Annotated in this window: 58 protein-coding genes (2 of these 58 only partly in view); 37 read left to right on the top strand and 21 right to left on the bottom strand. The window is 29.6% G+C overall.

Annotated elements, in window-relative coordinates; translation table 11 throughout:
* The 3 genes in view from OLM55_RS09915 to OLM55_RS09905 are tightly spaced (at most 41 nt apart) and all read right to left on the bottom strand, a layout consistent with a single transcriptional unit that may run on beyond the window.
* Positions 1 to 45 carry the 5' portion of a hypothetical protein gene (locus OLM55_RS09915; RefSeq protein ID WP_264558746.1) on the bottom strand. 435 nt of this gene lie to the left of the window's left edge, so only the first 45 of its 480 coding nucleotides appear in the window; it begins with the start codon at positions 43 to 45; the stop codon falls past the left edge of the window.
* 5 nt (positions 46 to 50) lie between these two features.
* Positions 51 to 320: a hypothetical protein gene (locus OLM55_RS09910; RefSeq protein ID WP_264558745.1), complete on the bottom strand. Its 270-nt coding sequence runs from the start codon at positions 318 to 320 to the stop codon at positions 51 to 53.
* Between the two features lie 41 nt (positions 321 to 361).
* The gene (locus OLM55_RS09905; RefSeq protein WP_264558744.1) at positions 362 to 910 is read right to left on the bottom strand and encodes an RNA polymerase sigma factor; all 549 of its coding nucleotides are present in this window, start codon (positions 908 to 910) and stop codon (positions 362 to 364) included.
* Between the two features lie 128 nt (positions 911 to 1,038).
* On the opposite strand from OLM55_RS09905, the gene fabG reads away from it, so the two are divergent.
* Together fabG and OLM55_RS09895 are read left to right on the top strand one after the other, a co-directional pair.
* A complete protein-coding gene (fabG, locus tag OLM55_RS09900) occupies positions 1,039 to 1,785 on the top strand; it encodes a 3-oxoacyl-[acyl-carrier-protein] reductase (protein ID WP_264558743.1) in 747 nt (248 codons plus the stop codon).
* 22 nt (positions 1,786 to 1,807) lie between these two features.
* Positions 1,808 to 3,817, top strand: a complete 2,010-nt coding sequence (locus tag OLM55_RS09895) for a hypothetical protein (RefSeq protein ID WP_319800094.1) — start codon at positions 1,808 to 1,810, stop codon at positions 3,815 to 3,817.
* Positions 3,818 to 3,832: 15 nt separating this feature from the next.
* Here OLM55_RS09895 and OLM55_RS09890 read toward each other — a convergent pair whose 3' ends face one another.
* Positions 3,833 to 4,855, bottom strand: coding sequence for a type I restriction enzyme HsdR N-terminal domain-containing protein (locus OLM55_RS09890; RefSeq protein WP_264558741.1), 1,023 nt, complete (start codon positions 4,853 to 4,855; stop codon positions 3,833 to 3,835).
* A 227-nt stretch (positions 4,856 to 5,082) separates the two neighbouring features.
* On the opposite strand from OLM55_RS09890, the gene OLM55_RS09885 reads away from it, so the two are divergent.
* From OLM55_RS09885 to OLM55_RS09795, 19 genes are all read left to right on the top strand, one after another.
* Positions 5,083 to 5,517, top strand: a complete 435-nt coding sequence (locus tag OLM55_RS09885; protein WP_264558740.1) for a thioredoxin family protein — start codon at positions 5,083 to 5,085, stop codon at positions 5,515 to 5,517.
* 5 nt (positions 5,518 to 5,522) lie between these two features.
* On the top strand, positions 5,523 to 6,500 hold the full coding sequence (locus OLM55_RS09880) for an FAD:protein FMN transferase (RefSeq protein ID WP_264558739.1): 978 nt from the start codon (positions 5,523 to 5,525) through the stop codon (positions 6,498 to 6,500).
* 11 nt (positions 6,501 to 6,511) lie between these two features.
* Positions 6,512 to 6,721, top strand: a complete 210-nt coding sequence (locus OLM55_RS09875) for a DUF4266 domain-containing protein (protein WP_264558738.1) — start codon at positions 6,512 to 6,514, stop codon at positions 6,719 to 6,721.
* 14 nt (positions 6,722 to 6,735) lie between these two features.
* Complete coding sequence (locus tag OLM55_RS09870) at positions 6,736 to 8,175, top strand: DUF3570 domain-containing protein (RefSeq protein ID WP_264558737.1); 1,440 nt, start codon at positions 6,736 to 6,738, stop codon at positions 8,173 to 8,175.
* Between the two features lie 10 nt (positions 8,176 to 8,185).
* Complete coding sequence (locus OLM55_RS09865; protein WP_264558736.1) at positions 8,186 to 8,848, top strand: response regulator transcription factor; 663 nt, start codon at positions 8,186 to 8,188, stop codon at positions 8,846 to 8,848.
* A complete protein-coding gene (locus OLM55_RS09860) occupies positions 8,841 to 10,232 on the top strand; it encodes a sensor histidine kinase (RefSeq protein WP_264558735.1) in 1,392 nt (463 codons plus the stop codon). The genes OLM55_RS09865 and OLM55_RS09860 overlap by 8 nt, the downstream gene beginning before the upstream one ends.
* Positions 10,233 to 10,396: 164 nt before the next feature.
* Entirely contained in the window at positions 10,397 to 10,705 is a 309-nt protein-coding gene (locus OLM55_RS09855) for a hypothetical protein (protein WP_264558734.1), read from the top strand.
* 100 nt (positions 10,706 to 10,805) lie between these two features.
* Positions 10,806 to 15,143 carry a CusA/CzcA family heavy metal efflux RND transporter gene (locus OLM55_RS09850; RefSeq protein ID WP_264558733.1) on the top strand — a complete coding sequence of 1,446 codons (4,338 nt, stop codon included), beginning with the start codon at positions 10,806 to 10,808 and terminating at the stop codon, positions 15,141 to 15,143.
* 65 nt (positions 15,144 to 15,208) lie between these two features.
* A complete protein-coding gene (locus OLM55_RS09845) occupies positions 15,209 to 16,324 on the top strand; it encodes an efflux RND transporter periplasmic adaptor subunit (RefSeq protein ID WP_264558732.1) in 1,116 nt (371 codons plus the stop codon).
* 3 nt (positions 16,325 to 16,327) lie between these two features.
* Positions 16,328 to 17,035 carry a VIT family protein gene (locus OLM55_RS09840; RefSeq protein ID WP_264558731.1) on the top strand — a complete coding sequence of 236 codons (708 nt, stop codon included), beginning with the start codon at positions 16,328 to 16,330 and terminating at the stop codon, positions 17,033 to 17,035.
* Positions 17,036 to 17,288: 253 nt separating this feature from the next.
* Positions 17,289 to 18,146, top strand: a complete 858-nt coding sequence (hisG, locus tag OLM55_RS09835) for an ATP phosphoribosyltransferase (protein ID WP_264558730.1) — start codon at positions 17,289 to 17,291, stop codon at positions 18,144 to 18,146.
* Between the two features lie 100 nt (positions 18,147 to 18,246).
* Positions 18,247 to 19,527, top strand: coding sequence for a histidinol dehydrogenase (gene hisD, locus OLM55_RS09830; RefSeq protein ID WP_264558729.1), 1,281 nt, complete (start codon positions 18,247 to 18,249; stop codon positions 19,525 to 19,527).
* Between the two features lie 114 nt (positions 19,528 to 19,641).
* Entirely contained in the window at positions 19,642 to 20,673 is a 1,032-nt protein-coding gene (gene hisC / locus OLM55_RS09825; RefSeq protein ID WP_264558727.1) for a histidinol-phosphate transaminase, read from the top strand.
* A 1-nt stretch (position 20,674) separates the two neighbouring features.
* Entirely contained in the window at positions 20,675 to 21,814 is a 1,140-nt protein-coding gene (gene hisB, locus OLM55_RS09820) for a bifunctional histidinol-phosphatase/imidazoleglycerol-phosphate dehydratase HisB (protein WP_264558726.1), read from the top strand.
* On the top strand, positions 21,814 to 22,401 hold the full coding sequence (hisH, locus tag OLM55_RS09815) for an imidazole glycerol phosphate synthase subunit HisH (protein WP_264558725.1): 588 nt from the start codon (positions 21,814 to 21,816) through the stop codon (positions 22,399 to 22,401). Before hisB ends, hisH begins: the two co-directional genes overlap by 1 nt.
* A gap of 65 nt (positions 22,402 to 22,466) precedes the next feature.
* A complete protein-coding gene (gene hisA / locus OLM55_RS09810; RefSeq protein WP_264558724.1) occupies positions 22,467 to 23,192 on the top strand; it encodes a 1-(5-phosphoribosyl)-5-[(5-phosphoribosylamino)methylideneamino]imidazole-4-carboxamide isomerase in 726 nt (241 codons plus the stop codon).
* A gap of 2 nt (positions 23,193 to 23,194) precedes the next feature.
* Positions 23,195 to 23,950 (top strand): imidazole glycerol phosphate synthase subunit HisF, encoded by a 756-nt coding sequence (gene hisF, locus OLM55_RS09805; protein WP_264558723.1) that lies wholly within the window; start codon positions 23,195 to 23,197, stop codon positions 23,948 to 23,950.
* A 65-nt stretch (positions 23,951 to 24,015) separates the two neighbouring features.
* Complete coding sequence (hisIE, locus tag OLM55_RS09800) at positions 24,016 to 24,615, top strand: bifunctional phosphoribosyl-AMP cyclohydrolase/phosphoribosyl-ATP diphosphatase HisIE (protein WP_264558722.1); 600 nt, start codon at positions 24,016 to 24,018, stop codon at positions 24,613 to 24,615.
* 78 nt (positions 24,616 to 24,693) lie between these two features.
* Complete coding sequence (locus OLM55_RS09795) at positions 24,694 to 25,083, top strand: acyl-CoA thioesterase (protein WP_264558721.1); 390 nt, start codon at positions 24,694 to 24,696, stop codon at positions 25,081 to 25,083.
* Here OLM55_RS09795 and OLM55_RS09790 read toward each other — a convergent pair whose 3' ends face one another.
* The gene (locus OLM55_RS09790; RefSeq protein ID WP_264558720.1) at positions 25,084 to 26,112 is read right to left on the bottom strand and encodes a YncE family protein; all 1,029 of its coding nucleotides are present in this window, start codon (positions 26,110 to 26,112) and stop codon (positions 25,084 to 25,086) included. It abuts the gene before it with no gap.
* Between the two features lie 172 nt (positions 26,113 to 26,284).
* Between OLM55_RS09790 and OLM55_RS09785 the strand changes: the two genes are divergently transcribed.
* Positions 26,285 to 26,950, top strand: a complete 666-nt coding sequence (locus tag OLM55_RS09785) for a DUF2461 domain-containing protein (protein ID WP_264558719.1) — start codon at positions 26,285 to 26,287, stop codon at positions 26,948 to 26,950.
* Here OLM55_RS09785 and OLM55_RS09780 read toward each other — a convergent pair.
* The 6 genes from OLM55_RS09780 to OLM55_RS09755 form a co-directional block, all read right to left on the bottom strand.
* Positions 26,943 to 27,437: a MepB family protein gene (locus OLM55_RS09780; RefSeq protein WP_264558718.1), complete on the bottom strand. Its 495-nt coding sequence runs from the start codon at positions 27,435 to 27,437 to the stop codon at positions 26,943 to 26,945. The two genes, OLM55_RS09785 and OLM55_RS09780, sit on opposite strands and share 8 nt — an antisense overlap.
* A 6-nt stretch (positions 27,438 to 27,443) precedes the next feature.
* The gene (locus OLM55_RS09775; protein ID WP_264558717.1) at positions 27,444 to 27,836 is read right to left on the bottom strand and encodes a glyoxalase; all 393 of its coding nucleotides are present in this window, start codon (positions 27,834 to 27,836) and stop codon (positions 27,444 to 27,446) included.
* Positions 27,837 to 27,930: 94 nt separating this feature from the next.
* The gene (locus OLM55_RS09770; protein ID WP_264558716.1) at positions 27,931 to 29,166 is read right to left on the bottom strand and encodes a mechanosensitive ion channel family protein; all 1,236 of its coding nucleotides are present in this window, start codon (positions 29,164 to 29,166) and stop codon (positions 27,931 to 27,933) included.
* Positions 29,167 to 29,181: 15 nt separating this feature from the next.
* On the bottom strand, positions 29,182 to 29,469 hold the full coding sequence (locus tag OLM55_RS09765; RefSeq protein ID WP_264558715.1) for a DUF3817 domain-containing protein: 288 nt from the start codon (positions 29,467 to 29,469) through the stop codon (positions 29,182 to 29,184).
* Positions 29,466 to 30,074 carry a YqaA family protein gene (locus OLM55_RS09760; protein WP_264558714.1) on the bottom strand — a complete coding sequence of 203 codons (609 nt, stop codon included), beginning with the start codon at positions 30,072 to 30,074 and terminating at the stop codon, positions 29,466 to 29,468. The genes OLM55_RS09765 and OLM55_RS09760 overlap by 4 nt, the downstream gene beginning before the upstream one ends.
* Positions 30,075 to 30,186: 112 nt before the next feature.
* Positions 30,187 to 30,552 (bottom strand): hypothetical protein, encoded by a 366-nt coding sequence (locus OLM55_RS09755; protein ID WP_264558713.1) that lies wholly within the window; start codon positions 30,550 to 30,552, stop codon positions 30,187 to 30,189.
* Between the two features lie 172 nt (positions 30,553 to 30,724).
* Between OLM55_RS09755 and OLM55_RS09750 the strand changes: the two genes are divergently transcribed.
* Both OLM55_RS09750 and OLM55_RS09745 read left to right on the top strand, forming a co-directional pair.
* A complete protein-coding gene (locus tag OLM55_RS09750; protein ID WP_264558712.1) occupies positions 30,725 to 32,644 on the top strand; it encodes a DUF294 nucleotidyltransferase-like domain-containing protein in 1,920 nt (639 codons plus the stop codon).
* A gap of 1 nt (position 32,645) precedes the next feature.
* Positions 32,646 to 33,254 (top strand): PolC-type DNA polymerase III, encoded by a 609-nt coding sequence (locus OLM55_RS09745; protein ID WP_264558711.1) that lies wholly within the window; start codon positions 32,646 to 32,648, stop codon positions 33,252 to 33,254.
* A 51-nt stretch (positions 33,255 to 33,305) separates the two neighbouring features.
* Here OLM55_RS09745 and acs read toward each other — a convergent pair whose 3' ends face one another.
* From acs to OLM55_RS09700, 9 genes are all read right to left on the bottom strand, one after another.
* Positions 33,306 to 35,213 carry an acetate--CoA ligase gene (gene acs, locus OLM55_RS09740; protein WP_264558710.1) on the bottom strand — a complete coding sequence of 636 codons (1,908 nt, stop codon included), beginning with the start codon at positions 35,211 to 35,213 and terminating at the stop codon, positions 33,306 to 33,308.
* 96 nt (positions 35,214 to 35,309) lie between these two features.
* Positions 35,310 to 37,205 carry an acetate--CoA ligase gene (locus OLM55_RS09735; RefSeq protein ID WP_264558709.1) on the bottom strand — a complete coding sequence of 632 codons (1,896 nt, stop codon included), beginning with the start codon at positions 37,203 to 37,205 and terminating at the stop codon, positions 35,310 to 35,312.
* 90 nt (positions 37,206 to 37,295) lie between these two features.
* Complete coding sequence (locus OLM55_RS09730; protein ID WP_264558708.1) at positions 37,296 to 37,661, bottom strand: response regulator transcription factor; 366 nt, start codon at positions 37,659 to 37,661, stop codon at positions 37,296 to 37,298.
* A 3-nt stretch (positions 37,662 to 37,664) separates the two neighbouring features.
* Positions 37,665 to 40,364 (bottom strand): ATP-binding protein, encoded by a 2,700-nt coding sequence (locus tag OLM55_RS09725; protein WP_264558707.1) that lies wholly within the window; start codon positions 40,362 to 40,364, stop codon positions 37,665 to 37,667.
* Entirely contained in the window at positions 40,357 to 40,551 is a 195-nt protein-coding gene (locus OLM55_RS09720) for a hypothetical protein (protein WP_264558706.1), read from the bottom strand. Before OLM55_RS09720 ends, OLM55_RS09725 begins: the two co-directional genes overlap by 8 nt.
* A gap of 84 nt (positions 40,552 to 40,635) precedes the next feature.
* Positions 40,636 to 42,393, bottom strand: a complete 1,758-nt coding sequence (locus OLM55_RS09715; RefSeq protein ID WP_264558705.1) for a sodium:solute symporter family protein — start codon at positions 42,391 to 42,393, stop codon at positions 40,636 to 40,638.
* Between the two features lie 29 nt (positions 42,394 to 42,422).
* Entirely contained in the window at positions 42,423 to 42,683 is a 261-nt protein-coding gene (locus OLM55_RS09710) for a DUF4212 domain-containing protein (protein ID WP_264558704.1), read from the bottom strand.
* A gap of 27 nt (positions 42,684 to 42,710) precedes the next feature.
* A complete protein-coding gene (locus tag OLM55_RS09705) occupies positions 42,711 to 43,946 on the bottom strand; it encodes a hypothetical protein (RefSeq protein ID WP_264558703.1) in 1,236 nt (411 codons plus the stop codon).
* Positions 43,947 to 44,047: 101 nt separating this feature from the next.
* Entirely contained in the window at positions 44,048 to 44,467 is a 420-nt protein-coding gene (locus tag OLM55_RS09700) for a helix-turn-helix domain-containing protein (RefSeq protein WP_264558702.1), read from the bottom strand.
* Positions 44,468 to 44,717: 250 nt separating this feature from the next.
* Here OLM55_RS09700 and OLM55_RS09695 point away from each other — a divergent pair, with 250 nt between their 5' ends.
* The 13 genes from OLM55_RS09695 to OLM55_RS09635 all read left to right on the top strand — a co-directional run bounded on the left by OLM55_RS09695 (position 44,718) and on the right by OLM55_RS09635 (position 57,547).
* A complete protein-coding gene (locus OLM55_RS09695; protein ID WP_264558701.1) occupies positions 44,718 to 45,323 on the top strand; it encodes a flavin reductase family protein in 606 nt (201 codons plus the stop codon).
* A 2-nt stretch (positions 45,324 to 45,325) separates the two neighbouring features.
* Positions 45,326 to 45,796, top strand: a complete 471-nt coding sequence (locus OLM55_RS09690) for an SRPBCC domain-containing protein (protein WP_264558700.1) — start codon at positions 45,326 to 45,328, stop codon at positions 45,794 to 45,796.
* Between the two features lie 10 nt (positions 45,797 to 45,806).
* The gene (locus OLM55_RS09685; protein WP_264558699.1) at positions 45,807 to 48,110 is read left to right on the top strand and encodes an FAD-dependent monooxygenase; all 2,304 of its coding nucleotides are present in this window, start codon (positions 45,807 to 45,809) and stop codon (positions 48,108 to 48,110) included.
* A 2-nt stretch (positions 48,111 to 48,112) separates the two neighbouring features.
* Complete coding sequence (locus tag OLM55_RS09680; protein ID WP_264558698.1) at positions 48,113 to 49,699, top strand: AMP-binding protein; 1,587 nt, start codon at positions 48,113 to 48,115, stop codon at positions 49,697 to 49,699.
* A 45-nt stretch (positions 49,700 to 49,744) separates the two neighbouring features.
* The gene (locus tag OLM55_RS09675) at positions 49,745 to 51,325 is read left to right on the top strand and encodes an FMN-binding glutamate synthase family protein (protein ID WP_264558697.1); all 1,581 of its coding nucleotides are present in this window, start codon (positions 49,745 to 49,747) and stop codon (positions 51,323 to 51,325) included.
* Between the two features lie 23 nt (positions 51,326 to 51,348).
* Complete coding sequence (locus tag OLM55_RS09670) at positions 51,349 to 51,813, top strand: YqiA/YcfP family alpha/beta fold hydrolase (protein ID WP_264558696.1); 465 nt, start codon at positions 51,349 to 51,351, stop codon at positions 51,811 to 51,813.
* Between the two features lie 11 nt (positions 51,814 to 51,824).
* Positions 51,825 to 52,247 carry an acyl-CoA thioesterase gene (locus tag OLM55_RS09665; RefSeq protein ID WP_264558695.1) on the top strand — a complete coding sequence of 141 codons (423 nt, stop codon included), beginning with the start codon at positions 51,825 to 51,827 and terminating at the stop codon, positions 52,245 to 52,247.
* A 62-nt stretch (positions 52,248 to 52,309) separates the two neighbouring features.
* The gene (locus OLM55_RS09660) at positions 52,310 to 53,290 is read left to right on the top strand and encodes a carbon-nitrogen hydrolase family protein (protein WP_264558694.1); all 981 of its coding nucleotides are present in this window, start codon (positions 52,310 to 52,312) and stop codon (positions 53,288 to 53,290) included.
* Positions 53,291 to 53,369: 79 nt separating this feature from the next.
* Complete coding sequence (locus tag OLM55_RS09655) at positions 53,370 to 54,479, top strand: cupin domain-containing protein (protein WP_264558693.1); 1,110 nt, start codon at positions 53,370 to 53,372, stop codon at positions 54,477 to 54,479.
* A 75-nt stretch (positions 54,480 to 54,554) separates the two neighbouring features.
* Complete coding sequence (locus tag OLM55_RS09650; protein ID WP_264558692.1) at positions 54,555 to 55,463, top strand: fumarylacetoacetate hydrolase family protein; 909 nt, start codon at positions 54,555 to 54,557, stop codon at positions 55,461 to 55,463.
* Position 55,464: 1 nt separating this feature from the next.
* Positions 55,465 to 56,214: an Asp/Glu racemase gene (locus OLM55_RS09645; RefSeq protein ID WP_319800093.1), complete on the top strand. Its 750-nt coding sequence runs from the start codon at positions 55,465 to 55,467 to the stop codon at positions 56,212 to 56,214.
* 141 nt (positions 56,215 to 56,355) lie between these two features.
* Positions 56,356 to 57,252, top strand: a complete 897-nt coding sequence (locus OLM55_RS09640) for a J domain-containing protein (RefSeq protein ID WP_264558691.1) — start codon at positions 56,356 to 56,358, stop codon at positions 57,250 to 57,252.
* 4 nt (positions 57,253 to 57,256) lie between these two features.
* Entirely contained in the window at positions 57,257 to 57,547 is a 291-nt protein-coding gene (locus tag OLM55_RS09635) for a chaperone modulator CbpM (RefSeq protein WP_264558690.1), read from the top strand.
* A 6-nt stretch (positions 57,548 to 57,553) separates the two neighbouring features.
* On the opposite strand, the gene OLM55_RS09630 is transcribed toward OLM55_RS09635, so the two are convergent.
* Positions 57,554 to 57,671, bottom strand: partial view of an archaemetzincin gene (locus tag OLM55_RS09630; protein WP_264558689.1) — the 3' end only. Its footprint extends 500 nt past the window's final position; the window shows 118 of its 618 coding nt (coding positions 501-618); the start codon falls outside the window, past its right edge — the gene reads right to left on this strand; the stop codon is at positions 57,554 to 57,556.

Here is a 57,671-nt window from a genome sequence, read left to right as displayed (position 1 = left end):
AAACAAGACTATAACTGCAAAAGTTAATAATTTACTTTTTGTCATCTTAATTAGTATAATTGATTATTGGCAGTTTTTACTAAAGAAGTAATATTGTCATTATTCTGTTTGTTAGTAGAATTTTTTTGTAATATATAAGTTGTATTTAACGAAATAAGTACAACAATTGATGCTGCAATTAACCATTTCACATATGTTTCTGCAGGTTTTTGATCGTTTATTCTTGACTGTATTTTAGAAAATAATTGATCGTTTGGACTTACTTTAGTAATTCCATTTGTACTATTTAATACATTTTCAATCCATCTATCTTTTTCCATTGTATTTCAGTTTTAACTTTCATTATTTTAGACGAAATAAATTATTTATTCTTGCGATATTCTTCAAATTTATTTGATAATTTTTCTTTTAATTCTTTTTTTGCTCTAAAAATTAAAGATTCAACCGCAGAAATACTTATTTCCATAATTTCAGATACTTCAGGATTACTTAATCCATCAACTTTTGAAAGAATAAATGCCGTTTTCTGATTTACTGGCAAAGAATTAATTACTAGAAACAATACTTTAGCATCTTCTTGTTGTTCTAGGAGTATTCCAGGATGTTCAAAATTGGAAATATTTATTAATTCAAATTCATTTTGACTCTTTTTTCCAAAGATAAAAAATCTTTTTTTACTGTTTTTCTTTTTTATAAAATCTAAAGATTGATTTATAGTTATACGATATAACCATGTTTTGAGCGATGAGTTTTCTTTAAAGTCAGATAATGATTCGTGTACTTTTAAGAATACATCCTGAGTAATTTCTTCAGCATCTTCAATATTTTGAACATAATTAAGCGCAACATTATATACCAAAAGATGGTATTCGTTGTAAACAGAATTAAAATTACGTTTTATTTGCGTCATTAATTATACATTGTTCTTAAGACCAAAACTAATAAAAAAGGTTTAATCTAAAACTTACTATTTTTAAAAGATTAAAATATTCCTATATTTGAACTTTAATTGAAACAAACTAAACGAATATACATTTTATGAAATTATTAGAAGGTAAAGTTGCTATTATTACTGGTGCTAGTAGAGGTATTGGCAAAGGTATTGCAGAAGTTTTTGCACAACAAGGTGCTAATGTTGCATTTACATACAGTTCATCTGTAGAATCAGCAACAGCTTTAGAAAATGAATTAAATGCTTTAGGTGTTAAAGCTAAAGGATTTAAATCAAATGCAGCAGATTTCAACGAAGCTCAAAAATTAATTGATGATGTAATTGCTGAATTTGGAACTATCGATATTTTAATTAATAATGCGGGTGTTACAAAAGATAACTTGTTAATGCGTATGAGCGAGGAAGATTTTGATGCGGTTATCGAAATCAACTTAAAGTCGGTATTTAACATGACTAAAGCAGTACAAAAAATAATGTTGAAAAACCGTAAAGGCTCTATCATTAATATGAGTAGTGTAGTAGGAGTGAAGGGTAACGCTGGACAAGCAAATTATGCAGCTTCTAAAGCAGGTATGATTGGTTTTACTAAATCAATCGCTTTAGAATTAGGCTCTAGAAATATTCGTTCAAACGCTATTGCTCCTGGTTTTATTGAAACTGAAATGACTGCAAAATTAAACGAAGACACTGTAAAAGGTTGGAGAGAATCTATTCCGTTAAAAAGAGGTGGTACTCCAGAAGATATTGCAAATGTTTGTGTGTTCTTAGCTTCAGATATGAGTGCTTATGTAACCGGACAAGTTATTAATGTAGATGGAGGAATGTTAACTTAATAGGATGACCAAAACCACAATCTTGCTTCTAGTACTTTCAGTAGTAATCTCTGCATTATTGTCGTTTTATCAATATATATACAAAGCCAAAAACAGGTCAAAAGTGACGTTGTTTTTGGCTTTTTTACGTTTTATTTCCATTTTTACAATTCTGCTATTGCTTATAAACCCTATAATCAGTAGAAAAATTAACGAAATTGAGAAAATTCCTCTACCTATAATTGCTGATAATTCTAGCTCTATTGCAGAATTAGAGAATACTTCTAAAGTAACCGAATTATTCAACGTAATTCTTAAAAACAAAGATCTTGACGATAAATATGCTGTTCAAGCGTATACTTTTGATGAAGGTTTAAAATCGTCTGAAAATCCTGATTTTAAAGGAAAGCAAACACGTATTGATAACGTTGCTAAAGAACTAAAGCAATTGTATCGCAACAAGAAATATCCTGTTGTTTTATTTACTGATGGAAATCAAACACAAGGAAACGATTATGTGTATGCTTTTCCTGAAAATATTTCGGTAAACCCAATAATATTAGGTGATACAACAACTGTAGTTGATTTAAAAGTAGCGCAAATCAACGTGAATAAATACGCTTTTTTAAGAAATAAATTTCCTGTCGAAATCTTTTTGCAATACAACGGAAACCAAGCGGTTGAAACTACGTTTTCAATCCTGCAGGGAAATCAGGTTGTATTTAAAGAAAAAGTACGATTTACCAAAGAGAAAAGAACAATTACAGTAAATGCTTTATTGCCTGCAACTAAAGTTGGAATTCAAAAATATACAGCAGTAATTTCACCTTTATCTACAGAAAAAAACAAAACCAATAACTCTAAATATTTTGCGGTTGAAATTTTAGATCAGCGTAGTGAAATTGCTTTAATTACCGATATTAATCATCCAGATATTAGTGTGTTAAAAAGAAGTATCGAAGTTAATGAACAGCGTAAAGTAAATGTGGTTAATATTAAAGAAATCAAATCATTAGATGAATTTAATTTATTTATAATTTATCAACCCAATTCTAAATTTCAATCGGTTTTTAATTACATAAAAAACAGGAATTCAAATTGTTTTATCCTAACAGGAAAGCATACCGATTTTACTTTTTTAAATAAAAACCAAGACGACTTTACTTTTCAAAGCACCAATCAAACTGAAAATTACTCAGCCAATTTTAATTCATCATTTACCAACTTTTCTCAACAGAATATTGGCTTTGAAAACTTTTCTCCATTAGAAAATAAATTTGTTTCCATTGTTCCAAAAACTAAAATAGAAACATTGCTTTTTGCTCGTGTTCGAAATGTTACTTTAGAAACGCCTTTATTGGCTTTTACCGAAGTAAACAAACAACGAACTTCATATTTATTTGGAGAAAACCTTTGGAAATGGAGAAGCGAAACCTATTTAGCAAAGAATGATTTTAAAGATTTCGATTTGTTTATGGATAAAACCATTCAGTATTTGATTTCAAACGATGTTAAAAAGAATTTGGTTGTACAACATGAAAACTTTTATAATACAGGCGAAAACATTAGTATTAAAGCACAATATTTCAATAAAAACTATGAATTTGATGCTGATGCACTTTTGGAAATAACATTGGTAAACCAATCAACTAAAAAAGCATTGAAATACAATTTTATTAAAACCAACACAGATTTTGAAGTTGTATTTAACGATTTAGAAGCAGGAAACTATTCGTTTACAGTTAGAGAAACGAAACAAAAAGAGGTGTTTAACGGAAGTTTTGAAGTTTTGGACTACAACAGCGAAAAACAATTTGTAAACCCAAATAAAGACCAACTGACACAATTGGCTAAGAATACCAATGGTAATGTCTATCATCCTAATCAAATTGAGCGTTTAATAGACGTTTTAATCAAAGACGAACAATACAAGCCAATTGCTAAGCAAGTAGTACAAAAATCTCCACTAATTGACTTAAAATGGCTTTTAATTTTGTTAGCCATTACATTAGCTACGGAATGGTTTGTGAGAAAGTATAATGGTTTGGTTTAACGTTTAAGAATGTAATTATAACAGTGATAATGCTTTATCTATTAGTCTCTTTTTTAACTTTACAATACTATCAATATCAGGAATTTCAATTTTTTCTCCATCAATATCAATCTTATGACTTGTTGGAGTTATATATAAATCACATACTTTTTTCTTTTGATTGTCATCAAGAATTATTGAAAACTTTCCTTTAAAATCTTTATAACCAACAGAATTAGTTTCAATTTGTTTATGTTGAGCAAGAATTGTTTTTATAACATGATAAACTTTTAGTTCATCATCTGTTGTAATGATTCCTGAATTTGCATTTGATGATTCCTCTATAATCAATCGATCTAAAGCTGATTTAATAGAAACGGAATTTATTAAATCTCTAATTTGTTTTTCAATATTCTCGGTTAATCTCTTGCCATTCATATGTGAAAAAACAGCTTTTACAAATTCAGTTGAAGGCTTTACGAGTTCTTTAAAAAGAGCTTCTTCAAATCCTTCCATGAAAAAAGAATCCTGAGCTGAATCTATAATATCTTTGGTGTTAATTTCAGTAACATAAAATTCAGCTAATTTTTCTAATTGACTACCATCAATATTTTCCCAATCAAAAACATAAAAAGGGGTAGGGTGTAATCCATTATTATTACCATTATTATTTCTACAATAAAATTCATATTGAATTCCATTGGTTAATATACCAATTTTACAATCATTTGTATTATTAAAATATTCATTTAATTGAGCAAGATGCTTATCATTTAATTTTACACTACACTTTTTTACTTCAACAATAATTTCTGGTTTATTCCTAAACAATATCGCATAATCTACTTTTTTACCTTTTAAACTTGCAAAATCAGCATCATATTCAGGAACTAAGTTACTATTTTCAAATCCTCTATTGTATCTTAAAGATTCAAAAAAAGGTTCCACTAAATACATTCTAGTCTTAGCTTCATTGTCAGACAACTCTATTCCCTTTGTAATATCAAAACTTGATAGAGTTTTTCTAATTTCCTTAACGATTTGCTGAATAGTTGGCATATTTTAAAAATTAAGATTATAGAATAACGAATTATTATTTCTCAAATATAATAAAAATCCTAGTTTGAATTATTAAATTTCTTACAAAAATAAAAAAAAGAAAGCCTTAATAATTACGGTTTTCCTCAAATAGTAAAATAGTTTACTTAAGTTTTACTTAAATTTCAAATTCTTGGCTTTAATCATCTTAAAAAAAGTGTTAATTTGTACTTCTAAATTTAGAAACAATGAAAAATATTTTATTAATAGCTACAGTTTTATTTAGTTCATTAGTTTATTCCCAAGATTGGAAATTTGACTTTGAAGAAGCAAAACAACTGGCAAATGAAGAAAACAAAAATATTATACTTGTTTTTTCAGGTTCTGATTGGTGTGCTCCGTGTATAAAATTAGATAGAAATATTTGGCAATCAGAAGCTTTTAAAAAAGAAGCAAATGCAAACTGGATTATTGTTAAAGCTGATTTTCCTAGAAAAAAAGCAAATCAACTAGAAGATAGTCAAACAGAAAAAAACAGAAAATTAGCCGAGAAATATAATGTAGAAGGAAGTTTTCCTTTAGTTGTTATCTTAGATAAATCGGGTAAAATTTTAAGCAAAATGGGTTATAAAAATGTTTCTCCTGAAGAATACATTAAAATGATTCATGCTGTAGAAAAATAAAAATAATGAAAAATTTATTATGTCTTTTACTAATTAGCTCTATTACTTCTTTTGGGCAAATTGTTCATAAGAAAAAATATTCCGTATTAGGAAGTCCGTTTGAAATTACGGTGATTAGTAAAGATACTGTTGAGGGAAATTTCTTTTGTAAAGAAGCTATTGGAGAAGTAAAAAGAATAGAACATTTAATTTCAGATTGGATTCCTACTACTCAAGTTTCTAAAATTAATCAAAATGCAGGAATTCAACCTGTAAAAGTTGATTTTGAAGTTTTTGATTTATTGGAAAGAGCTGTAAAGATTTCTAAACTTACTAATGGTGCTTTTGATATTAGTTATGCCTCTATGGATAGGATATGGAAATTCGACGGAAGCATGAAGCAAATGCCTACAGAAGAAGAAATTAAAAATTCGGTAGCAAAAGTGGGGTATCAAAACATCATTTTTAACAGTAAAGACACTACTGTTTTCCTTAAAAATAAAGGAATGAAGTTGGGTTTAGGCGGAATAGGCCAAGGTTATATTGCCGATAAAATAAAAGATTTATTACAAGAAAAAGGTTGTAAAGCAGGTGTTGTAAACGTTTCAGGAGATATTAATACTTGGGGTAATCAATTAGATGGTTCGCCTTGGACTGTAGGAATTATAAACCCAATGAATAAAAACAAAGTGTTTGCTACTTTTCCTTTAGTAGATAGTGCTGTAGAAACTTCTGGAAGTTATGAAAAGTATGTAACTTTTAATGGAACGAGATATTCACACATTATAGATCCACGAACAGGATATCCGTCAAGCGGAATTGTTAGCGTTTCTGTATTTGCCAAAAAAACAGAACTAGCCGATGCTTTAGCAACATCCATTTTTGTAATGGGAATAGAAGTAGGACTAGATTTAGTAAACCAATTAAATGGAATTGAATGCATTATTGTTGATGATAAAGGAGCTATTCATGTTTCAAAACATATCGATTTAAAAAATAATTAATACCCTATAAAATGAAAAAAATAATTCTATTGTGTAGTATTTGTACTGCATTTTTTTCATGCAATTCTGTAAAAGAATACGACAAGCAATACATTAACGACCCTGATATGAAATTATCAGCCAGAAGTTCTGAGCGATATGAAACTACGTTTCAAGTCTATAGAGAAGCTGCTGCAGGAGCAAATGGTGGAAAAACAGGCGGTGGTTGCGGCTGTAATTAATAAATTAGAATTAAATGAAATATAAATTATCCTTTTTAGTTCTGTTTGTTTCAATCTTTTCTTTTGCACAAGAAACAGATTCAACTACGGTTACATACAAAAAACGTGTTTTAGAGAGCACAGAAGTAGATTTTTTACTAAGTTACTATAAACAAGATGGTATTCATTCTGCTGTTTCAGGTGGAATAGGTACTGAAGACTTAACAGATTTAGCTTCAAATATTGTAGTAGCAATACCAATGAACGATGACGATGTTTTAACTATCGATGTTGGACTTTCTGCATACACTTCAGCCTCTTCGAGTAATATTAACCCTTTTAATGCTTCTGGAGCCTCTGGTGGCGGTGACGATGACGATGATGATGACAGAGATTCAGCAACTGGCCCTACAGGTACACCTTGGCAAGCTAGTTCAGGAGCTTCTGCATCAGATGTTTATGCGTCTGTAGTTGCAAACTATAGTCATAGTAGTGATGATAGAAATTTTATTTGGAATGCAGATGTTGCTTTTTCAAATGAATACGATTATACCTCAATTGGTTTTGGTGGTGGAATTACAAAACTATTTAATGATAAAAATTCTGAAATATCAATTAAAGGAAATGTTTATTTAGATCAATGGAGACCAATTTATCCTACGGAATTAAGTGAATATTCAAAATACGGTTCCAATTTCCAAAATAATGGATATTTTAGTGGAATTACAGTTTTAGATCAAAACGGTAATCCTACTACAAGTTACTTACCTTCTGATTTTTCAAGTTGGAACGGAACCAATAGAAATTCATATTCTGCCTCTTTTGGTTTTTCTCAAGTAGCTACTAAAAAAATGCAGTTTTCATTATTTTTTGATATTTTATCTCAACAAGGAATGCTTTCAACTCCTTATCAAAGAGTATATTTTGCCGATAAAGCCAATTATTATATTGGAGATGCACAGTATATTCCTGTTTATACAACAACTCAAAACCAAGGTGTATATCAATTAGCTGACGATATAGAACGTTTACCTAATTCTCGATTTAAAATACCGGTTGGTGGTCGTTTAAATTATTATTTAAATGAAAGAGTAACAGTTAGAACATATTATAGATATTATTGGGATAATTGGGGAGTTACAGCACACACTGCTAGTATTGAACTACCTGTTAAAGTGACTGATAAATTTACTGTTTACCCTTCATATAGATATTATGCTCAAGATAAATCTAAATATTTTGCCCCTTTTGAAACACATTTATCAACTGAAAAATACTATACTTCCGATTATGATTTATCTACTTTTAATGCCAATCAATATGGTATTGGAATAGGGTATACTGATATTTTTACGTCTTTTAAAATACTAAAATTCGGATTAAAAAATATTGATTTACGATTGAGCCATTATGATAGAAATGATGGGTTAAATGCAAATATTGTAACTTTCGGACTTAAATTTGTAGAACAATAACATTATAATCATGCACATTCTAATCGTTGAAGATGAAATTGGTATTTCAAACTTTTTAAAACAAGGTTTAGAAGAAGAAAACTTTACGGTAAGTACTGCAAATAATGGTACAGATGGATTAGAAAAGGCTCTACATTCTAATATTGATTTGATTCTACTAGACTGGATGTTACCAAAAATGAGTGGATTAGAAGTTTGTAAAGCAATACGCGCTCAAAATAATTTAGTACCAATTCTTTTTTTAACAGCAAGAGACACTGTTCAGGAAACTATTGAAGGATTAAAAGCAGGTGCAAACGATTATATTAAAAAGCCGTTTAGTTTTGATGAACTTTTAGAGCGTATAAAAATTCATTTTAGAGAAAAAAAAGAAAATACTATTTTAAAACTTGGAAACATTACATTAAATAAAGGGTTGTTTCAGGCTTTTATAGATGATAATGAGGTAAATTTAACACAAAGAGAGTTTGAGCTTTTAAGTTATTTAATTAAAAATAAAGGCAAAGTTTGCACGAGAAATGCTATAATAGAAGATGTTTGGAATATTCATTTTGAATATGATACAGGTGTAATTGATGTTTTCATGAATGCCATTAGAAAAAAACTAAATTTAACTAAAGAACAAGAACTTATAAAAACCATAAGAGGAGTTGGCTACATCGCAAATGACTAATTATTTTTCTTTTTCATTTAAAAATAGAATTGCTTTCAATTACATTGTAAGTGGAGCTGTTCTTATTGCATTTGTTTTTTTATTTATTTTTTATATTGTTAGACTAAGTGTAAATAAGCATATAAATGATGAAATTTATATTGAATTAGAAAAGCATATAGACGATGTAAAAATAGATTCTCATGAAACCTATTTAATTCAAGTTGATGAATGGGCTGCAAGAGAACATAATACCGTTCATATAAATCCTGTATTTGTTCAATTTTTTGATAATAATAAAGAATTAATTGATAAATCACCTAACTTAAACAACCTTAACCTTGTTTTACAAAATGATAATAAAAATAACACTTTTTTTAATACAACCTTAAATAATGAACCTGTAAGACAAATTCAAAAACCAATAATTCAAAATAATAAAGTTATTGCTTATGTTATTGTAGCCATGTCAATTGATGATTTTGATATTGTAGTTATTCTTCAAAAAGTGTTATTGATTTCTTTTCCAATTATTCTAATTGTACTTTTCATTATTGCTCGCTTTTTTGCTGGCAGAAGTATAAAACCAATCAATTTAATTACTTCAACTGCAAATTCTATTACAAAAGACAATTTATCAAAACGTATTCCATTACCTCAAAACAAAGACGAGTTATACCAACTTTCCACTCAAATTAACGAACTGTTAGATCGTATCGAAAAAGCTGTTGAACGTGAAAAAAAATTTACATCAGACGCTTCTCATGAATTACGAACTCCTCTAGCGGTAATTAAAGGTACTCTTGAAGTTTTAATAAGAAAACCACGTGAAAAACAGGAATATGAATCAAAAATAAATTTCTGTATTAAAGAAGTAGATCGATTAAATATTTTAGTTGATCAATTGTTATTATTAGCTCGTTTTGAAAACGAAAAACAAAATATTAAATCGGAAAGCATATTATTAAATGCGCTTTTATTAGATACATCTGCACGTTTTTCTCAAAAAATAAAAGATAAACAATGTAAAATTAGTAATGAATTTGAGGAAGATTTTTATATTCAATCCGATTATAATTTGGTTTCCATAATACTGAGTAATATCTTTTCAAATGCTTTAAAATACTCTGAAGACTGCTCAAATGTTATTGTTAAGCTGTATAATGAAGGTAATATTATAACATGCAGTATTACTGATGAAGGAATAGGAATTTCAGAAGAAGATAAAGATAAAGTTTTCAATTCTTTTTTTAGATCAGAAAGTTTAAATCACCCTAATATTAAAGGAACTGGTTTAGGATTATCAATAGTAAAAAGACTTTGCGAATTATTAAACATAACAATAAACATAGAATCACAATTAAATAAAGGAACTACTATAATCTTAAGTTTTCCTAAAGAATAAATTAAGTAACTCTTAATCTTTCTTAAAGATAACTAGCTTATATTTGTGTGATTTAAGTTACATAGTAAAGTAATTTTTTTTACTAATTTTACAGGATGAATAAAGTAATTGCCATTTTTCTAATAACAATATTTTTGTGTGCCAACACATCAATAGGGCAATTCTTGAAAATTCCAAATTTAATAGAACACTATAACGAACATAAAAATGAAGTGGCTACAAAATCAACTTCTTTTATAGATTTTATAAAGTTTCATTATTCAAAAAGTTCAGAAAACAATCAAGCTGAACACCAAAACTTACCTTTTAAAACATTTGATAATACTACGAATGTATTATTTACTTTTCCTGTTTTAAGCTTTCAACTTGAAATTATTAAAACTTTAATTTCAGTAAAAAAAGATTTTTTTTATAAGAATTACTTTAAATCAAACTTATTTACTTCAATTTGGCTTCCACCAAAAATAGCCTAACATTTTATTGTTTAGAGATTTTAATTAATTTCTATCTTTTTAATTGTATTTGTCTGAAAAAGAGATAAGTACTATTCAGTAATTTTTCAATTTACTCATAATGTTAGAAAAAATCATAGCTTTTAGCTTAAAAAATAAATTCATAGTTTTATTATTTATTTTAGGAATTGCGGGTTTTGGAGTGTATTCTATTACTCAAATATCTATTGGTGCAGTTCCTGATGTTACCAATAACCAAATTCAAGTCATCACAACTTCTCAAAATCTTTCTACTCAAGATATTGAACAATATATTACCTATCCGGTTGAATTAGAAATGGCCAATTTACCTGGAGTGGAAGAAATTCGTTCTATTTCAAAATTTGGTTTATCAGTAGTAACAATAGTTTTTACTGACGAAATGGGAACGTATTTACCAAGACAACTAATTGCCGAAAAAATAAAATCAGCTTCAGAAAAAATTCCAGATGGTTTTGGAACTCCAGAAATGGGACCAATTACAACAGGTTTAGGAGAAATTTATCAATATACTTTAGAAGTTAAACCAGAATATAAAGATGAATATTCGGTAACCGATTTAAGAACCTTACAAGATTGGGTAGTTAAACGTCAATTATCGGGTATAAATGGAGTTGTGGAAATCAATACTTGGGGTGGATATCTAAAACAATATGAAGTTGCAATAACACCTTCAGCTCTTAAAGCAATGGATATTTCAATCAATGATGTTTTCACAGCTTTAGAAAGTAATAACAGTATTGCTGGTGGAGCATATATAGAAAAAACGAATCAAAGTTATTTCATTCGTGGAGAAGGAAAAGTAAAATCGATTGAAGATATCAATAATATTGTCGTAAAAAATGTAAATGGAAATCCAATTTATGTAAAAAATGTAGCAAATGTTCATTATGGTTCTGCTAATCGTTTTGGAGCCATCACAGGAAATGGAGAAGGTGAAAAAGTTTTAGGTCAAGTAATGATGCTAAAAGGAGGAAACTCTAAGCAAGTTATTGATGATGTAAAAGCAAGAGTTATAGAAATTGAAAAAACATTACCAAAAGGTGTTTATATCAACGGATTTTTAGAAAGAAGTGAATTAGTTGGAAAAACAACTTTTACAGTAGCTGAAAACCTTATTCTAGGTTGTTTGATTGTAATTTTCGTAGTGGTTTTATTATTAGGAAATTGGCGTTCAGGATTAGTTGTAGCTTCGGTTATTCCATTATGTTTACTTTTTGCAATTTCTTTTATGAATATTTTCGGAATTGATGCCAACTTAATGAGTTTAGGTGCAATTGATTTTGGAATTATAATCGATGGAGCAGTAATTATAGTCGAGTTTATAGCTTTTCAAATCGCTCATAAATCCAAACATTTAGTTGGACTATCTAAAGAAGACAGACAAGTTCAAATTGATGAAATAACGTATAAAAGTGCTTCAAAAATGATGAATTCGGCTGTTTTTGGTCAATTAATCATCTTAATTGTATTTATTCCAATTCTATCACTTTCTGGTGTTGAAGGAAAAATGTTTAAACCTATGGCAATGACCTTCAGTTTTGCTTTAGTTGGAGCTATGTTATTCTGTTTCACTTATGTTCCAGTGGTTTCATCATTATTTTTAAAACCAACTGCTGAAAATCCAAATTCACTTTCCAATAAATTAATTAATAAATTGAATTCTTGGTATTTACCTGTAATTACTTGGGCAATAGCTAATACAAAAAAGGTGTTATATGGTGCTTTAGGTTTATTGGCTTTAGCTATAACTTTATTTATGACGATGGGTGGTGAATTTATCCCAACCTTAGATGAAGGTGATTTCGTAATTCAACCGGTTTTAAAAACAGGAACATCATTAACTAAAACCATTGAAACAACAACAAAAATCGAACAAATCATATTAAAAAACTTTCCAGAAGTTGATCAAGTAGTCAGTAGGATAGGAGCTGCAGAAGTTCCAACAGATCCAATGAGTATGGAAGAAAGTGATGTAATTGTAAAATTAAAACCAAAATCAGAATGGGTTTCAGCTGATTCAAAAGACGAATTAGCCGATAAAATCAAAGAAGCCATCGAAAAGAAGATTCCAAATATGGAAATCGAATTTACGCAACCTATAGAGATGCGTTTTAACGAACTAATTTCTGGAACACGTTCAGATGTTGCTGTAAAAGTTTTTGGGGATGATTTAGAAGTCTTAGCCCGAAAAGCAGACGAAATTGCCAAAGCGATTAAATATGTAGAAGGTGCTTCGGATATTATTATCGAAAAAACAGAAGGTTTACCGCAAATGGCTGTAACGTATGACAGAATGAAAATTGCTCAATTTGGAATGAATATAGCGGATTTAAATGATGTTTTATCTTTAGCTTTCGCAGGAAAAACGGTTGGAAATGTGTTCGAAGGTGAAAAACGTTTCGACATGGTAATTCGTCTAGATAAAGAAAATCGTTCTGGAATTCAAGATGTTCAAAATTTATATGTTTCGGCTCTAAATGGGCAACAAATTCCGTTGCAAGAATTAGCAAATATTGAATACACAACTGGTCCAGCCAAAATTTCAAGAGATAATACCAACAGAAGAATTGTTGTTGGAATTAACGTTAGAAATCGAGATTTACAAAGTGTTGTGGATGATATTCAAAATATTGTAGATACTAAAATTAAATTACCAACAGGTTACAGAGTCACTTATGGTGGACAGTTTGAAAACCTTCAAAGTGCCAAAGCTCGTCTATTAATCGCTGTTCCAATAGCTTTATTCTTGATATTTATCTTATTATATTTTGCTTTTGGTTCTGTAAAAGAGGCTTTAATGGTGTATTCTGCGATTCCTTTATCTGCAGTTGGTGGTGTTTTATTTTTATGGATTCGCGATTTACCTTTCAGTATTTCTGCTGGAGTTGGATTTATCGCTTTATTTGGAATAGCTGTTTTAAACGGAATTGTATTAATTGAACATTTCAAAGAATTAAAACATGAAGGAATGAAAAACATAGATGAATTAATTCTAAAAGGTACAACAGATAGATTACGACCAGTATTATTAACAGCTGCTGCTGCTGCTTTAGGATTTTTACCAATGGCAATTTCGTCATCAGCTGGAGCAGAAGTACAAAGACCTTTAGCAACGGTTGTAATTGGTGGTTTATTCACAGCAACTTTATTAACAATGTTAGTTTTACCTATTTTATATAAAATTATGGACACCAAAGAATTTAAAAAACCAAAATTCAAAAAACATACACCAGGAACTAATATCATTTTGTTTTTCATGTTTACAGGTTTCGGATTTGCTCAAAACAACAACCCTGAATTGGATAGTTTAGTAGCAAAAGGAATTTCGAATAACAACAATATCAAAGCAATGCAATTGCAAGTAGATAAAGCAAAAGCATCTATAAAAATGGCTTATTCTATTGACAAAACTAATATTTATTATAGTTATGATCAAAATAATTTAGCGGTGAATAACGAACCATTAAAAGTTTTTGGAGTGCAACAAAGTTTTGCCTTTCCTACGGTTTATGGAGCGCACAAGAAAGTATTACAAGCTGAATATGAGAAAGAAAACTCAAATTTGAATTTACAGAAAAGTCAATTGACTCGTGAAATTTCTACAGTTTATAATCAAATCGTATTTGTACAACATCAAGAAAAATTATACAATTATTTAGATAGTTTGTATCAAAATTTTTCAAATGCAAGTGATAGAAGATTCGAATTAGGAGAAAGTAATTATTTAGAAAAAATTACAGCTCAAGCTAAATTTCGTCAAATTAACACCAAATTAATTCAAATTAAAAAGGACAAAATTGGGTTTTATGACAAGCTTAAATCTTTAGTGCAAACAGAGGAAAAATTAGTAATTTCTTCAACAGAATTAAAAGCAGAAAACAATTTAAGTAATACTAATAATAAAGAATTATACAATTCATATTATGAGAATGTTACAGATATTTATAAGAAACAAATATCCTTTCAAAAACAACAAGCATTACCCGATTTGCATTTAGAATATTTTCAAGGAAAAAACACAGGTTTATCTTCTTCTTTATATGGATTTCAAGTAGGAGTTTCTATTCCTTTATTCTTTAACGGAAATGTAGCTAAAAACAAAGTGGCTAAAATTGAATTACAAAGTTGGGAAGCTCAAAAAGAAAACGAAATGTTTAAAATCGAAGCACATTTAAGCCAACAGAAACAAACTTTAGAAAAATTTCAAGAAGGAATCAATTATTATAATCAATATGGAAAGAAATTATCCGAAGAAATCATAAAAGTGGCTGACATGAGCTACAAACATGGAGAAATTGACTTTTTTCAATACATAATGAGTTTAGAAAATGCAACTTCCATTCAAATGGATTATTTAGAAACGCTGTTACAATACAACTTAACACAATTAAATTTACAATACATAACTTTAGAATAGATTTTCAGATTTTCAGATTTCAGAAAACAGATCCTTAATTAGTTACAAAAATAAAACAAAAACAAATGAAAAAGCTACTATATATATTTCTATCAGGATTACTCTTAATGGCTTGTAAACAAGAAGCCACAGAAGAAACTGTTGCAAAAAATGAAGACGAAATTTCAATTTCGGCAGCACAATTTCAAACCATGAAAATGGAAATTGGTTCTCCAATGGAACAAGACTTTAATGTTGGTGTAAAAGCTACAGGAAAAATTGATGTTCCACCAGAAAATAGAGTTAAAATCACTTCATTTTTAGGTGGTTATATCAAATCAACCCATTTATTAATTGGTGATAAAATCAAAAAAGGACAAGCTTTAGTCACTCTTGAAAACACGGAATTCATTGATATTCAGAAAGATTATTTAGAAGTGGCTGAACAAATCAGTTATTTAAAATCTGAATTTGAAAGACAAAAAACCTTGTATGATGAAAAAATCACTTCCCAAAAAAACTATCTAAAAGCAGAAAGTGATTACAAAAGAGCTAATGGAATGTACCAAAGTTTAAAAAAGAAACTACAAGTATTAAACATTTCTCCAGCTCAAGTGCAGAAAGGAAATTTAACTTCAACTATTACAATTTATGCACCAATTGCTGGTGATGTAACGGTTATGAATGCAAATGTGGGAATGTTTATGGCTCCTTCAGATATTATTTTAGAAATTGTAGATACAGATCATTTACATGTTGAATTAGCTGTTTTTGAAAAAGACATTCTTCAAGTTAAAGAAAATCAAAATATTGTTTTTACAGTTCCACAAGCTTCAAAAGAAGAATTCAAGGCAAAAGTAGTTTTGGTAGGAAAATCTATTGAAGGAAACGACAGAACAATCATGATTCACGGACACTTAGATGATGCTATTAAACAACGATTATTAACTGGAATGTTCGTAGAAGCAACCATTTTGACAGATTCAAAGAAAGGTTTAGCTATTCCAACTGATGCTTTAATTACTGAAAATGATAAAAATTATGTACTTTTAGTTAAAAATAATTCTAAAGCTGATTATACCTTTGAAAAAACGGAAGTCAAAGTAGGAGAGAAGTCCGCCGATTCTATAGAAATTATTGAAAGTAATAAAGTAAACAAAAACTCAAAAATACTTACAAAAGGTGTATTTGATAGCATTTAAACTATGGAAAATCAAGCAGATGACTATTTAGACAATCATTACATTCACAAAAGCAATTGGTTAAGAGCAGCTGTTTTAGGTGCTAATGACGGAATACTTTCAACCTCAAGTATTGCTATTGGTGTTGCAGCAGCAAGTGAATTTCGTGAACCAGTTATATTAGCAACTTTAGCTGGATTAGTAGCTGGAGCTTTATCAATGGCTGCAGGTGAGTACGTTTCAGTAAGTTCTCAAACTGATGTAGAAAAAGCAGACATAGAAAGAGAAAAAATTGAATTAGAACAAATGCCTGAACTCGAATTACAACGTTTAGCTGATATCTATGAAGAGAGAGGTTTAAAAAAAGAAACTGCAATGCAAGTTGCCTTAGAATTAACCGAACACGATGCATTAGGAGCGCATGTTAGAGATGAATTAGGAATTAATGAAATTAGTCAAGCAAATCCATTACAAGCAGCACTAGCTTCAGGAGCTGCATTTACTATTGGTGGAGCTTTGCCTTTTTTAGTAACTTTATTTTTACCAATTAAATCTATGGAATTTTGGTTGTATGGTACAGCTATTTTATTTTTAGCTTTATTAGGAGCTTTAGCAGCAAAAACAGGTGGTTCAAGCATTCTAAAAGCAGTGATTAGAGTTACTTTTTGGGGTACGATTGCAATGGTTTTAACAGCCTTAGTTGGTCACTTTTTCGGTGTGCAATTAGCTTAAACAAAACATAAAATTTAAAAATAATTTGTTTATTCAATTTTTATGTCTTTATATTTGCACTGTTATTAAAACACAAATAAAAATGTTTACAAATCAATTACATCATCATCATCATTTAAACCAAGCTCAAGCTAGGCAATGATGTTTTTGTGTAATAAACCAAAATAATTATAAACCCGTTTGAGTATATCAAACGGGTTTTTTCTTTCTTAGAAATTAGCTATTAGGTATACTCAATAATTTTCAAAACAAAATGAGTATCTTAAAAATTGCAATTCAAAAATCAGGACGACTTTACGAAGAAAGTCTTCAACTCTTAAAAGATTCAGGTATTTCTGTTTATAACGGAAACGACCAGTTAAAAGTAACCGCTTCAAACTTTCCTTTAGAAGTTTATTTTCTTAGAAATTCAGATATTCCTCAATATCTAATTGATGGAGTTGTAGATATTGCTATTATGGGCGATAATCTATTGGTAGAAAAAGGCCAAGGAATCCAAGTTGCTGAAAAATTAGGTTTTTCAAAATGTAAAGTTTCTGTCGCTGTTCCTAAAGCGTTTGATTACAAATCTTTAAATGATTTAAATGGATTACGTGTTGCAACGTCTTATCCTAAAACAGTTATAGATTTCTTTACTTCTAAAGGAATGACCGTTGATATTCACCAAATTTCAGGTTCGGTTGAGATTGCGCCAAACATTGGTTTATCTGATGCAATTGTTGATATTGTTTCTAGCGGAAGTACTTTATTCAAAAACGGTTTAAAAGAAGTTGAAGTTATCTTAAAAAGTGAAGCAGTTTTAGCAGTTTCTCCACAAATATCTTCTGAATCTAAAGCGCTTTTATCAAAATTACAATTCAGAATTCAATCCGTTTTACGTTCAAAAAAATCAAAATACATTTTAATGAATGTTCCAAATGATAAAATTGACGAAATTAGTAACATTTTGCCAGTTTTAAAAAGCCCAACAGTTATGCCCTTAGCAGAAGAAGGCTGGAGCAGTGTACATTCTGTAATTGACGAAGATACCTTTTGGGATGTAATTGATCAACTGAAAGAAGCTGGAGCCGAAGGAATTTTGGTTTGCCCAATAGAAAAAATGGTTTTGTAAATGAATAATTAAACTTTATTATGCTATCTATAAATAAGTGAAACGTCTTAAAAAACATATAGAATAAAACTATGTTTCTATGTGTTAAACAAAAAACAAAATGAACAAAATATACAACCCACAACCAGAAAATTGGTCAGAAATTTTAAAAAGACCAACACAATCTTTTACTGATGTTGAAGAAACAGTAAAACAAATTTTTAAAGAAGTACAACAAAAAGGAGATATTGCTGTTTCAAAATACACAAATCTTTTTGACGGAATTGAAATCAAAAATATTCTTGTAACAAATGAAGAAATTGAAAAAGCTAAGAAGGAAGTTTCTGTTGAATTAAAAGAAGCAATTGAGTTAGCAAAAAATAGCATTTATAAATTTCACTTTGCTCAAAAAACAACAAAAATTGAAGTTGAAACTACGGAAGGGGTTTCATGTTGGCAAGAGAAAAGACCGATTCAAAAAGTAGGTTTGTATATTCCTGGTGGTTCTGCACCTTTATTCTCAACCGTTTTAATGTTAGTTATTCCTGCTACAATTGCTGGTTGTAAGGAAATTATATTATGTACACCACCTGATAAAAACGGAAATATAAATCCAGCAATTTTGTATACTGCAAATTTATGTGGAATTTCTAAAATTTATAAAGTTGGTGGAATTCAAGCTATTGCAGGAATGACGTTTGGAACAGAAACCATTCCCCAAGTGTATAAAATATTCGGACCAGGAAATCAGTTTGTAACTATCGCAAAACAATTTGCTTCTCAAAACGGAGTAGCTATTGATATGCCGGCCGGACCAAGTGAATTGTTAGTCTTTGCTGATGAAACTGCTGTTCCTTCTTATGTTGCGTCTGATTTATTGAGTCAAGCGGAGCACGGAAAAGACAGTCAAGTTATTTTAGTAACGATTTCAAAAAACATGTTAAATGACGTTGAAGAAGAAATTTACAAGCAATTAGAAGTTTTGCCTAGAAAAGAAATCGCTCAAGTGGCAATTAATAATTCTAAGTTAATATATGTTGATAATGAACAAATTGCATTAGATTTAATCAATGAATATGCTCCAGAACATTTTATTGTTTGTTCGAAAAAAGAAGATTATTTTATAAACGGAATTGAAAATGCAGGTTCAGTGTTTATTGGTAATTATACACCCGAAAGTGCAGGAGATTACGCATCTGGAACCAATCACACATTACCAACTAACGGTTATTCAAAAAGTTATAGTGGTGTGAATTTAGACAGTTTTCAAAAAGCAATGACATTCCAAAAAATATCCCAAAAAGGAATCCAAAAAATTGGAAATCCTATTGAATTAATGGCAGAAGCTGAAGGATTACAAGCACATAAAAATGCGGTGACATTGAGATTAAAAAATAATTAATAAACACATAGAAGCATAGATTATTTAAAACATTACTATGTAAACTATCAAAAGCGAAGCTTCTAATAAGAACATAATAAATCTATTGTGTCTATGTGGTTAAAACAAAAAAATATGAATATAGAAAAATTAATAAGAGATAATATAAAGAAAATGAAACCATATTCTTCTGCACGAGATGAATTTGAAAATTTCACACAAGAAATGATATACTTAGATGCTAATGAGAACCCATATTCAAACGGTTTTAACCGTTATCCTGATCCCCAACAAAAAGATTTAAAAGCTGAAATTGCTGCTATAAAAGACGTTTATGTTGAAAATATTCTACTTGGAAATGGAAGCGATGAAGTATTAGATTTGGTTTTTAGAGCATTTTGCGAGCCTAATAGAGATAATGTTATTACATTACCTCCAACATATGGTATGTATGATGTTTTAGCGAATATAAATGCTATCGAAAACAGAGAAGTTCTATTAACTAATGATTTTCAACCTAATGTAGATACTATTTTAAATGCAGTAGATAAAAACACTAAAATTATTTTTTTATGTTCTCCAAATAACCCAACTGGAAACTCATTTTCAGACGAATCAGTACTTAAAATTTTAAATAATTTTAATGGTTTAGTAATAATTGACGAAGCTTATATTGATTTTTCAAAAAATAGAAGCTGGTTAAGTGAATTAAACGATTTTCCAAATTTAATTATTACACAAACCTTATCTAAAGCTTATGCTATGGCTGGTTTGCGTGTTGGTATTTTATATGCATCAAAATCTATTTTAGATGTTTTAAATAAGATAAAACCTCCTTATAACATAAATATTTCTTCACAGGAAAATGCTATTAGAAAATTATTACAAGGAACTTTCAAACCACAGGTTAAGAAAATTTTAAACGAAAGAGATAAATTAATCGAAGAATTATTAAATTTTTCATTCATCGAAAAAATATATCCTACAGATGCTAATTTTATTTTAATCAAAGTAGACAATGCAGACAAGCGTTATCAACAGTTTTTAGTGAACGGAATTGTTATACGAAACAGATCAAATCAGCCTTTATGCGAGAATTGTTTACGAATTACTATTGGAACTAAAGAAGAAAACTTAAATTTAATCGAAACTATAAAATCATTTTAAAATGGCTAAAAAAGTATTATTTATAGATAGAGATGGAACAATTGTTTTAGAACCAAAAAATTACCAATTAGACTGTTTGTCTAAATTAGAGTTTTATCCAAATGCATTTCAATATTTAGCTAAAATTAATAATGAATTAGATTTCGAATTGGCAATGGTAACCAATCAAGATGGTTTAGGAACAACTAGTTTTCCAGAAGATACTTTTTGGCCAGCGCAAAATTTTATTGTAAAAGCGTTTGAAAATGAAGGAGTTACATTTAATGAAATTTTTATCGATAAAAGTTTCCCAGAAGACAATGCGCCAACTCGTAAACCTAGAACTGGAATGTTGACCAAATATTTGAATAATCCAGCCTATGATTTATCTAATTCATTTGTATTAGGCGATAGGATTACTGATGTTGAATTGGCTAAAAACTTAGGTTCTAAAGCTATTTTTATTAAAAACGAAGATAACCTTGGTGAAAGCGAAATTGCATCTTCTTTAGAAGAATTAGCGTCTACAATTGCATTAACTACAACTTCTTGGAAGACAATTTATGAGTTTTTAAAATTAGAAGAGCGTTCGGCTTCTATTATTCGTAAAACAAATGAAACAGATATTGTAATTACGGTTAATTTAGACGGAACGGGAAAAAGCAAAATTGATACAGGAATTGCTTTTTTCGACCACATGTTAGACCAAATTGCGCGTCACGGTCAAATGGATTTAGATATTCAAGTTACAGGAGATTTAGAAGTAGATGAACACCACACCATTGAAGATACAGCAATAGCTTTAGGAGAAGTTTTTGCAAAAGCATTGGGAAATAAATTAGGAATTGAACGCTACGGATTTTGTTTACCAATGGACGATTGTTTAGCACAAGTTGCTATTGATTTTGGAGGAAGAAATTGGTTGGTTTGGGAAACGGAATTCAAACGAGAAATGATTGGAAAAATGCCAACCGAAATGTTTTTTCATTTTTTCAAATCGTTTACCGATGGTGCAAAAGCCAATTTAAACATTAAAGCTGAGGGAACCAACGAACACCACAAAATTGAAGCAATTTTTAAAGCATTTGCAAAAGCCATAAAAGTAGCCGTAAAACGCGATACTGAAAAATTGATTTTACCATCTACAAAAGGAATGTTATAATGAAAATTGCAATTATAGATTACGGAGCCGGAAATATCCAAAGCATTCAATTTGCTTTAGATCGATTAGGTTTTGAAGGAGTTTTGACAAATGATGTTGCTTTTATTCAATCTGCAGATAAAGTTATTTTTCCTGGTGTTGGAGAAGCGAGTAGTGCCATGAAAAAGCTAACTGAATCTGGTTTAGACAAATTAATTCCAAAGTTAAAGCAACCTATTTTAGGCATTTGTTTAGGAATGCAATTGATGTGCAAAAGTTCTGAAGAAGGGGATACAAAAGGTCTAGGAATTTTTGATGTAGATATACTAAAATTTTCAAATAAAGTAAAAGTTCCTCAAATGGGTTGGAATACTATTTATAATTTAAAATCAGCTTTATTTCAAGATATTAAAGAACATGAATTCATGTATTTAGTGCATAGTTTTTATGCTCCAAAATGTTTAGAAATGATTGCAACAACAAATTATGAAATGGAATATGCTTCAGCTTTACAAAAAAATAATTTCTATGGTGTACAATTTCACCCAGAAAAAAGTGGTGCTTTCGGAGAACAAATTTTGAAGAATTTCCTAGAATTGAAAGATTAAATAATTAAAAGATTGAAAAAATAATTTTTAAATGCTTCAATCTTTAAATCTTTAAATAAAAAAAAATGAGAATTATACCAGCAATAGATATTATAGACGGAAAATGTGTTCGCTTGTCGAAAGGCGATTATAATACCAAAAAAATATACAACGAAAACCCTTTAGAAGTTGCCAAATCTTTTGAAGACGCAGGAATACAATATTTACATTTAGTAGATTTAGACGGTGCAAAATCAAGTAGAATCATCAATCATAAAGTATTAGAACAAATTGCGACTAAAACCAAACTAAAAATTGATTTTGGTGGCGGTTTAAAAACCGATGAGGATTTAAAAATTGCTTTTGAAAGTGGTGCAAATCAAATAACAGGAGGAAGTATTGCTGTTAAAAATCCGCCTTTATTCAAAGAATGGATTAACCAATATGGAACAGAAAAGATAATTCTTGGTGCAGATGCCAATAATAGAAAAATAGCGGTTTCAGGTTGGTTAGAAGAAAGTAACGAAGAAGTTATTCCGTTTATACAGAACTATCAAAAAGATGGAATTTCATATGTAATTTGTACAGATATTGCTAAAGACGGAATGCTTGAAGGACCAAGTTTTGATTTATATCAAGAAATTTTGACTTTATGCGAAAATGTAAAACTAATCGCTTCTGGTGGAATTTCAACTTTTGATGAATTACCCAAATTATCCGAATTAGGTTGTGAAGGAACAATCATTGGTAAAGCCATTTATGAAGGAAGAATTTCCTTAAAACAATTAGAAAATTTCATTTTAAACCAATAAAAATGCTGACAAAAAGAATAATTCCATGTTTAGACATCAAAAATGGAAGAACTGTAAAAGGTGTCAATTTTGTGGATTTAAAAGATGCAGGTGATCCTGTTGAATTGGCTAAAAAATATTCAGAAGAAGGAGCAGATGAATTGGTTTTTCTAGACATTTCAGCAACTGAAGAAAGAAGAAAAACTTTAGTCGATTTGGTTAGAAATGTAGCAAAAGCTATTAATATTCCGTTTACCGTTGGCGGAGGAATTAGTTCTGTTGAAGATGTTTCAATTTTATTAAAAAATGGAGCGGATAAGGTTTCTATCAACTCTTCAGCCGTTAAAAATCCTAATTTAATTAACGAATTAGCGCAAGAATTTGGAAGTCAATGTGTAGTTGTAGCAATTGATGCTAAGGAGATTGATAGTGAATGGATAGTACATTTAGTAGGAGGTAAAGTTCCAACCGAATTAAACCTATTTGATTGGGCAATTGAAGTGGAAAAAAGAGGAGCAGGTGAAATTTTATTCACTTCTATGAATAACGACGGAACCAAAAACGGATTTGCCAATGAAGCTTTAGCTAAACTTTCAACTTTAGTTAATATTCCAATTATTGCATCAGGCGGAGCAGGAACTAAAGAACATTTTGTTGATGCTTTTATCAATGGAAAAGCTGATGCTGCTTTGGCTGCGAGTGTTTTTCATTTCCAAGAAATTGAAATTCCTGAATTAAAACAATATTTAAAAGAACAAAATATAGAAGTACGGATTTAAGATTAAAAGTTAATTATCAAAATAATTTTTCAATTTTAAATCATTCAATCTTTAAATAAAAATAGATGAAAATAGATTTTACAAAAAATAACGACGGATTAATTCCAGCAATTATTCAAGACAATGAAACTAAAAATGTTTTAATGTTGGGTTACATGAATCAAGAAGCTTTAGATAAAACTTTAGAAACCAATAAAGTGACATTTTTCAGTCGTTCTAAAAACAGATTATGGACAAAAGGCGAGGAGAGTGGCAACTTTTTAAATTTGGTTTCTATTAAAAATGATTGTGATAACGATACACTTTTAGTACAAGTAAATCCAGCAGGACCAACTTGTCATACAGGTTTAGATACTTGTTGGCAAGAAGCTAATAATCAAAGTTTTGGGTTCATTTCCAAATTGGAAAAAACTATTCAGAATAGAAAAGAAAATGCTGATTCTGAAAAGAGTTATGTTGCCAGTTTATTTGCAAAAGGAATGAATAAAATTGCTCAAAAAGTGGGTGAAGAAGCGGTTGAAGTAGTCATAGAAGCAAAAGACAATAACGACGATTTATTTTTATCTGAAAGCGCCGATTTATTGTTTCATTACTTAATTTTATTACAAGCAAAAGGTTTTCAATTGAATGATGTGGTAAATGTCTTAAAGAATAGAGAAAAGTAATTTAATTATAAGAAAAACAATTTGTTTAAAATAATATTCTATTTTGATTTTTATTACTTTTAATAAAAAATAAAAACTATGAAATTTCACACAAGAAAATGGGTTAAGCCTGAGGATTTAAATGCAAACGGAACTTTATTTGGAGGTAGATTATTGGCTTGGGTAGATGAAGAAGCGGCTTTGTACTCTATTGTGCAATTAGAAAACCCAAAAGTAGTAACCAAATTTATGAGTGAAATAAACTTTATGAGTGCTGCAAAACAAGGTGATATTATTGAAATAGGATTAGAAGTTATTAAATTTGGAACTACATCACTTGTACTTAATTGCGAAGTTAGAAACATGATGACTAGGGAAGCGATAATTACAATTGAGAATATTATTATGGTAAATTTAGGATTAGATGGAAAACCTAAACCTCATGGAAAAACTGAAATAGAGTATATATCAAACCGATTAAATAAATAGTTATTTCTTTATAATTGTCATTTTAGTTAATTGTTCGTCAATTTCAAGTACATAACTACCATTTGAAAAATTTGAAAGATTAATTTTATTATTCTCTATTTTTGAATTAATAATTAAATTACCTTTTAAATCATAAACTTTTGCGTTTTTTAGTTCATTATTACTTTTTAGATTAAATATTCCATTAGAAGGGTTAGGATAAACAGTAACTTTATTAATATTTTCATTGAAAACGTTGCTTGATAATGTAGATTCTAATTGAAATTTAGAAATTTTTCCAGCACTTGTTTGTATAAAGAATAAATAATCGCCCACTATTAAATTTCCGTTTGGCCATGAGTTTAATGGTAACTGTAGAAGGTTACCAAAGTCGTAATTGGGTTGTTTATAAAATGAAATTGAATTACTCATACTTTCACATACATATAAAAAATTATTTTTAAAAACGATTCCTGAAACATAATCTAAATTAGATAAAATTGTTTCTGTAGTATTAGTATTAGAATCAAATTTATAAAGTTGGTTAGTATAATTTGATGTAAAATATATTTCATTACCACTCATTGAAAAGAAATTAGGTTTAAATCCTAATAAAACATCTGTTACAATATTTGTAGATAAATTTAATTTTGAAATTTTTCCTGCAACATATTGACCTATAAACAAATTATTATTAATCTGAGCCATTGGACCTGCAATAGTAGCTATTTGTAAAGGTTGTAAAGTAGAACTTAATAAATCTATTTTATAAGTCTTATAAGGACTTTCTACTCCAACATATAAAATATCATTATTTACATACATAAAGTTAGGATTTTCATTAAACGTATAAATTAATTCAATAATTGGAGTTGTATGTGTATGATCAAATCGATATATTTTCTTTTCAACAAAAGAATTAAAGTAAATATAATTGTTGTGTACTGCTAAATTTGACATTCCTGAGGCACTTAAACCTGTAATTACATCAATAACTTGAGCATTAAGAATATTACAAGTAAATAAAATAAAAAATAATTTTGCTTTCATAAAATTTTATTTTGATTATACATTTATAATTTAGCTAACAGTAGTTAATCAAACTTAGTTCTTTTGAAAAAATATATTTTACTGATAATCTGTATATTTTGATAAATTATTTATTTCATATTTTAAAAAAACACAATACTATTCTTAAACTTTTGTATCTTTAAATAAAAAAATGCTATCAAAAAGTAATCTAGAATTCCTTTCACTATTAAAAGAAAATAATAACCGAGAATGGTTTACTGAAAACAAGAAAAAATTTGATAATGAACATCAAAAAGTAAAAGAGTTTTTTAATGAAATAGGGAAATCACTAGGTAAAATAGATAGTATTGAGCGAATTCAAATTTTTAGAATATATAGAGATGTTCGTTTTTCTAAAAATAAATTACCTTATAAAAATCATTTTAGTGTTGGTTTTTCTAGAACAAAGCCAATGCTTCGTGGTGGCTATTATTTACACATTGAACCAGGTGCAAGTTTTGTAGGTGGTGGTTTTTGGGAGCCCAATAAAGATGATTTATTGCGTATAAGAAAAGAAATTGCACTTGATGCCTCTGAATTGCGTGAAATTATTAAGCATGCTTCATTTAAAAAGTATTTTGGTATACTTGAGGGTGAAGAATTAAAAACAGCTCCAAGAGATTTTGATAAAACGCATCCAAATATTGATTTGATTCGTAAAAAACAATTTTTAGTCGTTAGAAAATTTACAGATAAAGAAGTTTTATCACCAAATTTTGAAGTTGAAGTTTTAGAATCATTTAAAGCAATGAGACCATTTTTTAACTACATGAGCGATGTTTTAACGACTAATTTAAATGGAGAAAGTATTATTTAAGATACAATCTCTTTACAAGCTTAAAATCTATATTGTTGGTAAATAATACAAAATAATCTTTTTGCCAAGATTGTGTTTTTTCAGCTTGTTTGTTTGTTGTTTTTTCCCAAGTAGGATAAACTCTAAATGCACGTTTTCCTTCTTTATTATCTGTAGAGATAATACCTTTTTGAGTTAATATTTTTTTTGGAAATATAAATTGACCAAAATTATCTTCTGAAGAACAGTTAACTATAAAAAAATCGAAATCATCGTGTTCAAAATAAGGTTCAATTGGCCCTAAATCACTTCTTTTCCAAAATGCAACAAATTGGCCTGTTTTTTTGGGAGTAATTTTACCTTTTCTAAAAATAATCTTGTTTTCATTTAAATAAAATGAACAAGCAAAATATTCTTTACTTTCAATTTGATGAATAACATTTGAAATTTTTAAATTACAAATGTTATATATTTTTTCTTCTAATAAATTTAATTCTAATTCAATCATGTTTTATTATTCTTCAAACAATTGAATTTGACTTTTTAATCGTTCAATTAATAAGTTCATCATTCTTTTGTTAATATTTGATGAGTTTTGAATGTATTCTTTGTATTCGATAATTGTAAACATTCCCATAACAATACCTTTTAAAGAATTTCTAAACTTAATGTCACGTTGAATTGCATTCTCAATATAATTCATTTTCTTTTCAGGAGAAAGTGTAAAAAAAACACTTTTTTGCTTAGTTGCATAATTTTTAAAAACTTCAATAAATAAATCATTTTGAAATTTTAGAATAGGACGCAAGGTTTGGTTTTGAAATTTTTCTTCTAAACTAGAGCTTTCAGTAATTGTACCAATAGAATTTCCTCTTATTTCTAATATAGATTCATCTTTAGTTTTCATAGAAACAGTTTTAATTTGTTTATTAAAGATAAAAAATATCCTTCAGTAAACTGAAGGATATTTATTAAGTTATTAATAACGAAATGTTAATTTTTTAATCTAATGTAGTGTTTGCTAATTCAAAAACTTCTAAATCAAAATATTGAACTGAAGCAAGTATATGATCAAAAATATCAGCCATTATATGTTCATAATTTTCCCAAGTTTTATCTTTAGAAAAACAATATATTTCTAGTGGAATTCCTTTTTCAGTAGGCTGTAAATGACGAACCATCAATAACATATCGTTATTAATTCCGGTATGAAACTGAATATATTGTGTTATATATTTTCTAAATAAACCTAAATTAGTTAAGTTTCTTCCATTTAATATATTTGACTTATCAAATTCATTTACTTGATTATAATTATCAATTTCTGCCTTTCTATGTTCAATATATGAAGTCAAAAATTGAATTTTTTTAAAACTATCAAGTTCTTGATCTTTTATAAAACGAACAGAACTAGGTTTTAGTAGAATATGACGTTTAATTCTTCTTCCATCTGAAATTTGCATTCCCTGCCAATTTTTGAAAGAATCAGAAATTAAACTATATGTTGGAATTGTTGTGGTTGTATTGTCAAAATTTCTAACCTTAACAGTAGCTAAATTAATTTCTATTACATCTCCATCGGCACCAAATTTCTCCATAGTAATCCAATCACCAATACGAACCATATCATTTACAGAAACTGAAATACTTGCAACAAAACCAAGTATTGTGTCTCTAAAAACTAAAATAATAATTGCTGAAATAGATCCAAAAGTAGCTAGGAAAGTATTCTTATTAATATCAAATAATATCGTAATAAATGAAACAACACCAAGTATCCAAAGCATAATCATAATTACTTGAATATAACTATCAATTGGTTTATCACTAAATCTAGGTTTATGTTTTAAATAATCACGTAAAGCATTAAAAATACTTCGTGTAATCCAAAGCGATAATAATATAATGTATGTTTTAATACCTTTTTCAAAAAAATCTTCCCAATAGGTAAATTGTTTTAAAATTACTGGTACCGTTTTATATACAAATAATAGAGGAATTAAATGTGCAACATATTTAGCCGTTTTATTTGCAACTAAAAAGTCATCAAAAGAAGATTTTGTTCTTGCTGCAACAATTGCAAGAATAATAATTAATATTTTTTTACAAATAATATCTAAAATATATGCAATAACTATTAATAGGACAATATTTATCGTGAGATTAATATATGAAGCTATATCATCACTAAAGTTTAAATCTTTTAAAATAGAATATGCCCAATTAAATATTTTCATTTATTTTCATTTATTTTAATTTATATCTTTTAAGTATTTTTTTTCTACATAAAAAGTTGCAAATGGTATTAAAGAGGCAATACATACAATTAAGAATGTATTAACGGTCCATTTAATTTTAAATTTAACTAATAAAGCTAAAATTAAATATGCAATAAATAAAACCCCATGAGCCATACCTAATGGGAATAATATTGTTTTATACAAATCTAAATTTATATTTTTTGTAATAAACATGTTAGCAAATAAAAAAAGATAAGAAAATCCTTCTAAGATTGCAATAATTTTAAAAAATTTTATCATGATAAAGCAGAATAAATAGCAAATCCATATATAACAAAACGAAATACACGAAGAGATGCAAATAAGAAAAAGTGTTTTTTAGAAAAGTTAATCATTCCAGCTGCTAAACAAGCCATTGCAAAAGGTAAGGGAAGTAAAGCCCCTACAGCAATTAAAAAACCACCCCATTTTTGCATATTTTTTATATGTTTAGACATTTTGCCTTCAAAATACTCATTAATTAAAGGAATAAGCAATAAACTCCTTCCCATAAAATAAGCTATTACACCACCAAAATAAGAAAGAATAGCTAAAATAGATAAATAGAGTAGAGGTGATGAAGTACTTTTTGTCCAAGCAATAAAAATATCTGGAGGTAATAATCCAAGAAAACTTTCAGAAACAAAAAATACCGAAAATATAGATAAATCACTAAAATTCTGAGTTATATAAGCCATCATTTCATTTATACTCATTACTTTATAATTAATATAAAGCAAAATGGCTATTACAATAACTAAAGGAATGATTGCCTTTTTAGTATTTGTCCAAATAAAGCGATAGAAACCTGTATATTTATAATACTGGTGTAAAAGTTTAAATCTTGATTTTTTAGGTTTTTCCATTTGGGTAAATTTGCAATACAAAATTAAGGGGTAAACTATTATAAATACGTTAAAGTATATATAAAAAAATCGGTACATGGTACCGATTTATATTATGTAAAATAGAACATAATTAAAATGCTATAAATGCATTATTATATTCTTTTAAATCTAATAAATTATTTTTCTTAGATAAATCAGTTAATAACGATAAAAAGTACTCAAAACTCTCTAAATCATTTTCTTTAGAAATAATTGTAGTTGTTTCAGTTTCTTCATCAAGAGGTTCATCATCTGGAATACCTATAAAAAAAGCATTATTGTTTTCTAAATGTTCATATGCTAAACGAAGAGCTTTAGTAACTATAGGATTTTGTTCTTCTAAAGAATACTCTCTAACTTTTTTTAAATCAGTAACTATTGATTCAACTTCAAATTCATTTTTAATCAAATTTTTTTGAATCTTTTCAATTAATTTTAGTGCATATCTATTTTCCATAAGGCTTTATTTATAAGGAATACAAAATTAGAGCTAATTACTTTTTTATACAACCTTTTTTTAACCTATTTTTTATATTTTATTTTTGAACTATAATATACATTATGTAAAATAGAATATTTTTAAATATATGAAAAAGAATTTGTAATTTCGTTGAATATCTTGTCTCATTATGAAAAATCCAATTGCAGAAAGAATTACAGACTTTCTAAAACAATACCACCCTTTTTCTAGTATAGAATATGTGAATTTATTGAATATTGCAAAAAGTGTTAGAGTTATTTATTTAGAAAAAAATGAAACACTTTTTAAAATTAACGAAAATACGCATGAATATTTTTATGTAGTAGCCTCTGGTGCTATTGGATTATCAGTAACTTCAGATGCTGATGAAATACTTATTGATAAATGTGATGAAGGTGATATTTTAGGTTTGCGCCCTTTTTTTGCAAAGGATAATTATTTAATGAACGCAAAAGCTCGAGAGGAAAGTATTGTTTATGCAATTCCGATAGATACTTTTAAGCCTTTAGTAGCTTCAAATTCTAATGTTTTAAGCTTTTTATTAGAAAGTTTTGCTTCAAATACAAGAAATCCTTACGATAAAAATAATAAAGGTAAATTAATATCTGAAAATGTTATTTATAGCGACCAAAATGCTGAAATTCAGTATTATCAACCTATAAAATATACTGCAAACCCTATTACAGCTTCACCAAATGACATTGTTAGATATGTTGCGCAAACTATGGCAAGTAGTAAAATAGGAAGTATTATTATACACAATAATAGAAAACCAATAGGAATTGTAACCGATAAAGATTTACGTGCTAAAATTGCTACTGGTTTATTTGGAATTGATGTAACTATTGATAAAATTATGTCGTCACCGGTTATTACTGTTGCCGATAATCTATCTATCGCAGAAGCTCAAATTATGATGCTTAAAAATAATGTTTCTCATTTATGTGTAACTCAGGATGGATCAGTCGATTCTGAAATTACTGGAATAATTACAGAACACGATATCATTGTAGCTCAAGCAAATAATCCTGGTGTATTATTAAAGGAATCAAAAAGAGCACAAAACTCAACTGATTTAAAAGATGTTAGAGAGAAACTAACCGATTTAATTCAACATTCATTAGATAAAAATGTTCCTATAAATCATATTTCTTCAATTGTTGGCGAGATTAATTTAGCAATTACAAAGCGTGCTATTGAATTGACTATTGAAAAAATAGGAACTCCTCCTCCAACTCAATTTGCATGGTTAAACATTGGTAGTCAAGGCAGAAAAGAACAACTTTTAATGACTGATCAAGACAATGCTTTAGTTTTTGAAGATGTTCCAGAAGAAAAATACGATTCAGTTAAAAGATATTTTCTCCAATTATCAGAATATGTTACAGACATACTAAATCAGATAGGTTACGAATATTGTCCTGCTAAAATGATGGCCAGTAACCCTTTATGGTGTAAATCTGTTACCGATTGGCAAAACCAATTTAAAGGATGGATAAATGCTCCTGGTGAAAAAGGAATTTTAATGTGTACTATTTTCTTTGATTATGATTTTGTTTATGGAAATGAAGCTTTAGTTGATGAGATAACAAAAACAATTCAAGAAGAAACATTAGATAATCAATTATTTTTTGCCTTTTTAGGTGCTGATGCATTAAAAAATCCACCACCTTTAGGTTTTTTTAGACAGTTTTTAGTAGAAAGTGATGGAGAGCATAAAGATAATTTTGATATCAAAGGAAGAGCATTAATGCCTTTAATTGATGCAGCAAGAATATTATCTCTAAGTAAAGGAATAAAAAATATAAATAATACAATCTCAAGATATTCTAAACTTGCCGAATTAGAACCTCAAAATGCAACAACTTATGAAGCTTGTGCTGAAACTTTTGCCGATTTATTAAAATTTAGAACGGAAGAAGGTTTAAAAAATGAATCTGATGGTAGATATTTAAACTTGAATGAGTTATCTAAATTAGATAAAGTAAAACTTAAAAATGGTTTTCAACCCATTTCAGATATTCAAGAAATCATAAAAAACCGATTTCAATTAACTTATTTTACTTAATATGTCGTTTAATTGGTTTAAAAAAATAGTTAAAGATTATCCTAAATTTTGGGAAACTTACTTGGCTTATTTTGATGATCATCAAAATAAAAATAATCGTTATGTGGTTTTTGATTGTGAAACCACAGGCCTAGATTATAGTACCGATAAAATACTATCAATTGGTGCAGTTGCTATTGAAAACAACCAAATTGTAGTAAATGATTTTATGGAAGTTTTTTTAATACAAGATTATTTTAAACGAGAGTCTGTACCCATTCATGGAATTTTAAAAGAAGGAAAAGAAGAAAAAATAGTTGAAGCCGAAGCTGTTATTAGATTTTTAGATTTTATTAAAAATGCCACTTTAGTTGGTCACCATGTAGCTTTTGATATTGAAATGATTAATCAAGCACTAGATAGATTAGAAGTAGGAAAATTAAAAAATCAAGTGATGGATACTGATGTTATGTATCAAAAACTGAAGTATTTACCGCAAGAAGAACATTATTCTTTAGACGAATTATGTGATATTTATAAAATTAGAAAATCGGACAGGCATACGGCAAGTGGTGATTCTTTTATTACAGCATTATTATTCTTAAAATTGAAACGCAAATTAGATATATAAAAAAAGCTGTTTCATCTCTGAAACAGCTAATTTAACCAAAAAAACCAATAACTATAGCTTATTACTCTTAATTTCATCCACTATTTCAGGATTTAATAAAGTTGAAATATCTCCAAAATTAGAGAAATCACCTTCGGCTATTTTTCTTAAAATTCTACGCATAATTTTTCCAGATCGTGTTTTAGGTAAACCAGTTACAAACTGAATTTTATCTAATTTTGCAATTGGCCCAATTTGATCTGAAATCATTTGATTTATTTCTTTTGCTAAATTATCTCTATCACGACCTTCACCTGTTTCTTTTAAAATCACATATCCATATAATGCATTTCCTTTTACATCATGTGGAAAACCTACAATTGCACTCTCAGCAACTGCTGGGTGTTCATTAATAGCATCTTCAATTGGTGCAGTTCCTAAATTATGACCAGAAACAATTATTACATCATCTACTCTACCTGTAATTCTATAGTAACCTACTTCGTCACGAAGTGCACCATCACCCGTAAAATATTTACCTGGATAAGCTGTAAAATAAGTTTCTTTATATCGTTGATGATCGCCCCAAATAGTTCTTGCCATTGATGGCCATGGAAACTTTATACACAAACTTCCTGTTACTTGATTTCCTTCAATTTCATTGCGCAATTCATCCATTAAAACGGGTTGAATACCTGGTAAAGGTAATGATGCGTATGTTGGTTTTGTTGGAGTAACAAAAGGTAATGGAGAAATCATTATTGCACCAGTTTCTGTTTGCCACCAAGTATCAACTAATGGACAACGTTTTCCTCCTACATGATCATTATACCAGTGCCAAGCTTCTTCATTAATTGGTTCACCAACAGAACCAATAACTTTTAACGAATCTAACTTAAATTTTTGAACATAATCAATATTTTCTTTTGCTAAAGCACGTATTGCTGTGGGAGCTGTATAGAATTGACTAACTTTGTGTTTGTTTATAACTTTCCAAAAACGGCTATAATCAGGATATGAAGGCACTCCTTCAAAAATAACTGTGGTTGCCCCATTTAAAAGTGGTCCGTATAAAATATATGAATGTCCGGTTATCCAACCTATATCAGCTGTACACCAATATACATCGTTTTCTTCATAATTAAATACATTTTTAAAAGTATAAGCCGTGTTTACCATGTAACCTGCAGTTGTATGAACCATCCCTTTTGGTTTTCCTGTTGACCCAGAAGTATAAAGAATAAATAATGGGTCTTCTGCATCCATAACGGCTGCTACATGATTGGCAATTGCATTATCTAATAAAGGCTGCAACCATATATCACGACCTTCTTTCATTGAAATTTCTGAATTAGTCCTTTTTGCTACTAAAACAGTTTCTATCGTTGTACAACTTTTTAATGCTTCATCAACAATTCCTTTTAAATCAATTGTTTTATTTCCTCTAAAACCACCGTCAGAAGTAATTACCATTTTACATTCACTATCGTTTATTCTTGCAGCTACAGCTGAAGCAGAAAAGCCTGCAAAAACTACAGAGTGAATAGCTCCGATTCTTGCACATGCTAGTACTGAAATTGCTAAATCAGGAATCATGGGTAAATAAATACAAACTCTATCTCCTTTTTTAATTCCTTGATCTTGTAAAACATTTGCCATTTTAGCAACTTTTGCATACAAGTCTTTATAAGATATGTGTTGAGCTTCTTCTTTAGGGTCATTAGGCTCAAAAATAATAGCGGTTTTATCTCCTCTCTTATTAAGATGTCTGTCGATACAGTTTTTTGTTATGTTTACTTTTGCATTTAAAAACCATTTAAATTTTGCTTCTTCCATATCAAATTCAAAGGTTTTATCCCATTTTTGATACCATGTAAACTCTTCATCGGCAATTTTATCCCAAAACTTTCTGGGTTCTCTCACCGATTTTTTATACATTTTAAAATAATTTTCTAAATCTTTTATTTTATAGTAACTCATTTTAGTTTTATTTTTTTGCTTTGGTTTAATTGTTTAGTATAAAGATAACTATTCTATTTATAAGAATATAATGTTTTTTGCTAAATAGGTATATATTTATTTGTAAGAACCTATATTCGATGATTTAAAACACTCAATTAATTCATCAATAATATTTTCATCATCAATAGTTGAAGGAATTTGAAAAGTTTCACCATCTACAATACTTCTCATCATTTTTCGCAAAATTTTACCTGAACGTGTTTTTGGTAAACGTTCTACTATAATAATATCTCGTAAAGAAGCTACAGCACCAATTTGATCTCTAACTAATTGAACAATTTCATATTGTAATTGAAAATGTTCAATTTCAGTACCTGATTTACAAACTACTAATCCTAATGGAATTTGTCCTTTTAATTCGTCATTAATTCCTATAACAGCACACTCAGCAACAGATTGGTGCGAAGCTACAATTTCTTCCATTTCGGCAGTTGAAAGCCTATGGCCTGCAACATTTATAACGTCATCTACTCTACCTGTAATATAGATATAATTTTCATCGTCTTTAAAACCTCCATCACCTGAAAAATAATATCCAGGGAATTTATTTAAATATCCAGCTTTAAAGCGTTCATTATCATTCCATAAATCCATTAAAGTTCCTGGAGGTAATGGTAATTTAATAACTACATAACCTTCTTCATTTGGTCGTAATTCTTCACCGTTTTCGTTAAAAATTCTAATATCATAACCAGAAACAGCCTTCCCAGCAGATCCGGGTTTAATTGGCAAATACTCCACTCCCATCATATTTGCAATCATTGGCCAACCTGATTCTGTTTGCCACCAATGATCAATTGCAGGAATTGGTATATGTTCTCTATACCATTCTAAAGTTGCAACATCACATCTTTCGCCTGCTAGAAACTGAATTCTAAGAGAAGATAAATCAAATTGTTTAATAAACTCTCCATTTGGGTCCTCTTTTTTTATAGCTCTAATTGCTGTTGGTGCAGTAAACATAACATTTACTTTATGTTCTGAGATAACTCTCCAAAAAGTACTTGCATCTGGCGTACGAATAGGTTTACCTTCAAAAATTATAGTTGTACTTCTATTAATTAAAGGCCCATAAACAATATAACTATGGCCTACAACCCAACCAACATCTGAAGCAGCCCAAAAAACATCTTCTTCTTTTACATCATAAATATGTTGCATTGAAAATTTAAGTGCTGTTACATAACCTCCTGTATCTCTAACAATTCCTTTTGGTTTACCTGTTGTACCTGATGTATATAAAATATAAAGCGGATGGATTGAATTTACCGGAATACATTCGGCTTCCTCAGAACCGAATACTAGAGCATCATAATCGATATCATATTTTTTAAACGGCACTTTTGCTCCTAATTTTCTATTAAAAACAACAACTTTTTTTGGTTTATGTTCTGCTAATTGTATAGCTTCATCAACTAAAGGTTTGTAAGCAATTAATCGATCAATCTCAATTCCTGAAGAAGCTGTTAGAATAACTTTTGGTTTACAATCATCAATTCTAATTGCAAGTTCATGGGGTGCAAAACCACCGAAAACCACCGAATGTGTAACTCCAATTCTTGCACAAGCTAACATTGCAAATGCTGCTTGAGGTATCATTGGCATATAAATTACAGCTGTATTTCCTTTTTTTAAACCTATAGATAATAATCCGCCAGCAAGTTTAGCTACTTCTGTTTTTACATCGTTATATGTATACTTTTTAACAGTTTGAGTTACTGGAGAATCATATATTATAGCAATTTGGTCACCAAAACCATCTTCTATGTGTTTATCAATAGATAAATAACATGCATTTAATTCACCATCTTTAAACCACAAAGGGTAATTATCATTTCCTTGAGAAAGAATTGAATCTGGTTTTTTATACCATTTTAGTGTTTTTGCTTGTTCTTTCCAAAAAGTTTCTGGTGATTTAACACTTTTTAAATACAATTCGTTATAATTCATCTGATTTATTTAATTTTTATACTTAGTAAATGTAAAAAATTAAACAATACATTTTATAACAATATTGCTAAATAGGTATATATAATAGTTTTACACTAAGAGTAATTCTGCTACTTTATCTACTACTTTTTTTATTGAAAATGGTTTAGTTAAATAAGCATCAGCACCTAATGATAACCCTTTTTCTATATCACTTTCTTTATTTTTTGCAGATAGAAACATAACTTTAGTGTGCTTCAATTTTTGATCTTTCTTGATTTGTTCTAATGTTGCAAAACCATCTACTAAAGGCATCATGACATCTAAAATAATTACATCAGGAAAATTTGTTTTTAAAATATCTAAAGCCTCTTGTCCGTCTCGAGCAATAAAAACGTCATAATTATTTTTTTTAAAAGTATACTCAAGCGACATTACGATATTTGGTTCATCATCTACAATTAATATCTTTTTCATGTATTATATATTTTCAATGTTTTTATTTTTCGGTAAAGTAAATATGATACAGGCCCCTTTTTCTATTGTTTGAGCCCAAATTTTACCTTTATGATGTTCAATAATTTGTTTGCATATTGCCAATCCTAAACCGCTACCAATTGGTTTTTTTATATTTTGATTTGTTGATTGATAAAACTTTTCAAAAATAGCATCAAAATCTTTAGGATTAATACCTTTTCCGTTATCAAATACAGAAGTTTGAATAAAATCTCCTTTATCAATAATTTGAACAATAATTATTCCGTCTTTCTCTGGACAAAACTTTATTGCATTTGAAATTAAATTAGTAATTACCTGAATAATTCTATCGTTATCAAAATAAGCATTTACTTTTTGTTTACTTTCAACAAAAACACTAATGTTCTTATTTTTAATAAGTTGATTTAACGGTTCAATTGATTTTTCAATAGTTTCAACTAAATTATTCTTTGTTGGACTTATTGTTTGCTTTCCTGTTTCAAATTTTTCTAAGTCTAATATTTTATCAATTAAACGATTCAGTCGATCAGATTCTGAAATTATATTTTGTAGAAATTGTTTTTTTAATTCTTCTGGAATATCTTCATCATCATGTAAAATTTCACTTGCGGCTTTAATTGCTGTTATTGGCGTTCTAAGTTCATGAGTTACCGTATCTAAAAATTCATCTTTTTGTTTGTCTTTAACTAATAAATTACTGTTTGCATTTTGTAATTGCAAGGTAATTTCCTTTAATTCATTTGATGTTTCAGTTAGTTTTTTGTTTACAATAATATTTTCCTTTGATTCTTCCAATATTTTTAAAACTTCAGGTAAGGTAATTTTTTCTTCTTTTACTACACTTGAAATTAATATCCTTGCTGACGCAGTACCAATATGCCCTGTTAATAAATTTTCAGCAAACTTAACCAATCTAGCATCGGCTAATTCCTGATTTTTATCGACATTATATTTTACATTAAAAATATTTAAGGCTCTTTTGGTTCTTTCTTCACCTAAAAATCGAACTAAAACCTTCTCGATATCGCTTGTGTAGGCTGTTCCTTTCCATACAAAAGCATTCTCATGGTTTGTACTGTATTTTTCAATGTCTACATACATTTCTGCATAATTTCTCTCACGATAATTACCTTTAAAACTAACAGAAACGGCAAAATAAGTAATTGTATTGAATAATAAACTCCAAAACAACGCATGAGGTACAGGCTCTAAATAATCTAAACCAAATAATTGAAAAGGTTTTAATAATTCAATTTGCAAAAATCCTTCAGCAATAAATGAACTGTTATTGTTTGTAAGTCCTATTGCATAAGGAATTAACAATGTATAAACACAAACTAAAAAACCTATTAAAATACTATAAATAGCGCCCATTCTAGAACCTCTTCTCCAAAAAATAGCTCCAAAAAATGAAGGTGCTAATTGTGCAATAATTACAAATGAAATTAATCCTATTGACACTAAGCTATAATCTAATGCAAAAAATCTATATATAAAATAAGCACCAATAATTAATGAAAAAATTCCGATTTTTCTAATATTAACAATTTTCTTATTATTAATAATTTGTTCTTCATTTTTTAATTTTCCTAAAAAAGTATATGGAATCAAAAGGTTATTACTCAACATTGTTGAAAGACTAATACTTGAAACTACAATCATTGAAATTGCAGCTGAAAAACCACCAAGGAAAACTAAAACTGTTAGAAATGTATTATTAAAATATTGAGGAATTAACAATGAATAAGTATCAGCGTTTACTTTTTGCCCTTCAAACAAAACATTTCCTCCCCAAGCTATTGGATATACAAATAAATTAAAAAGCAATAGATATAAAGGGAACAACCAAATTGCAGTTTTCAAATGACGTTCTCTATTATTCTCAACAACAGTCATATGGAATTGTCTTGGCAATAAAAATATTGCGAAAAGCGAAACCATGCTTAAAAAAAACCAATTCAACCCTTGATCTAAACCACCAATTGTATTCTTTTCAGCAAAATTTTCTAATAATGAAGCTTTTGTGTAAATATCATCATAACCATCAAAAACAAAAAAAGTAACATAAACTCCAACAACAATAAAGAAAACTAACTTTAAAATACTTTCAATAGCAACAGCAGTTACAATTCCTTTTCTTTTTTCGGAAGCATCTACATAACGAGTTCCATAATAAGATGCAAATAATGCTAATGCAATGGCAACATAAGTTGTAGTATCATTAAAAATTAATGACGAAGAGTTTGTTTTTGTAACAATATGAAAAGTTTCTGATATTGCTTTTAATTGTAAAGCAATATAAGGTAAAATTCCAGCTAAACAAACTACAGTTACAATTGCACCTAAAAATCGACTATTTCCATAGCGCAATGATATAAAATCGGCAATACTTGAAATTTTATTTACTCTTGAAATTCTAATTATTTTTTTTAAAACAATAATCCATGCAGGAATAATAATTATAGGTCCTATATAAATAGGTAAATAATTTAATCCTGAATTTGCCGCAACACCAATACTACCATAGTAAGTCCAAGCAGTGCAATAAACTGCTAAAGAGAGTGAATATATATAAGAATTATTGGTCCATTTTATATTGTCTTTTTTTTCTGCCCAATGAGCAATAAAAAAAAGAAAACCTAGATAAACTAATAATACTAAAAGTAATAAAGCACTATTCATAATATCGTTCTACAATAATTAAGGAAATTAACACTAAAAAAAGCCAAACAGAAAAAATATAAACATAAATAATAGGTAGCCCAAATAAAGAATCTGAACTATCAAATAATAAAATAATAGGTAAATTAAATAACACTAATAATAATAAAGATAAAACTACTAGTTTTTGTTGATGCCTCTTTTTCATTAACTTAAAATTATAACTTTTTAAAAATACAAACTCTGCTCCCGAAAAACAAGAGCAGAGTAGTAAATTAAAATAATTAAAAAATTAGTGTCCAGTAGCTTCTCCTGCTCCTGAAGGAATTCTAATATTTTCTACTATTTCTTGCACATCTTGAGGAGGTGCAGGTGTAAAACTATTTACAACAAATGCAACTATAAAGTTAACAATCATTGCAATAGTACCAAAACCTTCTGGTGAAATTCCAAACCACCAACTTGCTTTTAATCCTTCAACAGCCTCTTTTCCACCATCAAAAATTCCAAATTTGAATTTTAACATATAAAAAAGCATTAATAAGAGACCAATAACCATTCCCGCAATTGCTCCTTCTTTATTCATTTTTTTATGAAAAATACCTAAAATAATAGCTGGGAAGAAAGATGCAGCCGCTAAACCAAAAGCTAATGCAACAACGGCAGCCACAAATCCTGGAGGGTTAATTCCAAAATAACCTGCTATAATAACCGCTACAGCGGCAGCTCCACGTGCAGCCCATAATTCTCCTTTTTCAGAGATATTTGGGTTAACCATTTTTTTAATTAAATCATGAGAAACTGACGACGAAATTACCAATAATAAACCTGCAGCAGTTGATAATGCCGCAGCTAAAGCTCCTGCAGCAACTAAGGCAATAATCCAGTTTGGCAACTGAGCAATTTCAGGATTAGCCAATACCATTATATCATTATCAATAGTTAATTCACTACCTTTATAACCTTTAGCATCTTGAGCAGCAATAAATTCAGCGTTTTTAGATTTATCATTATAATATTGAATTTTTCCGTCCCCGTTTTTATCTTCAAATTTTAATAATCCTGTTTTTTCCCAGTTGGTAAACCAAGCTGGCATTGAAGTATAATCTTTATTACTAATTGTTTCAATTAAATTAGTTTTTGCAAATACTGAAACTGCTGGAGCAGTTGTATATAAAATAGCAATTAACAATAAAGCCCATCCTGCCGATTTACGTGCGTCTTTAACTTTTTTAACCGTAAAGAAACGAACAATTACGTGAGGTAAACCCGCCGTTCCAACCATTAGAGCTAAAGTGATTGCAAAAACATCAATCATTGATTTTGAACCATTTGTATATTCAGCAAAGCCTAGTTCAGTTGAAAGCCCGTTTAATTTATCTAATAAATAAACATTTCCATCACCTACAACTGTGCCACCCATTCCTAATTGTGGAATAACATTACCAGTCATTTGAATAGAGATAAAGATTGCAGGAACCATAAAAGCAAAAATCAAAACACAATATTGTGCTACTTGCGTATAAGTAATACCTTTCATTCCTCCTAATACTGCATAAAAAAGAACGATAACCATTCCAATTACAACACCTGTATTGATATCTACTTCTAAGAATCTTGAGAAAACAAGTCCAACTCCTCGCATTTGTCCAGCCACGTATGTAAATGAAACAATTAAAGCACATATTACAGCAACAGTCCTAGCTGTATTTGAGTAATATCTCTCACCTATAAAATCAGGTACTGTAAATTTTCCAAATTTTCTTAAATAAGGCGCTAACAATAATGCTAAAAGCACATATCCTCCAGTCCACCCCATTAAATAAACCGCACCGTCATACCCTGCAAAAGAAATAATTCCGGCCATTGATATAAATGAAGCAGCTGACATCCAATCGGCAGCGGTTGCCATTCCATTAGCTAAAGGCGAAATTCCTCCACCAGCAACATAAAATTCTTTGGTTGATCCAGCACGAGACCAGATTGCAATTCCAATATATAAAGAAAATGTAATTCCTACGATTATGTAGGTCCAAGTAAGTACATCCATGATATTTTATTTTAGTTTGTTATAATTAATTATTCGTCAAATCCGTATTTTTTGTCTAATTTGTTCATCAATCGTACATAGACAAAAATTAATACGACAAACACATAAATTGAACCTTGTTGAGCAAACCAAAATCCTAAAGGAAAACCTCCAAGTTTTATTTCGTTTAATACATCTTTGAATAATATTCCTGCTCCAAACGAAACAGCAAACCAAATACTCAATAATATTAGAAGGTATCGAAGATTTTCCTTCCAATAAGCCGTAGCTTTTTCTTGTTTTTCACTCATAATATAAATAGTTTTATTGATTGATTATTATAGATAAATCATAGCTTGAAGTGTTAACGTATTTACCGCATCACTTGTAGCATATTTTAAAGATTGATATTCTAATGTTAATTTTGCATTATGACCGCTTAAAAACATATTTGCACCTACACCAAATTGAGAGGCGTTATCATTTAAAGCATCAATTTTTCTGCTGTCAAAAGAAAGATATGGTTGAAATTTAGTCTTCATTTTCATAGGTATAACATAACCTACATGTCCATGTAGTAAAGAACCTGTTTCATAAGTTGTGCCCAATGTAAAATCTTTACCGTAATCGTTATTTTGATATAACGCATAAGCAGTTAAAGCTCCTCCATTACTTCCAATTGGAGCATCATAAAAAGCATCTAAAGCAAATATTTTTACATCTTCTCCTTTTAAATTACCTAAAGCATCAGCAACTACTGATCCACTTGGATGTGCAAAAAAACCAGCACCTACATTAAATACTTTTTTGGTTCCTAAATAACTTCCCACTTTATATGGTAAAAAATTACTTTCATTATCTAAAAAACCATATTCAAAATAACCTGCATAAGTTCTTCCTGCATCTTTAGAACCCAATAATCTTCTACCTGTGTATGTTGCAGCTCCTCCATTTACTGGTGTCGCAGTAGCTTGTAAATTATTAGTTACTGCATCATTAACAGAAACACGGTATTGGAATTTTCCTAAAGCTCCTTTTAGATAAACTCCCATATGTCTTGCAAATTGATCAGACAAACCTAAAGTTGCCCAAGCTTGACGTTGGTTATCTAAGGTCATGATATTGAGAGTACTTTGGTTATTTAAACGTGAAATTCCATTCCAGTAGTGCAAACCACCTCCAATTGCATGATTTTTTCCTAAACTATATTGTGCCCAAACATCATGAAAAAACAGTTGTGAAGCGTCTTTGGTTCCAGTCGGACTCATATTATCGCCATTTAAGCTATTTAAACCAAAATGCGTTAAAATCATAAAGTCTTTGCTAATTTGAGCATACATTAAAACACGAGCTCTTCTAATACTAAAGTTTGTATCAGACTGTTCATTTCCATTAGCATCTAAAGGACGATCTGAGTTATTTTGTGCCCAAAATTGAGCCCATGAAATAACTCTAAAATACTTAGAACCATCTTCATTAATATTAACTTTCAATCCTCCACCATAATCTGGAGAACCTTGAGAAAATGTTAAAGCTGAAAAAAGTAATCCAGCAATAAGTGTTAGTTTTTTCATAATTTATAATAATTGGTTAGTTATTCTTTTTTAACAGTACCAAATTCTAAAATTATGTTAACGAAAAAAATTTTAGTATATATTTATGTAAAATAGTATAGCTAGTCTTTAAAACGTTCCCATTTTATTAGCATAAACTTGTCTCCTAACTCTGTAATTATCATTCCTGCTCCAGATAATTTTTCTTTACTTTGAAGATAATCTACTAATTCATTATGCTTAAATATCTTATATGTAGGGTGGTAATTAGGATGTGGTGGTTTTTTTATCTTAAATTCTTTAACCCAATTACTAATAGACACGTGTGAAACACCTAAAATGCGTTCTATTTCTCTATAACTTAAACCTTCTAAATATAACTGTAATGCCTTAGTAACATAATAATCATCAATTTTTTTACCAAGTTTATTAACTGTAAAATAATAATTGCAAGACTTACACAAATAGCGTTGTCTATCTTTAATAATTCCGCTTTTTACAATAGTATCACTTTGGCATTTTGGACAAGCTAAAATCTCCATGTATATAATTTTTGCATAAATATACTAATTTTGCAATAAAATTAAATTAAAATCTTATTTTTTGAATAATATTTTTTTAAATATGATAATTATTAATAAAATAAATTAAACATAATGCAATAATTTGCGTTTATTAACTAAATTAGAATTTTAAATAAGTATAGTTCGCTCTTTCAAAGATAATTAATCTAAATATCTATACTTATATTTTAATTATTTTAGTTAATTTGTAGAAACAAGACAATATTTTATGCAATTTGATAGCTTAACAACTGAAGGTTCGGTTTTATACAAACTCCTTACTGGAACAATAATCCCAAGACCAATAGGCTGGGTATCAACTGTTGATGAAAACGGAATTAATAATCTGGCGCCATTTTCTTTTTTTAATGCAGTTGGTGAAGATCCACCTCATTTAATGTTTTCTACGGTTCGTACTGGAAATAAAAATAAAGACACTCTGAATAACGTACTTGCAAATAAGCAGTTTGTTGTCAATTTAGTTACTGAAGAAACAGTCGAACAAATGAATATGACAGCTCAAAGCGTTAATTCTGATGTTGATGAGTTTCAATTAGCGAACCTCACTCCTATTGATTCTATTTTCATTAAACCAAAACGCGTTAAGGAAAGTTATGTCCATTTTGAATGTGAAATGGTACATCATTATTTTTTAGAAGATCATAAAAATGGTGGTGCTTGTATTGTAATTGGTAAAATTATAACCATGCACATCAATGATGAAATTTTAATGGAAGGAAATAGAATTAATTTAGACAAATACAAACCAGTTGCTCGTTTGGCAGGTTCAAATTATGCTAAAATGGGTGAATTATTTTCAATTAAAAGAGGATAAAAATGAAAAACGATATGTTAGAAATTAAAGTTGCTTTACAAATTTCAAAACCTATTGACGTAGTATTTGAAGCAATCGTAAATCCTGAAAAAATGTCTAACTACTTTATCTCAAAAAGTTCTGGATTGATGGAAGAAGGCAAAGTGCTAATTTGGAATTTCCCTGAATTTGATATGGATTACTCTGTTAGGGTTGGTAAAATTGAAGTCAATAAATACATATCTTATTATTGGAATTCTGAAGTAAAAGAACTGTTTGTAGAAATTTCGTTAGAATCTCAAGCAAATGGTTCTACTTTAGTTTCTATTAGAGAAACAGGCATGTCAAATGATAAGGAAGGGTTAAAATGGCTTTCCGGTAATTCATTTGGCTGGTCTAACTTCTTAGCTTGTTTAAAAGCATATTTAGAATATAATATTAATTTACGTAAAGGAGCTTTTGATTTCATGCGAGCTGAAAATCAATGTTCTTAAAATATATAAAATGAAAATAACAGTAATAGGTGGTGGTCCAGGAGGTTTATATTTTTCTATATTAACCAAAAAAGCAATGCCAAGTTGCGAAATAGACGTATACGAACAAAACAAACCAGATGATAGTTTTGGTTTTGGTGTAGTTTTTTCAGATGAAACTTTAGGAGAGTTTTTAACTCGTGATACGGAATCTTACGAATTAATTAGAAGCAAATTTGCATATTGGGACGATATTGTTGTAGCTCGTGATGGAGAACAAGTAAGTGTTGCAGGAAATGGTTTTTGTGGATGTTCTCGAAAAACACTTTTACAATTGCTTTATCAACGTTGCAAGGAAGAAGGTGTAAACTTGCATTTTGAAGCAAACATAACCAATTTAAACCAATTTAAAGATAGTGATATCATCGTTGCTTGTGATGGAATTGGAAGTTCTATTCGCACACAATTTGAGTCAGATTTTGAAACAAAAGTAGAATTGAAAAAAAATAAATTCGTTTGGATGGGCTCTACTAAACCATTAGATGCATTTACTTATTTCTTTAGATCTACTCCCAAAGGTGCATTTGTTGCACACACCTATCAATACGAAGAAGGAATGAGTACGTGGATTTTCGAATGTAGTCCACAAACTTGGGAAAACTTCGGTTTTGATACGTTTAAAGAAGAAGATACTACTCAAAAATTACAAGAAATATTCAAAGAAGAACTTGACGGACATGGTTTAATTACCAATAAATCGCATTGGCGTCAATTTCCGCACGTTACAAACGGTAAATGGTACAAAGACAATATTGTTTTATTAGGAGATGCTAAAGCAACTGCCCACTACTCTATTGGTTCTGGAACTAAATTGGCAATGGAATGTGCTATTGCGCTTTCAGATGCTATTGTAGAAAATCCAAATAATTTTCCTGTTGCTTTTGAAAACTATGAAAAAGCGAGAAGAAATCGTGTTGAAATGATTCAATATGCAGCAAATGTATCGTTAGATTGGTTTGAAAACATGGACAGACACATGCAGCATCCATTTTATCAATTTTCATTTGGATGCATGACGCGTTCTAAAAAAGTAACCTTTGAAAATTTAAGCATTCGAGATAAATCTTATACGAATAAAGTATTAAAAGAATTTAATGATATTAATCAAGATGTCACACCGAGCGCAGTCGAGGTGCCAGCAGCTTTTTCAAAATTTAAACTACGTGATTTAGAATTACAAAACAGAATTGTCATGAGTGCCATGGGACAATATTCTGCAGAAAACGGACTAGTGAATGATTGGCATTTAATGCATTATGGAAACAGAGCAATTGGTGGTTTAGGTTTAATAATTGCTGAAATGACTGCTGTTTCAGAAACTGGAAGAATTACTTTAGGTTGTACAGGTATTTATTCTAAAAATCAAATAGTTGAATGGAAAAAAATAACCAATTTTATTCATCAAAATTCATCTGCTAAAATCGGAATTCAATTAGGACATTCAGGACGAAAAGGCGCAACAAAAAAACCTTGGGAAACCGTAGATTTGCAAGATAAATGGAATTTGATTTCTGCTTCTCCAATTGCGTTCAATGAAAATTCTCCGACTCCAAAGGAAATGACTTTGGAAGACATGAATACCATTACAGAACAATTCGTTCAAGCTACTATAAATGCAAACGAAGCCGGTTTTGATATGATTGAATTACAAGCGCATCATGGATTTTTATTGGCTTCTTTCCTTTCACCACTGACTAATATTCGTACTGATGAATTTGGCGGAAGTGTAGAAAATCGTTTAAAATTCCCAATGCGTGTATTTAAAGCAATGCGAAATGCATTTCCAAAAGATAAGCCAATGTCGGTTAGAATATCCGCTACTGATTGGGCTGAAAACGGAATTTCAGAAGAAGATGTATTTATAATTGCAACTGCTTTTAAAGAAGCTGGAGCAGATATTATCAATATTTCTACTGGGAATACAGTTGCACATCAAAACCCTCAAATAGGTAGAATGTGGCAAACTCCATTTTCAGATGCAGTTCGAAATACCGTTCATATTCCTACAATTACAACCGGTTATATTCAAGATATTGACCAAATAAATACCATTATACTTAACGGAAGAGCTGATTTAGTAGCTTTAGGAAGACCTTTATTACTAGATCCTAATTTTGTTAGAAACTCGCAAGCATACGAAGATTATAGAGCTTCTGATATTCCAAAGCAATATATGACAGGCACTTCTCATTTATATCCTTTAAAAGGAAGTGAAAGAAAAATGATAGAAGGAATGAAAAAAGCACTGAAACCTGAAAGTCATGAAATTAAGTAATTATGTATAAAGATAATTTTACATATAAACATTTACCAAGTAAAGAATTACAACCTGACTATTTATTAGAGTTATCTCAATTTAAGCAAACTGAAATGCTTAATTGTGTCGAACGCTTGTTGGATTTCCATATTCAAAACGGAAATGGTGATAAAATCTGTATTCATACATTCGAAGAAACTTGGACTTATAAAAATTTACATGAAAAAGCCAATCAAATTGCACATGTTTTAATTGATGATTTAGGTTTGGTTTCTGGAAATCGTGTTTTATTGCGCTCAGCAAATAATCCTATGATGGTTGCTTGTTGGTTTGCAATAATTAAAGCTGGAGGAATTGTTGTGGCAACTATGCCTCTACTTCGTTCCAAAGAATTAACAACGATAATTGATTGCGCTGAAATTTCAATTGCTCTTTGTGATAGTGATTTAGCAGAAGAAATGAATCTAGTTGAATCGAAACATTTAAAACACAAAAGTTTCTACAGAAATAGTGATTTAGAAGCAAAAATGGCTTCAAAATCGACCACTTTTACTAATTATAACTCAAAATATAATGATGTTGCATTAATTGGTTTCACTTCTGGTACAACAGGAATTCCTAAAATGACAGCACATTTTCATAGCGATATTTTAAACATTTGCGAAGCTTTTCCAAATTACTCTTTACAACCAACATCTAAAGACATTTTCATTGGAAGTCCGCCATTGGGATTTACTTTTGGGTTAGGAGGTTTGGTTTTATTCCCAATGTACTTTGGTGCTTCTACTTTTTTATTGGAAAAACCAAGTCCCGATTTACTTTTAAAAGCGATTCAAGATTTCAAAATCACAATTTGTTTCACTGCTCCTACTGCTTGGCGCATATTAACAACTAAATTAAATGAATATGATGTTTCAAGTCTAAGAAAATGTGTTTCTGCAGGAGAAACTTTGCCAATTGCAGTATGGGAAGATTGGTACAATGCAACAGGTTTAAAAATTATTGACGGAATTGGTGCAACGGAATTATTACATATTTTTATTTCCTCTAATGCAGAAAACATGAAGCCTGGTTCAACTGGTTTGCCAATAACCGGTTACGAAGCAAAAATAGTAGATGATAATGGAAACGAAGTATCAAGAAATACTCCTGGAAAATTGGCCGTGAAAGGAATTACAGGTTGTAAATACTTAAATAGAGAAGAAAAACAAAAAGAATACGTTCAAAACGGATGGAATATAACTGGAGATATTTTTAAACAAGATGAAGATGGCTATTTTTGGTTTGTTGCACGTGGAGACGATATGATTATTTCTTCTGGATATAATATTGCGGCTATTGAAGTGGAATCTGTACTTTTAACACATGAATCTATTTTAGAGTGTGCTGTAGTTGGACTTCCAGATGAAAATAGAGGAATGTTAGTTTGTGCAAATATTGTTCTAAAAGACAAATCTAAAGCTTCTGACGAATTAAAAATTGAAATTCAAAATTGGTTCAAAGAAACTGCAGCTCCTTATAAATATCCTAGAGTAATTAACTTTTTAGATTGCTTACCAAAAACGGAAACAGGAAAAATTCAACGATTTAAATTAAAACATACATAAAATTGTCATTCTGAACTTGTTTCAGAATCTAAAATAACAATAAAAATGAGAAAAACGTTTTTAGTAATAAGTTTTACATTACTCACATTTACTGGAATATTAATATATGTCAATTGGAAATTTAGTTTTATACTGCTAATTTTAATTCCATTAATTCTTATGGGATTGTATGATATGTATTTTTCAGATAGAACAATCAGAAGAAATTTTCCACTATTAGGAAGGCTACGATATATTTTATCTGCAATTGGTCCAGAAATGCGTCAATATTTTATTGAAACAGATACAGAAGGAAAACCTTTTAATCGTTTACAACGTGATATTGTTTATCATCGTAGCAAAAAAGAAGTAGATACTATACCTTTTGGAACACAACTAGATGTTTATAAAGATGGTTACGAATGGATCAATCATAGTATTCGTTCTATTTCTTTTTCAGATATAGAGAAAAATCCAAAAGTTAGAATTGGTTCTTCTCAATGCGAAAAACCATACGATGCTAGCTTATTTAACATTAGTGCAATGAGTTTTGGTTCATTAAGTAAAAATGCCATTTTAGCTTTAAATAATGGCGCAAAACAAGGTGGGTTTTACCACAATACTGGTGAAGGCGGACTTTCTCCTTATCATCTTCAAGGTGGTGATGTAGTTTGGAATATTGGAACGGGTTATTTTAGTTGTCGAAATAACGACGGAACTTTTAACGTAGATCAATATGAAAAAAGAGCTATTTTAGATAATGTAAAAATGGTAGAAATTAAATTCTCACAAGGTGCAAAACCAGGTCATGGTGGAATTTTACCAAAAGAAAAAGTTACCGATGAAATTGCAGCAATTCGTTTGGTTGAAAAAGGAAACGATATTGTTTCTCCTCCTACACATTCAGCTTTTACAAATCCTTTAGAATTGATGGATTTTATAAAATTATTACGTACAAAATCTGGTGGAAAACCTGTTGGAATGAAAATATGCATTGGTAATAAGTCCGAATTTATTTCTATCTGTAAAGCCATGGTAGAAACAAAAACTTATTTTGATTTCATTACTGTTGATGGTGGCGAAGGTGGAACTGGTGCGGCTCCACAAGAATATTCAGATCATGTAGGAATGCCATTACGCGATGCTGTTGCTTTTGTTCATGACTGTTTAAAAGGTTTTGGAATTAAAGATCAAATCAAAATAATTGCAAGCGGAAAAGTAGTTACTGGTTTTGATATTATTAGATGCTTATCATTAGGTGCCGATTTATGTAATTCTGCCAGAGGAATGATGTTTGCTTTAGGTTGTATTCAAGCATTAGAATGTCATGCAAATACTTGTCCTACTGGTGTTGCAACACAAAATCTTAATTTAATGAAAGGGTTAATTCCTGAAGATAAAAGTATTCGAGTAGCACGTTTTCAACACGAAACTGTAAAAAGTGCAATGGATTTAATGGCTTCTGCCGGATTAGCTCATCCAGATGATGTAACAAGAGATGCAGTAACAACAAGAATAGACAGAAATAATGTAGAAACATTCGCACAAACATTCCCTGAATTAGAAAGCGGTAGTTTATTACATGAAGAAACTGTTCCAAAGGAATTTTTATATTTTTGGAAGAAAGCAAAAGTGGAACAATTTTAAAATAAAATAAGAATATATAGTTTATGAGAATTGTTTATTTACATGGATTAGAATCTAATAATTTAGGACCAAAAAACGATTGGCTCCACTCAATTTCTGATGTGTTTGACCCTTATATTGATTATTATGAACCAAATATTTATCAAATTTTAAAAACCAAAATTATAGCGTTTAAGCCAGACTTAATTATTGGTTCTTCCATGGGTGGATATTTTGCACATGAAATTGCTAAAGAACTAAATCTTAGTGCTGTATTATTCAACCCGGCATTACATTCAAGAAGTTTTGAACCAGATATGACAGGTCATGTTCATGGAGAATACAATCCAAATATGTATTTAGTTCTTGGAGAAAAAGACGTTGTTATTGATCCAATGTTAACGCTTAATTATATTAAAAAGAATAAAAATTATACTTACACTTTATTAAGTCATGAACACGGAACACCTGTTGATGTCTTTAAAAGAGAGATTAGTTTGTTTATTTAAAATACCAAAAAATGAGTAATTACTTTATAAAACAAGAAAAAATACGTTTCCAACATGTAGATTATGCTGGAATTGTCTTCTACCCACGATTTTTAGAAATGTTAAATTGTTTGGTAGAAGACTGGTTTGAAGAAGCCTTAGATCGACCATTTTCTAAAATGCATGAAACCAATGGTATTCCAACCGTTGATTTAAAAGTACAATTTAAAAAAGCAGCTCGTTTAGGCGATATTCTTACTAAAAAGCTCTGGGTTAAAAACCTTGGTGGATCTTCTATACTTTGCGGTTTTCAATTTGAAGATGAAAATGGAAAGACCTGTTTAGAAGGAGAAGTTACGCTTGTTAATGTTGCTTTCGCTGAAGATAGAAACAACATTAAAGCAGAACCTTTTAATGGAGAAATGAAAAACAAAATTATGAATTACAAATTATGAATTACAAGTTAATCTCGTTTTCAATTCATAATTCGTAATTTCAAATTCGTAATTAATAAACTATGGAATTTAAAAAATTTAAAGCAGCAACAGTACAAACTTCACCTGTTTTCTTAAACGTTGAAAAAACTATTGATAAAGCCATTACTTTTGTAAAAGAAGCATCAAAAAATGGGGCAAAGCTTATTGCTTTCCCTGAAGTATTTGTAGCAGGTTATCCTTATTGGAACTGGATTATGACTCCTGTTCAAGGAAGTAAATGGTACGAAGAATTATATAAAGCTTCAGTGGACGTAAATGGTCCAGATATTAAAAGGCTTTGCTTGGCTGCAAAAGACAATGATATTCAAATTGTAATTGGAATTAACGAACGTGGTAAAAGCTACGGTGAAATTTATAATACCAATTTAATTATTGACAACAAAGGTGTTATCATTGGAAAGCATAGGAAATTAGTACCAACATGGGCCGAAAAGCTAACCTGGTCTTCTGGAGATGGTTCTTCTTTAAAAGTGTACGATACAGAAGTGGGACCAATTGGAACTTTAGCTTGTGGAGAAAACACAAATACTTTAGCTCGATATACATTACTTACTCAAGGAGAATTGATTCATATTGCCAATTATATTTCGCTTCCTGTTGCTCCACCAGATTATAATATGGCTGAAGCAATTAAGATTCGTGCGGCTGCTCATTCTTTTGAAGGAAAATTATTTACAATAGTTTCTTGTTCTACTATTTCTCAAGAAATTATGGATGCATTGAAACCCGATGTTCCAAATGTAGAAGAATTACTAACGCGTAAAAACTCTGCATTTTCTGGATTTATTGGTCCAAATGGTGCTGTTATTGGTGAACCATTAATTGACAAAGAGGGAATGATTTATGCAGATATTGATTTGGCTAAATGCATCCAACCGAAGCAAATGCACGATATTTTAGGACATTACAATCGATTTGATATTTTCGATTTACGCGTAAATACAGCACCAACAAAAAATATTACCTTTGTTAATAGTCACGAAGAATTCAATAATAAATAGTCGAAAGTGGAAAGTCGAAAGTGAAAAGTAACCCAATCACTTTTTAGACTATGGACTTTAGACTTTATGACATAAAATTATGAACCAAAATCAATCTGACGATCAATACGGAAGAGCTCGAGTACAAGCCACACCAGAACTTGAAGCTTACTATAAAGATTTAGAAAATCTAGGCGCTGGTGCACTTTGGACAGTTGCCAACGACATTGAACCTTGGGAACCAAAACCATCTTCTATTCCAATGTTATGGAAATATGAAGATTTACGACCTTTAGTTTTAAAATCTTCTGAATTAGTTACTCCAGAACAAGCAGGAAGGCGCGTTGTGTATTTGGTAAATGATAAACGTAAAGATGTTTCTGCTGCTGTAGGTTGGTTATATACCGGAATTCAAGTTACTCGTCCGGGCGAATTTACTTCTGCTCACAGACATAAAGCTTCTGCCCTGCGTTTCATTATGGAAGGTTCTGGTGGATATACCGTCGTAGATGGAAATAAAATAATGCTTGAAGTGAATGATTTCGTGATTACTCCCAATTCTACTTGGCACGAACATGGTGTGGAAGAAAGCGGAAAAACATGCATTTGGCAAGATGGATTAGATATTCCATTAGTAAATGCATTAGAAGCAAATGATTATGCTGTTTTTGATGGTACACAACCATTGGTTAAACCAATCAATTATTCTCCATTATCTTATGGAGGTGCTGGTGTAGTTCCTGCAGATGTAGTTTGGGACAAACCCTACTCGCCTCTTTTTAAATATTCTTGGTCAAAAGTATATCCTGCTTTATTAGAAGCTGCAAAAGTAAACGAAGGTTCTCCTTATGACGGAATAATAATGCAATATTCAAATCCACTTTCTGGCGGACATGTAATGCAAACTATGGGTGCTTCCATTCAATTATTACGACCAAGCGAACACACGAAAGCACACAAACATACAGGTTCATTCGTGTACCAATGTGCGAAAGGAATAGGCTATTCTATCATTGACGGAAAAAGATTTGATTGGAAAGAAAGAGATATTTTCTGCGTTCCTTCATGGATGAATCACGAACATGTAAATCTTTCCGATACGGAAGATGCAGTTTTATTTTCGTTCAACGATTTACCAGTTATAGAAAAATTAGGTTTGTACCAAGAACAAGCTTATACTGATAATAACGGATTTCAAAAAATACAATAACAATTTCAAGCTCAAAAATCAATTACAAAAATTTTAAAAAACTTTGCTACTTAGCAACTTTGAAACTTAAAAATAATGAAACTACTTACGTATAAAACAGAAACTTCAGAACCAAGATTAGGATTTATTCACAACAAACAAGTTATTGATATGGAAGATTTTGGAGATGTATCCAATTTTCCTTTACCAAATGACATGTTAGAATTAATTGACATGGGATTTGAAGTAATTGCTGAAATAAATGATTTAATTGAAGATACTACTGAAAAACAATTGAATCAAATTAGCTATGCAATGGACGAAATTACCATTTTAGCGCCTATTCCTTACCCAAGAAAAAACATCATTGGAATTGGTTTAAATTATACAGAACACGTTGCAGAAAGTGCTAGAACATTAGATACTTCTAACGAATTACCACAGCAACCAGTAATTTTTTCAAAACCTCCTACAACGGTTACAGCAACTAATACTGAAATCTTATTGAACAGAAAATTAACGAACCAATTAGATTGGGAAGTGGAATTAGCTGTTGTTATTGGTAAAAAAGGAAAATATGTTCCTAAAGCAGATGCTATGGACTATATTTTTGGTTATACCGTAATCAATGATATTTCTGCACGTGATTGTCGTCGTTCTGGGCAATGGATTGTTTCTAAAGGACAAGATACTTTTGCGCCTATGGGACCAATTTTAGTGACTAAAGACGAAATAGAAAATCCGCATAATTTAAATTTATCATTGACAGTTAATGGTGTTGAAAAGCAAAATTCAAACACGCAATTTATGTTGTTTAATATTAATGATTTAATTGAAGATTTAAGTACGGTTTTTACATTGGAAGCAGGAGACATTATTGCAACTGGAACGCCAGCTGGTGTTGGTGCTGGTAGAAACCCACAGGAATGGTTAAAAGACGGTGATGTGGTAGAATGTACGGTTCAAAACATTGGAACAATTGTAAATACGGTTAAAGAGATTTAGTATGAAAAAATACAGAATAGGTCAAATAGTTCCATCTTCGAATGTGACAATGGAAACCGAAATTCCAGCAATATTCCGTTCAAGAGAAACAATACTTCCAGAACGTTTTACTTTTCATAGCAGTAGAATGCGCATGAAAAAAGTGACCAAAGAAGAATTAGAAGCCATGGATGCTATGAGTTTAAAATGTGCTCAAGAATTATCTGATGCACATGTAGATGTAATGGGTTATGCTTGTTTGGTAGCTATTATGAGTATGGGACGAGGATATCATTGTGTTTCGGAAGTAAATTTACACCAGGAAACGGTTGCAAATGACTTCCCTACTCCTATTGTAACTTCTGCAGGAGCATTGATTAATGGTTTAAAAGTATTAGGTGCTAAAAAAATATCAATCATAACGCCTTATATGCGTCCGTTAACGGATATGGTGGTAGATTATATCGAACACCAAGGAATTGAAGTAAAAGAAAGTATTGCGCTTGAAATTCCAGATAATTTAGAAGTTGCAGCTCAAAACCCTCTGAATCTTTTGGAAATCTACAAACAATTGGATTTAACAGGAATAGATGTTTTAGTGGTTTCTGCTTGTGTGCAAATGCCTTCTTTAGAAGCTATTGATTTAATTCAGGCTGAATGTGGAATTCCGGTGACTTCTGCAGCCGTTTGTACGACTTATGAAATGATGAAGAAAATCGGAATTGAAGCAAAATCAGCTATTGGTGGTGAATTGTTGAATGGAAAATATTAAATCAATTATATTTTAATGATTTATAACTAGTTATTTATCATTAAATAAAATCTGAAAAGTTATAGCTATCTTAAAGTAAGTTACAACTTTTTTTGTAACTTTATAAAAGCAATTTAACGCTAAAAATGTTAAATATATTTTATGGAATTTATTGATTACTACAAAGTTCTTGGCATAACTAAAAATGCTACTAGTGATGAAATAAAAAAAGCCTACAGAAAATTAGCTCGAAAATTACATCCTGATATTAATCCTAACGATAAAGAGGCCCAAGCAAAGTTTCAACAGCTTAACGAAGCTAATGAAGTGCTGAGCAATCCCGAAAAAAGAAAGAAATACGATAAGTATGGAAAAGATTGGGAACATGGTGAAGAATACGAAAAATACCAACAACAAAGGCAACAGCAAAACGCAGGGCAACAATCCTATGGAGGTGGAAGTTTTAGTGGCGAAGATTTTTCAGATTATTTTTCTTCAATGTTTGGGAATCAAGGTGCTGGAGGAAGAACTCAAGGCAAATATCGTGGACATGATATTCAGGCGCAATTACAAATTGACATAAAAGAAGCTTATACTACTCATAAAAAAGAATTTTCGGTAAACGGAAAAAGTATTAGAATAACCGTTCCTGCAGGAATTGAAGATCAACAAACTATTAAAATTAACGGTTATGGCGGACCAGGAGTTAATAAAGGTCCGAATGGTGATTTATATATTACTTTTTCAATTGTAAATACAACTCAATTTAAACGTGTAGGTAATGATTTATTTATTTCACACGATTTAGATTTATATACTGCTGTTTTAGGTGGTGATGTTACCATTTTAGATTTTAATCAATCAAAATTGAAATTAAAAGTAGCTGCTGGTACGCAAAACGGAACAAAAGTACGTTTAAAAGGTAAAGGTTTTCCTGTTTACAAAAAAGAAAATCAATTTGGCGATTTGTATGTAACCTATAATATTACCATTCCAACTAATCTTTCCGAGAAGGAATTAGAATTATTTAATGAATTAGCTAAAGCTGCCAAAAAATAAAAATATGGAAACACAAGAATTAATTATTGTAGATGTATTTTGTAAAGAATGTCAAATTGAAATCAATTTAATACATGATTTGGAAGAATTTGGACTTATTGAAACCATAGTACATCAAGAACATAAATATCTAGATAAAAATCAATTAGCTTATATTGAAAAAATAATACGTTTACATAACGATTTAAACATCAATAAAGAAGGAATTGAAATTATTTTAAACTTACAAGAAAAAGAAAATCAACTTCTTAGTGAAATCAATTACTTAAAGAATCGATTAGGTTTGTATGAATAAATTATTTTAATTCAATTTTGAATCACACCTTTTACACAAGCTTAATTCTGCATTATCAATAGTTTTTATACTTTCAACAGCATCAGTCATCACACATTTTTTATCAGGACAATGCGGTAAGCCT

It is taken from the genome of Flavobacterium sp. N2270 (assembly GCF_025947225.1).
In the GTDB taxonomy this organism is placed as follows: domain Bacteria; phylum Bacteroidota; class Bacteroidia; order Flavobacteriales; family Flavobacteriaceae; genus Flavobacterium.
This window is presented reverse-complemented; position numbering and strand designations above follow the sequence as displayed.

What these genes read in the sequence shown, in the direction of transcription:
- OLM55_RS09640 (WP_264558691.1), top strand. Translation starts at nt 56,356, where the DNA reads ATGGAATTTATTGATTACTACAAAGTTCTTGGCATAACTAAAAATGCT.
- hisIE (WP_264558722.1), top strand. Translation starts at nt 24,016, where the DNA reads ATGAAAATAGATTTTACAAAAAATAACGACGGATTAATTCCAGCAATT.
- OLM55_RS09845 (WP_264558732.1), top strand. Translation starts at nt 15,209, where the DNA reads ATGAAAAAGCTACTATATATATTTCTATCAGGATTACTCTTAATGGCT.
- OLM55_RS09765 (WP_264558715.1), bottom strand. Translation starts at nt 29,469, where the DNA reads ATGATAAAATTTTTTAAAATTATTGCAATCTTAGAAGGATTTTCTTAT.
- hisD (WP_264558729.1), top strand. Translation starts at nt 18,247, where the DNA reads ATGAACAAAATATACAACCCACAACCAGAAAATTGGTCAGAAATTTTA.
- OLM55_RS09650 (WP_264558692.1), top strand. Translation starts at nt 54,555, where the DNA reads ATGAAACTACTTACGTATAAAACAGAAACTTCAGAACCAAGATTAGGA.
- OLM55_RS09720 (WP_264558706.1), bottom strand. Translation starts at nt 40,551, where the DNA reads ATGAAAAAGAGGCATCAACAAAAACTAGTAGTTTTATCTTTATTATTA.
- OLM55_RS09730 (WP_264558708.1), bottom strand. Translation starts at nt 37,661, where the DNA reads ATGAAAAAGATATTAATTGTAGATGATGAACCAAATATCGTAATGTCG.
- OLM55_RS09745 (WP_264558711.1), top strand. Translation starts at nt 32,646, where the DNA reads ATGTCGTTTAATTGGTTTAAAAAAATAGTTAAAGATTATCCTAAATTT.
- OLM55_RS09910 (WP_264558745.1), bottom strand. Translation starts at nt 320, where the DNA reads ATGGAAAAAGATAGATGGATTGAAAATGTATTAAATAGTACAAATGGA.
- OLM55_RS09710 (WP_264558704.1), bottom strand. Translation starts at nt 42,683, where the DNA reads ATGAGTGAAAAACAAGAAAAAGCTACGGCTTATTGGAAGGAAAATCTT.
- OLM55_RS09685 (WP_264558699.1), top strand. Translation starts at nt 45,807, where the DNA reads ATGAAAATAACAGTAATAGGTGGTGGTCCAGGAGGTTTATATTTTTCT.
- OLM55_RS09680 (WP_264558698.1), top strand. Translation starts at nt 48,113, where the DNA reads ATGTATAAAGATAATTTTACATATAAACATTTACCAAGTAAAGAATTA.
- OLM55_RS09785 (WP_264558719.1), top strand. Translation starts at nt 26,285, where the DNA reads ATGCTATCAAAAAGTAATCTAGAATTCCTTTCACTATTAAAAGAAAAT.
- OLM55_RS09870 (WP_264558737.1), top strand. Translation starts at nt 6,736, where the DNA reads ATGAAATATAAATTATCCTTTTTAGTTCTGTTTGTTTCAATCTTTTCT.
- OLM55_RS09780 (WP_264558718.1), bottom strand. Translation starts at nt 27,437, where the DNA reads ATGATTGAATTAGAATTAAATTTATTAGAAGAAAAAATATATAACATT.
- OLM55_RS09750 (WP_264558712.1), top strand. Translation starts at nt 30,725, where the DNA reads ATGAAAAATCCAATTGCAGAAAGAATTACAGACTTTCTAAAACAATAC.
- OLM55_RS09690 (WP_264558700.1), top strand. Translation starts at nt 45,326, where the DNA reads ATGAAAAACGATATGTTAGAAATTAAAGTTGCTTTACAAATTTCAAAA.
- OLM55_RS09790 (WP_264558720.1), bottom strand. Translation starts at nt 26,112, where the DNA reads ATGAAAGCAAAATTATTTTTTATTTTATTTACTTGTAATATTCTTAAT.
- OLM55_RS09715 (WP_264558705.1), bottom strand. Translation starts at nt 42,393, where the DNA reads ATGGATGTACTTACTTGGACCTACATAATCGTAGGAATTACATTTTCT.
- acs (WP_264558710.1), bottom strand. Translation starts at nt 35,213, where the DNA reads ATGAGTTACTATAAAATAAAAGATTTAGAAAATTATTTTAAAATGTAT.
- OLM55_RS09635 (WP_264558690.1), top strand. Translation starts at nt 57,257, where the DNA reads ATGGAAACACAAGAATTAATTATTGTAGATGTATTTTGTAAAGAATGT.
- OLM55_RS09735 (WP_264558709.1), bottom strand. Translation starts at nt 37,205, where the DNA reads ATGAATTATAACGAATTGTATTTAAAAAGTGTTAAATCACCAGAAACT.
- OLM55_RS09890 (WP_264558741.1), bottom strand. Translation starts at nt 4,855, where the DNA reads ATGCCAACTATTCAGCAAATCGTTAAGGAAATTAGAAAAACTCTATCA.
- OLM55_RS09675 (WP_264558697.1), top strand. Translation starts at nt 49,745, where the DNA reads ATGAGAAAAACGTTTTTAGTAATAAGTTTTACATTACTCACATTTACT.
- OLM55_RS09670 (WP_264558696.1), top strand. Translation starts at nt 51,349, where the DNA reads ATGAGAATTGTTTATTTACATGGATTAGAATCTAATAATTTAGGACCA.
- OLM55_RS09705 (WP_264558703.1), bottom strand. Translation starts at nt 43,946, where the DNA reads ATGAAAAAACTAACACTTATTGCTGGATTACTTTTTTCAGCTTTAACA.
- OLM55_RS09850 (WP_264558733.1), top strand. Translation starts at nt 10,806, where the DNA reads ATGTTAGAAAAAATCATAGCTTTTAGCTTAAAAAATAAATTCATAGTT.
- hisF (WP_264558723.1), top strand. Translation starts at nt 23,195, where the DNA reads ATGCTGACAAAAAGAATAATTCCATGTTTAGACATCAAAAATGGAAGA.
- hisG (WP_264558730.1), top strand. Translation starts at nt 17,289, where the DNA reads ATGAGTATCTTAAAAATTGCAATTCAAAAATCAGGACGACTTTACGAA.
- hisC (WP_264558727.1), top strand. Translation starts at nt 19,642, where the DNA reads ATGAATATAGAAAAATTAATAAGAGATAATATAAAGAAAATGAAACCA.
- OLM55_RS09760 (WP_264558714.1), bottom strand. Translation starts at nt 30,074, where the DNA reads ATGGAAAAACCTAAAAAATCAAGATTTAAACTTTTACACCAGTATTAT.
- OLM55_RS09755 (WP_264558713.1), bottom strand. Translation starts at nt 30,552, where the DNA reads ATGGAAAATAGATATGCACTAAAATTAATTGAAAAGATTCAAAAAAAT.
- OLM55_RS09665 (WP_264558695.1), top strand. Translation starts at nt 51,825, where the DNA reads ATGAGTAATTACTTTATAAAACAAGAAAAAATACGTTTCCAACATGTA.
- OLM55_RS09775 (WP_264558717.1), bottom strand. Translation starts at nt 27,836, where the DNA reads ATGAAAACTAAAGATGAATCTATATTAGAAATAAGAGGAAATTCTATT.
- OLM55_RS09885 (WP_264558740.1), top strand. Translation starts at nt 5,083, where the DNA reads ATGAAAAATATTTTATTAATAGCTACAGTTTTATTTAGTTCATTAGTT.
- hisH (WP_264558725.1), top strand. Translation starts at nt 21,814, where the DNA reads ATGAAAATTGCAATTATAGATTACGGAGCCGGAAATATCCAAAGCATT.
- OLM55_RS09725 (WP_264558707.1), bottom strand. Translation starts at nt 40,364, where the DNA reads ATGAATAGTGCTTTATTACTTTTAGTATTATTAGTTTATCTAGGTTTT.
- OLM55_RS09865 (WP_264558736.1), top strand. Translation starts at nt 8,186, where the DNA reads ATGCACATTCTAATCGTTGAAGATGAAATTGGTATTTCAAACTTTTTA.
- OLM55_RS09840 (WP_264558731.1), top strand. Translation starts at nt 16,328, where the DNA reads ATGGAAAATCAAGCAGATGACTATTTAGACAATCATTACATTCACAAA.
- OLM55_RS09645 (WP_319800093.1), top strand. Translation starts at nt 55,465, where the DNA reads ATGAAAAAATACAGAATAGGTCAAATAGTTCCATCTTCGAATGTGACA.
- OLM55_RS09880 (WP_264558739.1), top strand. Translation starts at nt 5,523, where the DNA reads ATGAAAAATTTATTATGTCTTTTACTAATTAGCTCTATTACTTCTTTT.
- OLM55_RS09695 (WP_264558701.1), top strand. Translation starts at nt 44,718, where the DNA reads ATGCAATTTGATAGCTTAACAACTGAAGGTTCGGTTTTATACAAACTC.
- hisB (WP_264558726.1), top strand. Translation starts at nt 20,675, where the DNA reads ATGGCTAAAAAAGTATTATTTATAGATAGAGATGGAACAATTGTTTTA.
- OLM55_RS09660 (WP_264558694.1), top strand. Translation starts at nt 52,310, where the DNA reads ATGGAATTTAAAAAATTTAAAGCAGCAACAGTACAAACTTCACCTGTT.
- OLM55_RS09770 (WP_264558716.1), bottom strand. Translation starts at nt 29,166, where the DNA reads ATGAAAATATTTAATTGGGCATATTCTATTTTAAAAGATTTAAACTTT.
- OLM55_RS09700 (WP_264558702.1), bottom strand. Translation starts at nt 44,467, where the DNA reads ATGGAGATTTTAGCTTGTCCAAAATGCCAAAGTGATACTATTGTAAAA.
- OLM55_RS09860 (WP_264558735.1), top strand. Translation starts at nt 8,841, where the DNA reads ATGACTAATTATTTTTCTTTTTCATTTAAAAATAGAATTGCTTTCAAT.
- OLM55_RS09795 (WP_264558721.1), top strand. Translation starts at nt 24,694, where the DNA reads ATGAAATTTCACACAAGAAAATGGGTTAAGCCTGAGGATTTAAATGCA.
- fabG (WP_264558743.1), top strand. Translation starts at nt 1,039, where the DNA reads ATGAAATTATTAGAAGGTAAAGTTGCTATTATTACTGGTGCTAGTAGA.
- OLM55_RS09875 (WP_264558738.1), top strand. Translation starts at nt 6,512, where the DNA reads ATGAAAAAAATAATTCTATTGTGTAGTATTTGTACTGCATTTTTTTCA.
- OLM55_RS09905 (WP_264558744.1), bottom strand. Translation starts at nt 910, where the DNA reads ATGACGCAAATAAAACGTAATTTTAATTCTGTTTACAACGAATACCAT.
- OLM55_RS09655 (WP_264558693.1), top strand. Translation starts at nt 53,370, where the DNA reads ATGAACCAAAATCAATCTGACGATCAATACGGAAGAGCTCGAGTACAA.
- hisA (WP_264558724.1), top strand. Translation starts at nt 22,467, where the DNA reads ATGAGAATTATACCAGCAATAGATATTATAGACGGAAAATGTGTTCGC.